This is a genomic window from Streptomyces sp. NPDC055254 (genome assembly GCF_053606025.1).
This window is the reverse complement of the sequence record NZ_JBSGQV010000009.1, coordinates 57,672-115,342: the sequence shown is the minus strand read 5'-3', so window position 1 is coordinate 115,342 and position 57,671 is coordinate 57,672. Positions and strand designations below refer to the sequence as shown.

General features: G+C 70.3%; 36 protein-coding genes and 3 pseudogenes (2 of these 39 cut by a window edge). 22 read left to right on the top strand and 17 right to left on the bottom strand.

From position 1 onward, the window contains the following. Both ACWFQ8_RS12365 and ACWFQ8_RS12360 read left to right on the top strand, forming a co-directional pair. Positions 1 to 269 carry the final stretch of a BTAD domain-containing putative transcriptional regulator gene (locus tag ACWFQ8_RS12365; protein ID WP_453786138.1) on the top strand. The gene continues 1,720 nt to the left of window position 1, outside the view, so 269 of the gene's 1,989 nt are visible here — the last part of the coding sequence; its start codon lies beyond the left edge, outside the window; the stop codon is at positions 267 to 269. Positions 270 to 289: 20 nt separating this feature from the next. Continuing rightward, a complete protein-coding gene (locus ACWFQ8_RS12360; protein WP_453786137.1) occupies positions 290 to 1,798 on the top strand; it encodes an NAD(P)/FAD-dependent oxidoreductase in 1,509 nt (502 codons plus the stop codon). A 117-nt stretch (positions 1,799 to 1,915) separates the two neighbouring features. Here ACWFQ8_RS12360 and ACWFQ8_RS12355 read toward each other — a convergent pair whose 3' ends face one another. Continuing rightward, positions 1,916 to 2,452, bottom strand: a complete 537-nt coding sequence (locus ACWFQ8_RS12355; protein ID WP_453786136.1) for a MarR family winged helix-turn-helix transcriptional regulator — start codon at positions 2,450 to 2,452, stop codon at positions 1,916 to 1,918. Between the two features lie 147 nt (positions 2,453 to 2,599). Between ACWFQ8_RS12355 and ACWFQ8_RS12350 the strand changes: the two genes are divergently transcribed. The 3 genes from ACWFQ8_RS12350 to ACWFQ8_RS12340 all read left to right on the top strand — a co-directional run bounded on the left by ACWFQ8_RS12350 (position 2,600) and on the right by ACWFQ8_RS12340 (position 5,147). Next, a complete protein-coding gene (locus tag ACWFQ8_RS12350; RefSeq protein ID WP_453786135.1) occupies positions 2,600 to 3,529 on the top strand; it encodes an NADP-dependent oxidoreductase in 930 nt (309 codons plus the stop codon). 86 nt (positions 3,530 to 3,615) lie between these two features. After that, on the top strand, positions 3,616 to 4,572 hold the full coding sequence (locus ACWFQ8_RS12345) for an alpha/beta hydrolase (protein ID WP_453786134.1): 957 nt from the start codon (positions 3,616 to 3,618) through the stop codon (positions 4,570 to 4,572). A 107-nt stretch (positions 4,573 to 4,679) separates the two neighbouring features. Beyond that, on the top strand, positions 4,680 to 5,147 hold the full coding sequence (locus ACWFQ8_RS12340) for a cupin domain-containing protein (RefSeq protein ID WP_453786133.1): 468 nt from the start codon (positions 4,680 to 4,682) through the stop codon (positions 5,145 to 5,147). A gap of 19 nt (positions 5,148 to 5,166) precedes the next feature. Here the strand turns inward: ACWFQ8_RS12340 and ACWFQ8_RS12335 are convergent, their stop codons facing one another. After that, positions 5,167 to 6,282 (bottom strand): trypsin-like serine peptidase, encoded by a 1,116-nt coding sequence (locus ACWFQ8_RS12335; protein WP_453786132.1) that lies wholly within the window; start codon positions 6,280 to 6,282, stop codon positions 5,167 to 5,169. 245 nt (positions 6,283 to 6,527) lie between these two features. Between ACWFQ8_RS12335 and ACWFQ8_RS12330 the strand changes: the two genes are divergently transcribed. Continuing rightward, positions 6,528 to 8,573: an ATP-binding protein gene (locus ACWFQ8_RS12330; protein ID WP_453786131.1), complete on the top strand. Its 2,046-nt coding sequence runs from the start codon at positions 6,528 to 6,530 to the stop codon at positions 8,571 to 8,573. Positions 8,574 to 8,611: 38 nt separating this feature from the next. On the opposite strand, the gene ACWFQ8_RS12325 is transcribed toward ACWFQ8_RS12330, so the two are convergent. The 9 genes from ACWFQ8_RS12325 to ACWFQ8_RS12285 all read right to left on the bottom strand — a co-directional run bounded on the left by ACWFQ8_RS12325 (position 8,612) and on the right by ACWFQ8_RS12285 (position 18,087). Further along, positions 8,612 to 9,181, bottom strand: a complete 570-nt coding sequence (locus tag ACWFQ8_RS12325) for a sigma-70 family RNA polymerase sigma factor (RefSeq protein ID WP_453786130.1) — start codon at positions 9,179 to 9,181, stop codon at positions 8,612 to 8,614. Positions 9,182 to 9,305: 124 nt separating this feature from the next. Continuing rightward, positions 9,306 to 10,616 carry an FAD-dependent oxidoreductase gene (locus ACWFQ8_RS12320; RefSeq protein WP_453786129.1) on the bottom strand — a complete coding sequence of 437 codons (1,311 nt, stop codon included), beginning with the start codon at positions 10,614 to 10,616 and terminating at the stop codon, positions 9,306 to 9,308. Between the two features lie 118 nt (positions 10,617 to 10,734). Then, a complete protein-coding gene (locus tag ACWFQ8_RS12315; RefSeq protein ID WP_453786128.1) occupies positions 10,735 to 12,783 on the bottom strand; it encodes an ATP-binding protein in 2,049 nt (682 codons plus the stop codon). A gap of 188 nt (positions 12,784 to 12,971) precedes the next feature. Continuing rightward, positions 12,972 to 13,805 carry an alpha/beta fold hydrolase gene (locus ACWFQ8_RS12310; RefSeq protein WP_453786127.1) on the bottom strand — a complete coding sequence of 278 codons (834 nt, stop codon included), beginning with the start codon at positions 13,803 to 13,805 and terminating at the stop codon, positions 12,972 to 12,974. A 93-nt stretch (positions 13,806 to 13,898) separates the two neighbouring features. Further along, entirely contained in the window at positions 13,899 to 14,711 is an 813-nt protein-coding gene (locus ACWFQ8_RS12305; RefSeq protein ID WP_453786214.1) for an alpha/beta fold hydrolase, read from the bottom strand. A 179-nt stretch (positions 14,712 to 14,890) separates the two neighbouring features. Beyond that, on the bottom strand, positions 14,891 to 16,435 hold the full coding sequence (locus ACWFQ8_RS12300; RefSeq protein ID WP_453786126.1) for an FtsX-like permease family protein: 1,545 nt from the start codon (positions 16,433 to 16,435) through the stop codon (positions 14,891 to 14,893). After that, on the bottom strand, positions 16,432 to 17,154 hold the full coding sequence (locus ACWFQ8_RS12295) for an ABC transporter ATP-binding protein (RefSeq protein ID WP_453786125.1): 723 nt from the start codon (positions 17,152 to 17,154) through the stop codon (positions 16,432 to 16,434). The genes ACWFQ8_RS12300 and ACWFQ8_RS12295 overlap by 4 nt, the downstream gene beginning before the upstream one ends. After that, a complete protein-coding gene (locus tag ACWFQ8_RS12290) occupies positions 17,151 to 17,687 on the bottom strand; it encodes a PadR family transcriptional regulator (protein WP_453786124.1) in 537 nt (178 codons plus the stop codon). The genes ACWFQ8_RS12295 and ACWFQ8_RS12290 overlap by 4 nt, the downstream gene beginning before the upstream one ends. A gap of 154 nt (positions 17,688 to 17,841) precedes the next feature. Beyond that, positions 17,842 to 18,087 carry a hypothetical protein gene (locus ACWFQ8_RS12285; protein WP_453786123.1) on the bottom strand — a complete coding sequence of 82 codons (246 nt, stop codon included), beginning with the start codon at positions 18,085 to 18,087 and terminating at the stop codon, positions 17,842 to 17,844. 494 nt (positions 18,088 to 18,581) lie between these two features. Between ACWFQ8_RS12285 and ACWFQ8_RS12280 the strand changes: the two genes are divergently transcribed. The 3 genes from ACWFQ8_RS12280 to ACWFQ8_RS12270 all read left to right on the top strand — a co-directional run bounded on the left by ACWFQ8_RS12280 (position 18,582) and on the right by ACWFQ8_RS12270 (position 21,877). Beyond that, the gene (locus ACWFQ8_RS12280) at positions 18,582 to 19,334 is read left to right on the top strand and encodes an alpha/beta fold hydrolase (RefSeq protein ID WP_453786122.1); all 753 of its coding nucleotides are present in this window, start codon (positions 18,582 to 18,584) and stop codon (positions 19,332 to 19,334) included. Between the two features lie 342 nt (positions 19,335 to 19,676). Further along, entirely contained in the window at positions 19,677 to 20,642 is a 966-nt protein-coding gene (locus tag ACWFQ8_RS12275; RefSeq protein ID WP_453786121.1) for a hypothetical protein, read from the top strand. After that, the gene (locus ACWFQ8_RS12270) at positions 20,639 to 21,877 is read left to right on the top strand and encodes a hypothetical protein (RefSeq protein WP_453786120.1); all 1,239 of its coding nucleotides are present in this window, start codon (positions 20,639 to 20,641) and stop codon (positions 21,875 to 21,877) included. Before ACWFQ8_RS12275 ends, ACWFQ8_RS12270 begins: the two co-directional genes overlap by 4 nt. 25 nt (positions 21,878 to 21,902) lie before the next feature. On the opposite strand, the gene ACWFQ8_RS12265 is transcribed toward ACWFQ8_RS12270, so the two are convergent. After that, the gene (locus tag ACWFQ8_RS12265; protein WP_453786119.1) at positions 21,903 to 22,091 is read right to left on the bottom strand and encodes a hypothetical protein; all 189 of its coding nucleotides are present in this window, start codon (positions 22,089 to 22,091) and stop codon (positions 21,903 to 21,905) included. 658 nt (positions 22,092 to 22,749) lie between these two features. On the opposite strand from ACWFQ8_RS12265, the pseudogene ACWFQ8_RS12260 reads away from it, so the two are divergent. Beyond that, positions 22,750 to 22,875 (top strand): annotated as a pseudogene (locus ACWFQ8_RS12260) (IS5/IS1182 family transposase); the annotation flags it as partial. A gap of 167 nt (positions 22,876 to 23,042) precedes the next feature. Here the strand turns inward: ACWFQ8_RS12260 and ACWFQ8_RS12255 are convergent. Next, positions 23,043 to 23,804, bottom strand: coding sequence for a maleylpyruvate isomerase family mycothiol-dependent enzyme (locus ACWFQ8_RS12255; RefSeq protein WP_453786118.1), 762 nt, complete (start codon positions 23,802 to 23,804; stop codon positions 23,043 to 23,045). Between the two features lie 67 nt (positions 23,805 to 23,871). On the opposite strand from ACWFQ8_RS12255, the pseudogene ACWFQ8_RS12250 reads away from it, so the two are divergent. Beyond that, a pseudogene (locus tag ACWFQ8_RS12250) lies at positions 23,872 to 24,033 on the top strand (IS5/IS1182 family transposase); the annotation flags it as partial. A 12-nt stretch (positions 24,034 to 24,045) separates the two neighbouring features. Here ACWFQ8_RS12250 and ACWFQ8_RS12245 read toward each other — a convergent pair. Further along, positions 24,046 to 25,296 carry a hypothetical protein gene (locus ACWFQ8_RS12245; protein WP_453786117.1) on the bottom strand — a complete coding sequence of 417 codons (1,251 nt, stop codon included), beginning with the start codon at positions 25,294 to 25,296 and terminating at the stop codon, positions 24,046 to 24,048. A gap of 289 nt (positions 25,297 to 25,585) precedes the next feature. Between ACWFQ8_RS12245 and ACWFQ8_RS12240 the strand changes: the two are divergent. Beyond that, positions 25,586 to 25,840 (top strand): annotated as a pseudogene (locus ACWFQ8_RS12240) (transposase); the annotation flags it as partial. 23 nt (positions 25,841 to 25,863) lie between these two features. Here the strand turns inward: ACWFQ8_RS12240 and ACWFQ8_RS12235 are convergent. From ACWFQ8_RS12235 to eccCa, 3 genes are all read right to left on the bottom strand, one after another. Continuing rightward, positions 25,864 to 26,607, bottom strand: a complete 744-nt coding sequence (locus tag ACWFQ8_RS12235) for a pentapeptide repeat-containing protein (RefSeq protein WP_453786116.1) — start codon at positions 26,605 to 26,607, stop codon at positions 25,864 to 25,866. A 1,238-nt stretch (positions 26,608 to 27,845) separates the two neighbouring features. Then, positions 27,846 to 30,626, bottom strand: coding sequence for a hypothetical protein (locus ACWFQ8_RS12230; RefSeq protein WP_453786115.1), 2,781 nt, complete (start codon positions 30,624 to 30,626; stop codon positions 27,846 to 27,848). Then, on the bottom strand, positions 30,623 to 34,669 hold the full coding sequence (gene eccCa / locus ACWFQ8_RS12225; RefSeq protein ID WP_453786213.1) for a type VII secretion protein EccCa: 4,047 nt from the start codon (positions 34,667 to 34,669) through the stop codon (positions 30,623 to 30,625). Before eccCa ends, ACWFQ8_RS12230 begins: the two co-directional genes overlap by 4 nt. A 397-nt stretch (positions 34,670 to 35,066) precedes the next feature. On the opposite strand from eccCa, the gene ACWFQ8_RS12220 reads away from it, so the two are divergent. The 10 genes from ACWFQ8_RS12220 to ACWFQ8_RS12175 all read left to right on the top strand — a co-directional run. Then, positions 35,067 to 35,498, top strand: coding sequence for a hypothetical protein (locus ACWFQ8_RS12220; RefSeq protein WP_453786114.1), 432 nt, complete (start codon positions 35,067 to 35,069; stop codon positions 35,496 to 35,498). An 83-nt stretch (positions 35,499 to 35,581) separates the two neighbouring features. Continuing rightward, positions 35,582 to 36,961 (top strand): type VII secretion integral membrane protein EccD, encoded by a 1,380-nt coding sequence (eccD, locus tag ACWFQ8_RS12215; protein ID WP_453786113.1) that lies wholly within the window; start codon positions 35,582 to 35,584, stop codon positions 36,959 to 36,961. Between the two features lie 87 nt (positions 36,962 to 37,048). After that, positions 37,049 to 38,521: a type VII secretion protein EccB gene (gene eccB, locus ACWFQ8_RS12210; protein WP_453786112.1), complete on the top strand. Its 1,473-nt coding sequence runs from the start codon at positions 37,049 to 37,051 to the stop codon at positions 38,519 to 38,521. A 102-nt stretch (positions 38,522 to 38,623) separates the two neighbouring features. Then, positions 38,624 to 38,962, top strand: a complete 339-nt coding sequence (locus tag ACWFQ8_RS12205; RefSeq protein WP_453786111.1) for a hypothetical protein — start codon at positions 38,624 to 38,626, stop codon at positions 38,960 to 38,962. Positions 38,963 to 39,042: 80 nt separating this feature from the next. Continuing rightward, positions 39,043 to 39,339 (top strand): hypothetical protein, encoded by a 297-nt coding sequence (locus ACWFQ8_RS12200; RefSeq protein ID WP_453786110.1) that lies wholly within the window; start codon positions 39,043 to 39,045, stop codon positions 39,337 to 39,339. Between the two features lie 145 nt (positions 39,340 to 39,484). Further along, positions 39,485 to 39,931, top strand: coding sequence for a hypothetical protein (locus ACWFQ8_RS12195; protein WP_453786109.1), 447 nt, complete (start codon positions 39,485 to 39,487; stop codon positions 39,929 to 39,931). Positions 39,932 to 39,972: 41 nt separating this feature from the next. Beyond that, positions 39,973 to 42,108: a hypothetical protein gene (locus ACWFQ8_RS12190; protein ID WP_453786108.1), complete on the top strand. Its 2,136-nt coding sequence runs from the start codon at positions 39,973 to 39,975 to the stop codon at positions 42,106 to 42,108. A 118-nt stretch (positions 42,109 to 42,226) separates the two neighbouring features. After that, entirely contained in the window at positions 42,227 to 42,790 is a 564-nt protein-coding gene (locus ACWFQ8_RS12185) for a YbaB/EbfC family nucleoid-associated protein (protein WP_453786107.1), read from the top strand. Continuing rightward, entirely contained in the window at positions 42,783 to 43,097 is a 315-nt protein-coding gene (locus ACWFQ8_RS12180) for a hypothetical protein (protein WP_453786106.1), read from the top strand. Before ACWFQ8_RS12185 ends, ACWFQ8_RS12180 begins: the two co-directional genes overlap by 8 nt. A 67-nt stretch (positions 43,098 to 43,164) precedes the next feature. Further along, positions 43,165 to 57,671 carry the 5' portion of a WXG100-like domain-containing protein gene (locus ACWFQ8_RS12175; RefSeq protein ID WP_453786105.1) on the top strand. Its footprint extends 6,118 nt past the window's final position, so the window shows 14,507 of its 20,625 coding nt (coding positions 1–14,507); the start codon lies at positions 43,165 to 43,167; its stop codon lies off the right edge, out of view.

Here is a 57,671-nt window from a genome sequence, read left to right as displayed (position 1 = left end):
TCCTGATCGCCCAAGGCCGACGGGACGAGGCCACGGCGGTTCTGCGCAAACTCCCGGATCCTCCCCAGGGCCTGCTGTCCGAGGCGCTGTGGTCCCTGGTGGCGCGAGCGGCGCTGGCCGTGTCGGACCGGGCCACGATGGAGCGCGCTCACACCGCGCTCTCGCCCGCCGGGACGGAGCTCGCCGGAGCCGCCAGCGGTCTGCTCACCAGCGGCCCCGTCGCGGTGTACCTCCACGAGCTCGCTGTCTCGCTCCGACAAGCCGATTGAGCAGTAAAGCGGGCTGGTAGGTGAGCACTCCTCCGGCGGATGGTGGGGCATCTTCCCCAACGCAAGGAGTTCCCATGGCCAACGTGGTAATCATCGGGTCGGGCCCGGTCGGCCTCACCGCCTCGATGCTTCTCGCCGCGGACGGACACGTCGTCACCGTGCTCGACCGCGACCCCACTGCCGGGCGAACGGTCGAGGCGACGGTCGACGGCGACTGGCGTCGGCCCGGCGTCAAGCAGTTCGGGCACACCCACATCCTCATGCCCGGCGGCCTCCTCCTCCTGGAAAAGGAGCTGCCGGCCGCCGTCGACCGCATACGCGAGGCGGGTGGCAACACTTACAACATGATCTCCGGTGCCTGGAGGGTGCCGGGTGCGGGCCCGCGGCAGGCGGGGGACGAACGATTCGAGACCGTCACTGCCCGGCGGCCGGTCCTGGAGGCCGCGCTCCTCGCCACCGCCACCGATACGCCTGGAGTGCGCATCCTCGGCGGGACCAGGGTGGTGTCCTTGCTCGTCGGAGAGTCCCGGACGTCCGGCCGCCCGCACATCGTCGGCGTCATGACCGAATCCGGAGTGTGCATCGAGGCGGACCTCGTCGTCGATGCGTCCGGGCGGCGGACGCAGCTGCCCGACCTGCTCGCACAGGTGGGTGTCGAGCCCGAAGTCGTCCGCGAGGAAGCGGCCTTCCGCTACTACACGCGCTACTTCCGCGCCGATGAGCGGGGGGTGCCGGCCCCCCGACCCTGGCCCCTCTCCCATCACAACAGCATTTCCGTCGTCACCGCGCCGGGAGACGGCGACACGTGGTCGACGACGCTGGTCACCTCGGACCGGGACCAAGAGCTCCGTCCGCTGAGTCACGTGGACGTGTGGGACCGTGTGCTGGCGCTCTATCCCGAGGCCGCCCCTTGGAACGACGGCATCCCGTTGACCGATGTCCATGTCATGGGCGGGACCCACAACACCCGGCGTGGCCTGGTCGTCGACGGGCAGCCGATCACCACGGGCATCGTCGCGATCGGGGACGCGCGGATGACGACCAACCCGCAGTTCGGTATGGGCATGACGACGGGGCTGCGCCACGCGGTGCTGCTGCGTGACGTGCTGCGCCTGCTCGGCACGTCCGATGCCGTCGAGCTCGCCCTGCGCGTCGGCCGGGAGATCGACGACGAATGCGGGGCCATGTGGGAGGAAGACGCCCATTGGAGCAGGCACCGCATCGCGGAGATCGATGCCGAGATACGGGGCGAGCGCTACGCGACGGACGATCCGGCCTGGGCACTGCGCACAGCCGTCGACTCCGTCCTTCTGAAGGACCCTGAGATCCTGCGCGCGATGGGTGACGTCGGCTCCATGCTGGCATCCGCGGACGAGGCCTTCATGAAGAGCGGCCTGGTGGACCGGGTCGTCACGCTCTCGGCAACGGCCCCCCGCTACAGCGCGCCGGGGCCGACCCGGGAGGAGATCCTCGCCGCGGTGCGCGACGGTCGGCGCGGCGGCTCCGTCTCGTCGGTTCTCCCCGGCTGAGCACCGCGTCGAAGCGGACTCGGGACATCCACGGGGTCGAATTCGAGCAGCCCCCTCAGCGGTCGGTCCCGGTGCCGCCTGCTTCCCGGCAGGCGGCGTCCCGGGCGCGAGGACGGGCTACTCGGGCGGGACCGCGCCCCGGGGGTGTCTCGGAGCGGTACGTCGGCCGCGGGCGGTGCTGTCCGGTTGCTGCCGCATGTGGTCGCGAACCCGGGTCATGATGCCGCCGAGCGCGTCGACGTCGTCGTCGGTGAGCGAGGCGAAGAGCAGGCGCCGGGTGACATCGATGTGACCGGGCAGGACACGGCCGACCCGGGCGAGGCCCTCCTCGGTGAGGGTGACCATCGTGGCGCGCTGGTCGTGGGGAGAAGGCCCGCGGGTGATCAAACCGGCCTTCTCCAGGAGTCCGGCCTGGTGGGTGAGCCCGGAGCGGCTGTAGACGACCCCGTCCGCGAGATCGGTCATGGTCAGCGGTCCACCGGCGTCGGCGAGGCGCGCGAGCAGCTGGAACTGGACGTAGCTGAGGGCGCCTTCCGTTTGCAGCTGCTGCTCGACAGCGCGCTGGAGCAGACTCACGGCCTCCATGAGCGCGAAGTACGTCCCGAGTTGCTCGGGCCGGAGCGCGCCGGCGCCAGGGGTGTTGTCGGGAGTCATCCCTCCATCATAAGTACTTCGACATCGAAGCGTATCTCAGATCCATGTGACGCAGGGCACATACCGCGAGGGCATTGCTTCGATGTCGAAGCATGTTTAGATGGAAGTCAAGCGCTTCGATATCGAAGCAAATTTCAGGAGGCAGTCATGAAGGCAGTGCGCTACGAGCGCTACGGCAGCAGCGAAGTACTGCGGGTCGAGGAGGCCGACCGTCCGACACCGGGCGCGGGGCAGGTGCTGCTCAAGGTGGCCGCCACCACGTTCAACCCGGTCGACGCGGCGATCCGGGCCGGCTACTTGCAAGACGTCTTCCCCCTGGACCTTCCCCACGTGCCGGGGATCGACGTGGCCGGGACGGTCGCCGGGCTCGGTGACGGCGTCGAGGGGTTCGGCGTGGGCGACGCCGTGGTCGGCTTCCTGCCGATGAACGTGCCCGGCGCGGCCGCCGAGTACGTGGTCGCCCCCGCGGCGGTGCTGGCCGCGGCGCCCAAGGCGGTCGACCTGGCCGACGCGGCGGCGCTGCCATCGGTCGGACTGACCGCGTGGGAGGCGCTGTTCGAGTACGCCGGGCTTGCCGCGGGTCAGTCCCTGCTGGTGAACGGGGCGAGCGGAGCCGTCGGCGGGTACGCGGTCCAGCTCGCCGCGCGGGCCGGAGCCGTGGTGACCGCGACGGCGAGCCCGTCCCACGCGGACCGGGTGCGCGGCTACGGCGCCGCCCGGATCATCGACCACACCAGCACCACCCTCGCCGCGGCCGGGCTGGGGACGTTCGATGTCGTGCTCGATCTGGTGGCCGCTCCACCGGCCGGGACCGCGGAGCTGGTCGGCCTGGTGTCCGACGGTGGCGTGCTCGTGTCCACGACCGCCGACGCCGACCCGGACCCCTCGCGCGCGGTGCGCACGGCGCGGGTGTTCGCCCGCAGCGATGCGGACCTGCTCGCCGAGCTGGTCGCACTCGTCGACTCCGGCCACCTGCACCTCCACATCGCCGACCGGCGCCCGCTGGCCGACCTGCCCGCGGTCCACGCCGCGGCCGCCGAGGGCCGGCTGCCCGGCAAGACCGTCATCACCCTCTGACCGCGGTCGCCCGGCCGCGCGCCGGGACGGCCCACCGACCCGCCTTCCGCGCCACGTACGTCCGATCGTTCCAAGGAGATTCCGCCGTGCCTTTCACCTTCGACCCGCAGGTCGCCGAAGCGCTCGCCCCGATGGCCGCCGCCATGGCCGCCGCCACTCCCCCGCCGGTCGGCGACGTCGCCGCACGCCGCGCCGTGCTGGAAGGGCTCATCGGCCACACCGACACCGCCCAGCCCACCCCCGACGACGTCACCTCCACCGGTTACCGCCTGACCACCTTCGACGGCGCCCGGATCGACCTGCGCTGGTACACCCGCAAGGACACCGTCGCCGAGCCGGGCCCGGCCGCGGTCTACCTCCACGGCGGCGGCATGATCCTGGGCCACATCGGCCTGTTCGACGGCTCGATCTCCCGCTACGTCTCGGCGAGCGGCACCCCGATCCTCGCCGTCGACTACCGGCTCGCCCCCGAGCACCCGCACCCCGCGCCCGTCGAGGACGCATACGCCGCTCTGGTCTGGCTGCACGACCACGCCGCCGAACTGGGCGTCGACCCCGCCCGCGTCGCGGTGTTCGGCGACAGCGCCGGCGGCGGCATCGCCGCCGCGGTTTCCCTCCTCGCCCGCGACCGGCAGGGCCCGGCGATCGCCAAGCAGATCCTGGTCATGCCGATGCTCGACGATCGGAACCTGACCCCCGACCCGGAGCTCGCGCCGTTCGTGCTGTGGTCCTGGGACGACAACCGCACCGGCTGGGAAGCACTCCTCGGCGACCGGGCCGGCGGGGCGGACGTCTCCGCGTATGCCGCCCCCGCCCGGATAGCCGACCCCGCCGGCCTCCCGCCCGCCTACATCGAGGTCGGCCAGCTCGACATCTTCCGTGACGAAGACCTCACCTACGCCCTGCGCCTGAGCCAGGCCGGTGTCCCCGTCGAGTTCCACCTCCACGCCGGCGTGCCGCACGAGTTCGAAAGCATCGCCTTCGACTCCGACGCCGCCCGCCGCGTCATCGCCGACCGCGTCCGCACGCTCGCCTCCCTGTAACGACCCCGCCCTTGCGGCCGCGGTCCGAGCCACCACCACCGGCCGCCGCGACGAGGCCGCCGCCCCATCGGCGCGGCGGCCTGCGGCCCGACCCTGAGGACACCGCGATGACCATCCCCTACCTCGCCCAACGGCACCAGCAGCAGACCCTCGAATGGATCGGCGGCGGACTGTTCTCGATCCTCCTCGACAGTCGGGCCACCGCAGGACAGCTGACCGTCGGCCGATTCGACGTCCCCAAGGACGAAGCCCCGCCCTTCCACCTCCACACACGCGAGGACGAGGTCTTCCTCCTCCTCGAAGGCGAAGCACTGGTCTGGGTCGGCGACGAACGCCACGAACTGTCCGAAGGCGGCGTCGTCTACCTCCCCCGCAACATCCCCCACGGCTACCGCATCACCTCGGACCGCGCGGACCTGCTGGTCATCGCCACGCCCGGCGGCATGGAGGAGATGTTCCGGCACGCCGGACGCGACATCACCGCCCCTCGCCCGGACGGCTTCAGGATCACCGAGGACAAGCTCGCCGAAGCCGCCGCGCTGCGCGGCAACGTCATCGTCGGCCCGCCGCGCTGAACCCCGCCCACGAGCGGGACTACCGGGTGGACCGGAACCGCAGACTGACACCGTCGAGTACGGCCTTGGCCGTGTCGCCGAGGTAGGGGCCCGCCAGCCAGACCGATGGATCGGGGCCGATCGAGGTGTTCGACACGAGAGCGGTGCGTCCGTCCCCGCCGACCGCGAACCACCCGCCGCCGGAGGAACCGCCCGTCATGGTGCAGCCCACCCGGTACAGCGTCGGTTCGTCGTCCTTGAGCGACAGGCGGCCCGGTTTGCCCGTACAGAAGTGCATCGTGGCGCCGTCGAACGGCGGCGCCGCCGGGTACCCCCAGGTTCCGACGAGGTTCACGTCCCGCACCGCCGGACCGTTGAACGCGACCGGGAGCGCCGCTCCCACGGCTTCCTCGAGCGACCGCGCACCAGAACCGGGAGCGGGCACGACGTGCAGGACGGCGAAGTCGAACGCCGCTCCGTCGCCACCTTCGGATGCGCCCTCGTCGATCCACTGGTCGGAGGTGGCGGCCCAGTCGGCCCACCAGGTCCCGAAGGGTGCCATCTGTCCGGCGGAGGCGCGCTCCAGCGCGTCCGCCGCAAGCGCCTTGTCGTTGAAGGACGGCACGAAGACGATGCTGCGGAACCAGCCGCCCTCACGGCCGGCGTGGACGCAGTGGCCCGCGGTCCACACGAGATTGGAACGGCCCGGACGGGCGGGGTCCTGCACGACGGTGCCGGAGCACGTCTGCGGTCCGTCCGGGCTGTCGAAGAAGACCTTGCCCACCGGCGCCGCCGTGCGGCGGTACGGCGCCGCCACGGGCCTGGCCTCCACAGGGGCCGGCGCGCGATCGCTCACACCCCGCGACTCCGCGAGGTTCTCGGCCACGTTCTTGCGGGGATCGCTCGCTCCCCGCATGCGATCGGGCTTCCACAGCCCCTCGATGACAGGGTTGCTGAACTGCGACGCCTCGCGGGCCCACTGACCGACGCTCCAGCTTCCTCGGCCGTCCTGGGAAGCCCCTGCGGGGTCCGTGCGCACGGCGCAGGCCGGGAGAAGGGCGGCGAGGACGAGAAGGCCTGCTGCTCTGCCCGGGCCGCGGCGGGAGCGCCTCTTGCCCGCCCCGGTGGAGGAGCGAGGGGTAAAGAACGGGTTCACTGTGCAACTCCCCTGTCGGTGACCGGCGTCCGGACGCAGGACGCCGCGGACGTCCGCGGAGAGCCGGCCCCGGCATGTCTCTTGATATCTACGTCCGCGCCGCCGCACCGGTTCAGCGACCGCCCGTGACCAGCCGACCTCCGAGGCATACAACAGCCGTTGTACTTGCCGGTAACCTGTGATTCTCGGGCGGCCTGCCGGGTCCTGCCCTACGGTTGCCCTGCGGGTCCATCGAGGGGGAACGTGTGCGTCGGCGTGGTGCGCTGGGAGATGTACTGGAGGCGGCGCGCGTTCGCGCTTTCGTCGGCCGGAACACGGAGCTGGCGTTGTTCCGGTCCGCGTTGGCGGGTGACCCCGGCGCCTGCCCCGTTCACTTCCTGCACGGGCCGGGCGGAATCGGCAAGTCGACCCTCGTACGTCAGTTGGCCCGCGAGGGACTCCGCGCGGGGCGCACCGTGATCGAGGTGGACGGCCGGACGGTCGCTCCCACCCCTGAGGGATTCGCTGCGGCTGTCGGACAGATCCCCGCGGAACCCGGCGTGGTGCTCCTGGTGGACACGTTCGAACGCTGCCAGGGACTGGAGGGCTGGCTGCGCAACGAATTCCTCCTCGGCCTCCCCTTGGGCAGCGTCGTGGTGATCGCCGGGCGCCGCGGCCCGGACGCCCGCTGGACCTCGGATCCCGGGTGGTCGCAGCTGTTGCGCGTGACGTCCCTGCGGAACCTGCCCCCCGACGACGCTGCCCGGTTGCTGCACGCGCGCGGCCTGCCGGCGGGGGCTCACCAGGCCGTGCTGTCCTTCACCGGCGGCAACCCCCTGGCCCTCTCGCTGGCCGCGGCCGTGGCCGTCAGGGAAGAGGGCGGCGTCAAGTCCGGCTGGAAGCCCAGTCAGGACGTCATCGCCACCTTGCTGTCCAAGCTGCTCGGCGACATCCCCACCCCCGCGCACCGCAGAGCCCTGGAGATCTGCGCGCATGCTTACGTCACCTCGGAATCACTGCTCCGGGCCCTCATAGGCGAACAGGCATCCGAGTTGTTCGCGTGGCTGCGTCGGCAGCCCTTCGTCGAAGCGACGGACGCGGGCCTCTTCCCGCACGACGTGGTCCGTGAGGCCCTGGAGGCCGATCTGCGCTGGCGGGACCCCGAGGGCTTCGCCGATATGCACAGGGCCCTGCACCAGTACCTCATCGAGCGGGTCCGCGCCGTCTCCGAGGCGCAGTTGCTCCAGGCCACCAGCCCCCTCATCTACCTCTACCGCAAGGAAGCCTCGGCCGACTTCCACAAGTGGCGTGACGGGGACCACGTCAAGGACGAGCCGTACGCGGAGGGGGACCGTGAACGTGTACTGGAGCTGGCCGCATCCGCCGAGGGCGAGGCGTCCGCGGACATCTGCCGGTTCTGGCTCGACCACCAGCCCGAGGCGTTCCGCGTCTACCGCTCGACCCGGACGGGTGAGATCGTCGCGTTCTTCGCGTGGCTGCGCCTGCGGGAGCCGCTGGGCACCGACATCGACCCGATAGCGGACGCGGCCTGGGCACACGCCCGTGCGGCCGCACCGCTCAGACCCGGTGAGCACATGGCTCTGGCCCGCTTCCACGTCCACCCACCGGTGTACCAGCGCACCTCGCCGCCCATGGATCTGATGCACTGGCGCGGGCTGGGCGAGATCTTCCGGGCCGAGCGGCAGGCTTGGACGTTCGTCGTCAAGCGCGACGACGGGCACTGGGACGCGTACATGCGCCACTTCGCGATGCCGTCCGTCGGCCGCCGGCCCCGCGTCGGTCCGCACCCGTACGTCTTGTTCGGCCACGACTGGCGGGCCCAGCCCGTGGGGCCGTGGCTGGAGGAGAGGTCGAACACGATCCTGAGTCACAAGCGCAGACGCGGCGCGGCGTCCCCGTCCGGTGAACGCGCAGAACTCGTGGTGCTGTCCAGGCCGGAGTTCGACACCGCGGTGCGCGACGCGCTCCGTGCGATCCGGCGCCCGGACGTGCTCGCCCGCAACCCCCTCAATCAGAGTCGTGTGGTGACCCACAGCGCCACGACTCTGTCCGCGCTGCTCACCAGCGGCATCGACGCCCTTCGGGAGGGGCGCTCGGGCGACAAGCACCATCGCGCCCTCACCACGACGTACGTCGCGGGCACCCCGACCCAGGAGGCTGCCGCCGAGCGACTCGGACTGCCGTTCAGTACCTACCGCAGGCACCTCAGCGGCGGAATCGAGCGTCTCACCGACCTGCTGTGGCGCAGTGAACTCAACGGCACCACGCTCAACGCAGGAGACCCGACGTGACTGCCCCGGCAGGACGGTGACCGCCGGACGGAACGGTGTCAGGAGTGGGTGATGCCGTTCGCACGGAGGGTGTCGCGCAGGGCGCGCAGGGCGTAGTAGCTGCGTGACTTGACGGTTCCCGCGGGCACGCCGAGGACTTGGGCGGCTTGGGCGACGCTGTAGCCGCGGTAGTAGACGAGAGCGATGACCTTGCGATGGGGAGGGGTGAGCCGGTCGAGCGCGTCGAGAACGACCTGGGTGGTGAGGATCGCATCGATGGCGTCGTCGAGGGGAAGGCCGAGGTCATCGGCGGGTTGGGTTTCGGGGGGTCTGACGGCACGGGCGCGGTGGTGGTCGATGGCGAGGTTGCGTACGACGGTGAACAGCCACGGACGGATGGAGACGGGGTCGGTGGTGGTGGTGAAGTTCTTCCAGGCGCGGGCGGTGGCTTCCTGGAGCAGGTCTTCGGCCTTGTGCCAGTCGCCGTTGAGGAGGCGGGCCGCGTAGCGCAGAAGGGGGGTGGCGTGGTGGTGGTAGACGGCGCGTACGAAGTCCTCGCAGCGGTCGGACTGCGGGAAGGTGGCAATGGCGCCGGGTATCGGTGTCCCGGCTTCCGAAGTCCGCCTCATGTCCTGACACCCTTTGCTTGTTCAATGGTCCGGTTGCGTGACATAGCTCGTTCCTGCCTGGGCCGGGGTACGCCGGGACTCGGACCGGTGCCCGAGTGCTGCGGCCCTCCGGTGTCGTCCGCACCTACGCGGTGCTGCGGTGGGCGAGGGCCTCGACGAGCTGTGCGCGGGACGGGCCCGTCCGGGTGGAGGACGCGGCGTCGGCCGAGATCGCCGAGAACCGTCCCTGCAGGTCACGGGCCAGCGTGACCGGGGTGACCGGGGTGACCGGGGTGGCGTCCTGCCGGCCGAGGACCTCGTCCAGGTCCGTCGGGGGAGGAGAGGGGTCCCCCGCAGCCCCTTCGTTCCGCGCCTGGAGTCGTTCCTCCCAGTCGGTGATCCGGTGGTGGAGGGGTGACAGCAGGTCCTCCGTGAGCCGGTCGAAGCGCACCGCCGTGTCCTCGACACCGCCTTGGCGCAAGGCGTCCCTCAGCAGGACGGTGTGCAGCAGTGCCATGGACGGCCCCAGACCGAGCAGCGGATTGGTCGCCGCCCAGGCGTCGCCGACGCTCACCGTTCCGGTCGCCACCGGTCGCCCGCCGAGGACGAACCGCCGGTAGCTGCTCTCCACGCGCGGTGTGACCCATACACCGGGCGCAGGGCTCCCGGGGAGGGGAGGCAGCAGCGGCTCGTAGAGTCTTGCCGCCCGGCTCCACGCGGACGGTCCGGCGAGCGGGTAGAGATCGAGGTCTTCGTCGCCGATACCCAGGGTCATCGAGCAGCCCCCCCGGCCCGCCGACACCAACGCCACGGTGACACCGTCGAAGTGGCGCACGGACCATCCGGCGCGGCCGTAGCACGCCCGGGGTGAGTCGAAGCGCCGTGTGTACAGGCGCATACCGCTGTCCTGGCGCTCCTCCAGCGGCCGGGGGGCGCCGATCTCGCCCAGCTGTCTGACCATTTTCGAGCTTCGGCCGGCCGCGTCGACCGTCAGATCGGCGAGCACGGCCTCGCCTCCGTCCGTCAGGACGCCCTGGACGTGCGGCCTGCCGGGCAGAAGCTCCTTGCCTGTCAGGAGAGAGGCGACACCGACTCCGCGGTCGACCCGGATGCCGTCGGTCCTGGACATCTCGTCCATCAGAACGCGGGCGATCAGCGGGCGGTGCACGACAGGGTTCGCGCCCCGGCCAAGGGCGCCCAGTGAGGCCAGAGTCCGAGCTACGGCGGGTAGCTCGCCGGACATCATGCGCACGGCCTCGGCGAGCAGTACCAGAGGTCGCTCCCCTGCCGCCCACAGCCGATCGGACGCCCCGCCGCCATGCCCCCGGGAATCCGGCCCCGGCACCGGAGGGAAGGCGGGACGTGGATCGAGAACCGTCACCCGATGTCCCTCGGACGCGAGCAGCAGGGCGACCACTGCGCCCACAGGACCCGCACCGCACACCACAACATGCATTTCACAGCCCTTCGCCGTACTCAAGGGCATGAGCATGTCGGCATCCGCTGCTCACTTCACAGACCGGTTTTCTGCTCACCTTGCCTCTCGGCACGGACGACAGGACCGACGAACGGGGTCAGGGGCCTTCCGACCCGGGGCTCGCCAGGCCGGTGCCCTGGAGCTCGTGATGCCACAGCAGGTCGCTCATTCTGTCGATGCCCGATGTGAGGTGTCGCCGATAGGTACTGAAAGGCAGTCCGAGGCGCTCCGCGGCCGCCTCCTGGGTGGGTGCGCCCCTGAAATACGTCGCGGTCACCGCACGATGGCGCTTCTCGCCACTGCGCTCGTCCAACAGGGCTTCGGCGGCTGCGGCAAGTACCTCGGACAGGCCGCGCCGGCCGTCGACGACCAGCCGGCTGCGGTTGAGCGGATTGCCGGCGAGCACGGTCGGTCTGCGCAACGTGCGCAGTGCTTCCCGGACCGCCGCGTCGAACTCGGGCCGCGACAACACGACCAGCCCGCCGCGCGCGGGCGACGGCGAAGGGGGCATGGGCGCGCCCGACAGCATCGCGGCGCTCTTCTCCTGCAGCCAGGCGTCGGCCGGTTGCGCGCGCCAGTCGTGGCCGAACAGGGCGTAGCGGTGGCCGCCGACGGCGGGACGTTCGTCGGCGGGCAGCAGGTTGAGGTCACGCAGGTAGTCGTTCCAGGACCCGGTGTCCCGCAGCACGGCGTACGACCAGGTGAGCCCGTCGGCGCGGATGTACTCCGATGTGGCGCGCCACTGCATGAAAGTCATTGGCGCGGAAGGGAGTTGGTACGCGTCCGGGTACACCGAGAAGCGGGCCAGTGCCAGGTGCTCACCCGGTCTGAGCGGCCCGTTCGTCCGCGCGTGCCGCCAGGCCGCGGCGACCACCGGATCGACGTCCAGGCCTTCCGGCTCCTCGATGCGCAGCCAGGCGGAGAACGCGAGGACCTCACCGGTCTGGGTCGACCGGTACACGCGGAACTCCTCGGGCCGACGGTCCAGCCAGAAGCCGGCCACGGCCGCGGATTCCTCGCCCTCGGCCCTTCTCGCCAGCTCCAGGACGCGGTCGCGATGGTCCGGACGGTACGGCTGGTCCTGGAACAGGCCCGCCTCGCGCCAGTCGTTGAACTCCGACATGTGGCCGTCGGTGCGGTAGAGGTACGTCAGTGCACCGGTGGCCTGGAGCACCCGGGTCTCGGGCACGGAGCGGACCTGGGAGAGGAAGTACCGGCGCATCTGTCCGTGCATCGCGGCGAACCCGTCCGGGTCGCGCCACCGCAGGTCCGCCTCCAGTGATTCCCGGACGGCGTCGTGCGGGAAGAGCCCGGCGGCCGAGGTCTCGACGTACGGCTGGACACGCAGCCAGGAGAACAGCTCGGGCGCGTCGTCGCCCATCAGGGCGCGGAGCAGGGACTCGGACGTGACGTAGGCGTGGGCGCAGATTTCGAGCGCCTGGCGGTGCAGCGGGCTCGGTGTGTCCCCGATGAGCAGGGGCAGGAGCAGGGCCACGGCGTCCTGATCGGGGCGCCAACCGGAGGCGGGCGCCTCGTCCTTGACCGCGAGGGCGGCCGCCAGCGCGAGCGCGAGCGGGTTGCCGCCGGTGAACGACAGCAGCGTCGTGTGGACGCGGGACGGCACGCCGCGCGTGGTGAGGAACGCGGCCGCGTCCGAGGGCGCGAGGTTGCGCAGGGAAGAGACCTGCAGCAGTCCGCTCCACCCCGGATCGGCCGTCCAGCGGGGGTCGAGGGCATGCCGCCCCGCCACCACGACGACCGCGCCGGCGGGCAGTTGCGGCAGGAAGCGTTCCCACAGCCAGCCTTCGAGCCCCTGGCACTTCTCGAAGGTGTCCACGAGGAGTACCACTCCCGGCGTTCTCACCTGCGGCCCGGCCGCCGCGGCGAAGCCCTCCGGGGTCGGATCGACGGTCCGGCCGTCCACCTCGACGACCGTCCGGCCCGCCCGGTGGGCCTCCCTGGCGAAGCGGCGCAGCAGCATCGACTTGCCGATACCGCCCGGCCCGTGCAGGTAGTGGATCGGGCACGCGCGGGCGTCGCCGGTCAACGCCGCCTTGAACAGCGCGAGTTCCACCTGGCGCCCGACGAAGGCGCGATCCCGGCCGACGGTCAGGCTGTCGTCGATGACGCCTTCGTTCCCGCTCATCGAATCAAGGGCCTCTCTCCCGAAGTGCATGCCGATCCGGGCACGAAGTGCCAACCATCGCACCGGATCTGGCTACGGGACGACCCGGCCAACAGTACGGGGCGTCGGCCGCACCCCGGCGCTCGCGCCGCCCCCGGGGCTCGCGCTCGGAGGGGGGCGGCGCCGGGGCAATCTCCGGTCGTGTGGCGCTACTTGGCCAGGAAGGTGAGGAGGGCCTTGTTGACGTCGTCGGCGTGGGTCCAGAGGAGGCCGTGGGGGGCTCCTTCGAGGACGACGTAGTCGGCGTCGGGGAGGGCGGCGTGGAAGGGCTCGGCGGTGGCCTCGATGGGGAGGATGCGGTCTTCGGTGCCGTGCAGGATGAGGGCGGGGACGTCGATCTTGGGGATGTCGTTGCGGAAGTCGGTGGTCCAGGTGGGGACGGCGGCGCGCGAGGCGTAGGAGGAGGCGCCGGCGGCGGTGGCCCAGTTGGCCCGGACGACCTCTTCGCTGATGCGGGTGCCGAGGTTCTGGTCGAGGTTGTAGAAGGCCTGGTAGAAGTCGGTGAAGTAGGCGTAGCGGTCCTGGGTGACGGCGGTGAGGATGCCTTCGAAGACCGATGCGTCGACGCCGGTGGGGTTGTCGTCGGTCTTGAGGAGGTAGGGCTCCAGTCCGGCGAGGAAGGCCGCCTTGGCGACGCGGGCCGAGCCGTAGGTGCCGAGGTAGCGGCCGACTTCGCCGGTGCCCATGGAGAAGCCGACCAGGACGGTGTCGGTGAGGTCGAGGGTTTCCATCAGGGTGTGGAGGTCGGCGGCGAAGGTGTCGTAGTCGTAGCCGGTGGTGGGCTGGCTGGACCGGCCGAAGCCGCGGCGGTCGTAGGTGATGACGCGGTGGCCGGCGTCGAGGAGGGCGGGGAGCTGCTTCTCCCAGGAGTGTCCGTCCAGCGGGTAGCCGTGGATGAGGACGACGGGCCGGCCGGTGCCGTGGTCCTCGTAGTAGAGGTCGATGGCGGTGCTGTTTTCCTGGCCGACGGTGATGAAAGGCATGGGGTTCTCCTGGGTCGGTACGTGGAACGGCTGGATTGCTGAGGAGCATGCAGGGGGAAACGGTAGCCCCCTGCGGCCTACGGGAGCGTCAGGTCAGCGAGAGGTCGAGGCAGCTGCCTGCTGGATGATGCGGCTGACGGCGTCGGGGCGTGAAACGGGGACGGCGTGGGAGGCCTTGACCTCGACGATGTGCGCGTTCGCGCGTTCGGACATGAAGCGCTGCGCGGCGGGAGGGATGTTGAGGTCTTCGGTGGCGATCAGCGACCAGGAGGGGATGGTCTTCCACGCGGCCTTCGTGGCCTTCTCGTCGAGTGCCGCGGCGGAGACGGGGCGCTGCGTCGTGGCCATCAGCGCGGCCTGGCCGCGCGGGACGTCGGCGGCGAACTGCTGTCGGAACTTGTCCGGCTTGATGGAGACGTCATGGCCGGTCACACCGTCCGGGAGGCGGTAGGGCACGGCTTCGACGACATCGCCGAGCGTGCTGCCGGGGAACTTGTTCGACAGCCCGAGAGAGCTTTCGCCGGTGTCGGGGAGGAAGGCGGCTATGTAGACGAGGGCCTTGACCTTGTCCTCGTGGCCGGTGGCGGCGTTGCTTATCACCGTGCCGCCGTAGGAGTGGCCGACCAGGACGAGGGGGCCGTCGATGCTGTCCATGACGCTGCGCAGGTAGGCGGCGTCATGCTCGGGTCCCCGCAGGGGATTGGCTGCGGCTACCACGGGGTACCCGGACTTCTTCAGGCGTTCGGCGACGCCGTTCCAGCTGGAGGAGTCTGCGAACGCGCCGTGGGCCAGGACGATCGTCGGCTTCGGCCGCGGCGTGGAAGCGGCGGGGTTCGTACCCGTCGCACCTGCGGTACCGGCTATCGAGAAGGCGAGGGTGGCTCCCGCCGCACCGACTGCGGTCAGGAAGCCGAAGCGCTTGCGGGGGGATCCGGAGGGTGACTGACGGGGCACGTCTGCGTTCCTTTTGCCGAAGGGATGGGGACCTGGGTGCGCGTAGCACCGGCGTCATCGCTTGCTACGCGGCGAGGCGGGTCTTGGTTCAAACCTTCGGGACGGAGAGCAAACCGGCGCGTGACTCGGACTCAGGCCGTGCGCAGTTCACCGGCGCGTGTGCTCATCCGCAGGAAGAGCAGGGAGACCAGGGTCATGCCCATGGTTGCCGTGATCGCGGTTCCGGCGAGCATCAGCACCTGGTCCCAGGGCGTGTCCACGATGACGGGGACCTTCTTCGCGCTGACCAGGACACTGTGCGCCTGGGAGTAGGACTGGTCCTCGCAGGCGCCGACGGCGTCACCCGGCAGCGGTGAGCAGCGCCAGGCCTGTATGTCCACGGCGTCGTCGGCGTCGGGAACGGCGAAGCGGGGCAGCAGCACGCCCGCCAGTACCGCGAGGCCCACGGCCGGGGGGACGGGTGCGAGGGTCTGCCAGCCGATCGCGCGGGCCAGGACGTGCCGGGGCGTTCCGGTGGCGATCAGGGAGGCGAGCGCGCGCCGTTGGGCGAGGACCGTGTCGGCGAGCGCGACGAGGAGTCCGGCGGCCGCGATGACCAGGGCCACCAGGGATGCGTATCCGACGAGTTCGTAGGCCCGCTCGTACAGGCCCGTGCCCGTGGGTTCGTAGGGCTCGCCGACCAGTGCGGCGAGGCGGCGGGTGTTCTCCTGCTGTGCGGAGACGGAGGCCACCGTCAGGGCGGCGAGGCCGGCTGCGGCCGAGCCGATGACCAGCGCGACGAGCAGTGCGGAGAACGTGCGGCTGCCCGACCAGGGATCGGCTGTCATGCGGCGGCCCGCGAGCAGTCCGGCCGGTTTGCGGGCGTGGCGTTGAAGGATGCGGCCGATGGTGTAAGTGATCCAGCCCGTGCCCGTGACGACACCGATGCCGACGGCGAGGACGCCCATCACGATCAGCCCACCGGTGATGAGCAGCGGCGCGTCGTCGGCCCGCGGGTTGCGGGTGAAGTAGGTGTGTACGGGCTCGACCAGTGCGCAGGCGCCGAGCCCGGTCGCGATGAGCACGCCGGGCGTGACGCGGGGCTTGCGCCGCCGGGTCCTGCGGACGACGCCGAGGGGGGTGAGGGCAGCCCGGCGCAGGGTGAGCACGGTCAGTGCGGCGACGACCAGCGGGACGCCCAGGGCTATACCGGCCATGGCGGCGGCGTGGGGCAGTACGTCCGTGGGCAGGGGGCGGCGGCCCTGCGCGTCGGGGGCGTCGAGCAGGGCGCGGCCGAGGAGGAACACCGCGAATCCCGCCGCCGCTCCGGGGACGGACGCCAGTCCCGTCTCCACGGCCACGATGCGAATGATCTGACGTGGTGTCGCACCGGCCATCCGGATCGCGGCAAGCCGGTGCTCGCGCGCGGGCGCGCCGAGCCGGCTGCACTGCGCGACCAGGGCGAGGGCCGGCACGGTCAGCAGCACCATCGCGAGGGCGACTCCCGGACGCAGCCCGCTCTCGTTGAGCAGGTCGTTGGTGTAGCGCACCGCCAGAGCGGGAGGCACGGCGATCACCGCGGCGGCGCAGAGCAGCGTCACCGTGCCGAGGGCCGAACTGATGGCGGTCAGGGCGATGCGCACGTGATCGGCGCGGCTGCCCGCGATCGACAGGCGCAGTGTGGTCAACGGGTTCACCGGGCGGTCTCCGGCGCGTTGGTGCCGGCGTGTCCGCCGGCCGCGCTGATCAGGGCGCCGTCGTCGCCCTCCAGCAGGCCGTCGCGCAGGCGGATCTCGCGATCCGCGTAGGCGGCGACCGTGGCGTCGTGGGTGACCAGCATGACGCTGGTGCCCTGGGTGCGGGCCGCGCGGACCATGTGGCCCATGACCATCTCCCCGGCGAGGGTGTCCAGTGCGCCGGTGGGTTCGTCGGCGAAGAGCACCTTCGGCTCCGTCACCAGGGCGCGGGCGAGCGCCACCCGCTGCTGCTGGCCGCCGGACATCTCCCCGGGCAACTGCCGGGCCAGCTCGGCCACACCGAGGCGGTCGAGCCAGTCCGACGCCTGCGCCGTCGCCTGCCGCCGACCGGTTCCGCCCAGCATCAGGGGCAGTGCGACGTTCTCCACCGCGGGGAGTTCTGCCACGAGCTGGCCGAACTGGAACAGCACCCCGAAGTCGGTGCGCCGCAGCAGCGAGCGCCTGGCTTCGCCCATGTCGTCGATGCGGGCGCCTCGATAGCGGACCTCCCCGCCGTCCGGGCGCAGGATCCCGGCCATGAGGTGCAGCAGCGTCGACTTGCCGCAGCCGCTCGGGCCGGTGACGGCGACGATCTCGCCCTGCCGCAGTGCGAGTGACACGCCGCGCAGGGCGGGGCTCGGGCCGTACGACTTCGTCACGGCACGTGTTTCGATCATCATCGGTGCACCTCCAGGCGCAGGTCGGCGACGCGATCCGTTGCGGTCTGCATCCATCGCAGGTCGGCGTCGAGGTGGGCGATCGCCAGGTCGGCGGCGAGTACGTCGACGACAGTCGAGCCCGGGGTGGTTTTCAGCGCTGTCAGTTCACGCATGCGCGCGAGGTGGGCGGCTCGTTGCCCCGACAGGTGTCGGCGGGCACCTGCCTCGTCGGCGACGAGCAGGGCGACCACCGTCTTGGCGAGGAGGACGTTCGACAGGTGTGGAGCGGGAGGTTCGGGCGTACCCAGCCAGTCGAAGAGCAACCGGCGCCCCTCATCGGTGACTTCGAACGTCGTGCGGTCCGGACCGCCGGCCCGGTCGTGGCCCGCCGCGCGGGCCAGACCGTCGCGGACGAGTCGATTGAGCGTCGCGTACACCTGCCCGAAGGCCAACGGCCGTGCGCTGGGGAGGCGGGTGTCGTGCGCCCGCTTGAGCTCGTACCCGTGCAGGGGGTGCGGCGCGAGCAGGCCGAGAAGGATGTGTGAGTGGGACACGCCGCTCACTATTCATTAAGCGAATAGGCGAGTCAAGCACGGCCAACTCGGCGCTGGGGCAGGGAAGAAGGCGTGGGCCGCTCTCACGGCACGTGCGGGAGAATGCCCGACGGAGCGGTCGACTGCCGCGCGCTGCCGGGCCGGTCCCCGGGGGTCAGTCCCGGTCAGCCACCATCGCGCGAGCGGCCCGCACGGCCCGCTCGGGGTCGGGCACCGGCACCCCGTCCAGTTCGTAGGGCCGCACCGCGTCGAGCAGCGGCAGAAGGGCCAACAGCTCGTCCCGCTCGGCACGGCACGACCTGCACCGGTCCAAGTGGTCGGCCACGCACTCGTGCCGCGGCCCGTCGAGGCCGCCGAGCATCTGAGCGGCAAAGGCGATACGGGCGCGTTCGCATTCCAAAGGACTCTCCGAAACTTCGATCCGGCCGCCGCCACGGCCGGCATGTCGGTGTCCGCTGCGACGCGACGCCGGAATCCGCCCACCCTACGGGCTGCCGTACGGCAACGGAATCGTTGCGCTGCTCCGCCTCGACCCGATCGGCGGTGACCTTCGGGGCGGCAGGGCCGGAGGCGTTCCCAGAGCCCCGGCGGGGGCGGGGCGACGGGGGCTGTCCCGGCGGCGTTCCCGTGCGCGGGCGCCCGGTCAGCGCGTGCACGCGTCGGTCGACGCCGGCGACCGGGGTTCTGTCATGGGCACCGCCTCTCATGGCCGACGGCCCGCACGGTCGCAGGCCTCGGCGTTCCTACGGCCGGGGGCAGCGGGCGGTTCAGAACCCCGTTCCCCGGCCGAGCCCACACTCGTGGTGAACCTGTTCCGCGCTACCGCCGTCGTCACGGATGGGCCGGCCCGTGCTGCACGGCCCTCCGTTGCCTCCCGAAGAAGAAGGAATTCCCATGACGGCAGTCTTCGTTCACGGCGTACCCGAGACCGGCGCTCTGTGGGACCGGCTGCGGGCCCGCCTGGGCACCGCCTCGGTCGCCCTGCGGCTTCCCGGATTCGGTGCGCCCCTCCCCGACGGATTCGGCTCGTCCATGGACGAGTACGTGGAGTGGGTGGAAGGGGAACTGCACGAGCTCGGTGGCCCCATCGACCTGGTGGGACACGACTGGGGAGGCCTCCTGGTGGCGCGGATCGCCGCCAGGTCCCGTGTCACTGTGCGCAGTTGGTCCGTGGATGTCGCCGGCATCCTTCACCCTGCCTACGTGTGGCATGACATCGCACAGCTCTGGCAGACACCGGTAGCGGGGGAGGCATGGGCGACCAGCACGCTTCAGGCAAACGACCCCGCGAGTCCTCTCAGCGCCTGTGGCCAACTGCGAGCCGCAGGCGCTCCCGAGGACGACGCCCGGGCCATGGGCGAGAGCTTCGACGCGACCATGGCCTCGTCCGTCCTCGCGCTGTACCGCTCCGCGACCCCCAATCCGTTCGCTCACTGGGGGACGGAGCTGACGTCACCGACCGGTGCGCCGGGCCTGGTCCTGCACCCGACGCTCGACCCGTTCGACGGTCCTGCCTCGCGGGTGGTGGCCGCCACCCTTGGCGCGCGCTTCGAACCCCTCGACGGACTGGGCCACTGGTGGATGCTCCAGGACCCCGCCACCGCGGCCGGCGTCCTGGAGAAGTTCTGGGCGGATCTGGGCGCGTGACCGCCCTGGCGCCGGCGGCCCGGGCCCCCGGCCCTCGGCCCTCGCGTGCCGCGTGGAACAGGGTGTCGAGCCGGCTCATCTCGCGCCGGCCCCCGACGAGCGTCCCCGCGTGCGGTACCGGACGAGGTTCAAGAAAGGCATCTCCATGCACGTCCGTGTGTGCGGCCCCGCGCCCGCCCCGTCCCCGCCCGTGCTCCCGCCCCCGCCCCTGCCCCCGCCGTCCGAGTCGCCTGCGGCGCGCCCGCCCGAGCGGGGGGCGGGCGAGGGATGAGCGCTCCGACGGCTCCATCCCCGACGGGGACGGCCGGTGTGGGAGACGGCGGCGCCGGGTAGGGCGGGATCATGCCCGACATCCCCCTGGCCGAAGTGGCACTGCGAAGGGCGCTGACCGTTGTCGACCGAACGGCGGAGTTGGCGACAGAGCTGGCCACCACCCTTCGGATCATCCCGGATGACGCCGCGACCCGTACGGCGGCGACACCGCTCGGCGTCGATGTACTGGCCTTCGGGCCTGCGGAGTTCGAAGCGGTGGCCCGTCGTCTGGAACCGCTGGACCAGCTGATCGCGACCGTCCCCCCGGACGCCGACGGAATGCGGTGGCGCTACCTGGACGAAGCCGTTCTGTTCCGTTGCGAGACGGAAGTGGGAACGCCCTTCGACGAGTTCACCGCCGGCGTCGACATCAGCCGGGTGATCGGTCTGACCAGCGGCTACCTCACAGGTCGTACGGAGGTCCGGGCGCGCGACGAGACGGGAAGGCCGATCCGCCAGGTCGAGCGCAGCATCAGCCGGGCGCAGCCCGCCTACCTCGCGCTGTCCGGCGCCCGTGTACTCGACGTATGCAAGCTGGAGACCATCGACTACGGCCCGGACGGGCAGGTGCTGCGCTGGCGGCAGGTGCACAGTGCGAACGCCTCCGCGGTTCAGGACGACGGCTCGGTGTCCTTCGCCCGGACCCCCGGCGGCGGCACCAGCGTGGTCATCTGCGCCTATCAGCGGTTCGCCCTCCCCCCGGTGTGGCGGGCGATCACCCCCGTACTGTGGCCCGCGGTCCGGCGCGCTCTGGTGGAGGACGCCTACCGCAGGTCCTTCCTCGCCACACTGGACACCATCGCGGCACACGGGCAGGGCAGCGCCGTGCCGGTCGAGGAGACGGTCGGTGCCGCCTCCGCGCTCCGGGGCACCGTCGCCCGCGCGGCCGGGCCGTTGACCCTGTTGGCCGGGTTGGCGCCGTGGAGGCCGACGCGGCCCGAGTTCACCGACAGTTCCGGCTTCCGCCACTTCCCGCCCGAGAGGCAGCCCCGTTGACCGCACCCGCCACCCCGCCGCACGAGTACCCGTACGCCTTCCACATCGCCCTGGACGGCAACGGCCTCAACGGACTCGAAGGCCGGGCGGGAGTCTGCGTCTTCCGCTACGACCCGGTCACCGGCCGGTACGCGTACAAGATCGACTACTACGACGGTATCGCCGGCGGCCACGCCGTCAGCGTCAGCCCGGACCACGCTCTCGGATTCCTCGGCAACACCGGCCAGCACCTGCTCTTCTACGACACCGCCACCCTCGACGAGACCGACCGCCTGTCCAGCCTGCGGATCGAACCCACCGACTCGTCCATCAAAGGCACCACACACATCGTCTGGCTGGGGGACCGGGAGGTCGTCGGTGCGATCGGCGAGAACCTGTGGCGCTTCGACCTCGACACGCTCGACCGGCCGGAGCGTCTGGGCCCGCACGGCCTGAAGCTGCCCCACGCCATGAAGACCACGGCCTCGGGCCGATACCTCGTCTACGGCGGCATGGACCACCCCGGCCGCGGCGAGGCCCGCGAGGTCGGCATCTTCGACCTGCGCACCGGCACCGCCCGCCGCGTCGACTTACCCGCCACCTGCTGGCATGTGGCCGTTCACCCCCGCGAGGACCGGTTCTACGCCCTCTCCTTCCGCGTCCTGCCCCAAGAGGGACACGACTGGCACGAATGGGCCATGGCCTACCTCAAGGAGTACGTCTTCGAGATCGACGCCGAACACGGGCAGGTCCTGCGCCACTGGACGGCCCCGCGGGAGACTCCGGCGCACATCAACTCGGACGTCTGCGTCTCCGACCGTGAACTGATCTACTGCAACGGCGGCAGCGGCACCATCGTCATGATCGACCTGAACGACTTCGCCACCCATCGGATCATCGACGAGCGCCCCGGCCTGCCCGAGCAGCTCCTCGCCGGACGGCAGTCGCTCCACCAGGTGACCGACGCCTTCACCCGCGGCTCACCGGCAGCGAGCAGCAGGCACTTCCTCGCCGCTCTGCGGGTGTCGCGCGGAACCCTGCTGGATTCGGTCTACGCCTGCCAGCTGTCCGCGGACCAGACCCTCCTGTTCACCGCCAACCGAGGGCTCAACACCATCACCGTCTACGACTACCCCGCCAACACGATCCGCCGGCGGGTGCGCATGCCGCAGCTGCGGCAGTACGTCGACGGCCTCCCCTGGTGGCACGACCCTCGGCTCGGCTTCCACCACAGCACGCTGATCTCCCCTCCGTGAGCTCCCAGGCACCAGGGGCCCCCCGTCACACCGCTGGACTGCGGTGCGCAGGCGTCGTACCCGTCGGTGTGCGCAAGGTGGTGTGCAGGCGGGTGCGCAGGTGCACGAGGGCGTCGTAGTCAGCGACCTCCGCGAACCCGTTCAGCAAGCGCCCGATCAAGACGTCGTCGCCGGCCCCCACTGCCCGCACGATCGCCTCGACCGTCTCCCGCACCGCGGGAGACGGTCCCCTGAGACCTGCTGTTCCACTGCCGAGACCACCCCGTGCCGCGGCAGGCCGCGCTGTCATGTCGCCCCGTGCGGAATCGCTTGTGGCGAGCCTGGCTCGCAACGTTCCGGCTGGGGGCCCGCTCGGTGTGGTCATGCACCGATCCTGCGCACGTGCGAGAACAGCCAAACTCAGCCACCGCGCCGCAGGCCCCGCCGTGCCGCTCGGCTCTGGGCGGATCTCGGTGAGTCCCGTCCGCGCCTGTCCGGGCGGGCCATGGGGTACGACGGCGGAAACCCTCCCCAGCTGCGGCCTTCGGAGCCGGTGAGCGTGTCGTTGCGCCGACACCTGCCGCGCCGACCTCGGCGACAGCGTCACCAAATGCCCGTGACCGGCCCGCGGGAGCGACCACGGCCGCGCCACCTGGGGGGCGCGGCCGTGGTCGAGATGCGTGCCCGCTCCCCACGGACGGGCAGGCCCGTGGGCAGACAGTGATGACACCATCTTCGGCCTGGGAGGCAACGAAACCATCAGCGGCGGTCCGGGAAACGGCGGGGAGGGCAGCGACACCCTCGTCGCCACCGACGGCGTCAATGCCAACGACAGCCTCGACGGCGGTCCCGCGTTCGACTCCTGCACCCGCGACGCCGGCGACGCGATGGTCAGAGCCGCCGTCGGCAGAACACTCGCGATCGTCGACGGCGGCTGTCCCGGCACCGGACTCGTCATGCCCCACCGACGCCGCAAAGGCGAAGACCTGCCCGACTGGCAGCAGGCGCAACAGAAAGCCTGGTCGTAACAATATCCGCTTCCCGCCTGAGTCGGCAGTGCTGCGGGAGGCGCTCGGGCCCGAGCTGTACGAGGCCGTACCGGCCCTCCGCCGCGCGGACGCGGAGCTGTTCGCGATGTTCACCGAGGCGGACGTCATCAAGGCCGTCCGCCGGCGGTACGGACTGGCTACTCCTCGGGCTCCCAGGCGATCAGCTGCTCGAACACATGCCGGTCGCCCTCGATCCTCAGATCGCTCAGCGTGAGGCGGCCCCAGACGAAGAGGAGCAGTTGCTCGGCCGTGCCCGTGGCCGAAGTGGAGGCGGGCGCGGCGTCGTCCGTGAGGGGTGCGGGCCAGGCGCCGGTGCCGTCCAACGCGAGGAGCCAGGAGCGGCCCTCGGTGGCGTGGTAGTGGATGGTGGCGGCCTCGTGCGGCCAGGCCGCCGGGGTGGAGTTGCAGGTGTCGAGAAACTCGGCCACGCCGTCGATCGCGACGTCCGCCGGCATCGGCTGCACGGCGCCTGCGGCGAGCTGGGCGTCGTAGGTGTGCACCAGCACCTCGTGCACCCGGCGCCGGGCAACGCCCCAGGCATTCGTCGGCGATACGCCGGCGCCCCACCACGCCCAGCACTCGCGCTCCGGGCCGGCCTCGCGCAGCGCACTCAGCAGCAGCTCGTTCGACTCGGCGTACCAGGCCAGCAGGGCCTCGTGCTCGCGCGGCACCTCCGCGGCATCCTTGGCCGGCGGAGCCTCGGCCGGGCCCGCGGCGACGATCGCGGCCCACCAGCGCTGGCCCGTACCCAGGTGCTGCACCAGATCGAACAACGTCCACTCGGGGCAGGACGGCACCGGCGCCTCAAGGCCGGGCGCGGCGGCAACCGCACTCCGGAACGCGGCCGACCGCTCGTCTATCAGACGCAGCAGGGCGGAAAACCCAAGACTCTCTGTCACATCGCTTACCTATCACCCCAGCTCAGCCGACCGCACCCTATTTTCCAGGCCGTCAGCTGCGGGAATTGGAGCCGGCCTGGGCTCGGTCCGCCGGGTAGTCGAGCGGACGAAGGGGTGGATCCACGGCTTCCGACGGTTACGGATCCGCTGGGAGATCCGCGACGACATCCACGAGGCGTTCCTGAAGCTCGCCTGCTGTGTGATCACCTACAGGCGAGTCCAGGCATCGTGTCAGCTCCTCTTAGCCCTGGTTCTCGATCTGCTCGACGATCCAGCCCCCGAGCTCCGCGGTCATCAGGGTGTGCGGCTGGTTCTGCGAGGCGAGCCTGAAGTCGTCGAGCTCGCTCGTCTCCGGTGCGAGGCCGTCGATGTTCACGTAGAGGTCCGCGTCGGTGGTGACGTCGCGGATGGCGACGGCACTGACGGAGGGCACGAACGCGTGGTGTCGGTTGTGGGCGATCGTCTTGAGCCCGAGGATCGGGGGCTGCTCGTTGAGCTTGTCGGCCAGGATGCCGAAGCCCTCCAGGGTGCCGCCGGGGGCCCCGTCGATCTCGGGCAGGTCGTCGGTCCGTACCTCCTTGGCCGGCGGCAGGGTCACCAGCCGCAGCTTCGCGACGAGCTGGTTGTCGCCGCTGCGCTGGGCGTAGAGGTGAGTGCCCAGGATGGCCAGGCCCTTGCCCTCGACCGCGTGGTCGCCGGGCTTGATGCCGTTGCCCTGGCCGGTTCCGACACCATTGGCGACGCCGATCTTCAGAGGGATCGCGGGCCAGTTGCCCATCCGGTCCAGCTCGGCGAGGAGCTGTTCGCGGAGTTCGTCCACGCGGGGCTTGCCGTCCCACTCCTCGATGTGCCAGGCCAGCAGCTGCCGGGCGGCCGGGCTGTTGATCTGGCGGGAGAAGCCGCCATTGAGGTCCCGCGAGTAGTGCGCGAACGCCTGGAGGCCCAGGGGGATCCAGGCGCCGCGGTGCGGGGTGTCGTACGACCAGTAGAGGCCGGTCTGGTGGTCGATCCGCTGGGACTCCATCTTGGTGAGGGCGTAGCGGGTGACGAGGCCGCCCATGCTGAAGCCGCCGACGGCGAGTCGGTGGTCACCATGGCGCATGTCGCCGGCTCGGAGGATCGCTTCGATCGCGGCGGCCGCGTTCTGCTGGATCGCGGCGCTGCGCTCGTGGAAGCCGAGGACGATGAGGTCGTGCCCGCGGCGGCGCAGCTCGCTGAAGAAGGCGTACTGTCCCCAGTCCAGGCCCTGCCACAGCATGTCGATGCTGCTCGGCCCCATGTTGAACCCGTCGGCGGCGATCACGGGCTTGGTCAGCCGGTCGCTGCCCTCGGCGTAGTAGACCCAGGCGGTGCCCCCCGGCAGGTCCCAGACGTCGCTCGGGACGGGCGGGATCTGAGTGGGCGGCTCCTTGGGGCCGGGGGCCAGGACGATGGGCGCGGCGGCGGCGAGGGCTTCGCGGATCTGCTGCTCGGTGGCCTGCGGCTCGGTCATGGGCGGATTCCTTCCCTTGGGCAATCACTATGAGTGCCTGTGTGAACACGGAGAGTATGCCTCAATCGGTGCGGGTGATTGTGGAGGGTGGAAGCGGGAAGGGCGGCGGAGCCCGCGATGACCACGAAGCCGTCGACGCCGCCGCCCACCCGGATGGGCACTGGGACACAGCGTCGTATCGGCCGGCGGAGCGCGCCGGGTCCTGTGACCAGCACTTTCACCACACGCCCCGGACCTGATCATCGGTTAGGACGTCATCTCATTCGGCGCAGTGGGTAGGCTGCGGGCCTTGGTCGGGATTGTTGAGCGGCTGGTGCCGGAAGACTTGTGGGCGCTGTTCCAGCGGGGGGTTTCGGAGGCGCCGTCGCGGCCACAGGGTGGCGGCCGGCGCCGGCATGGTGATCGGCCGGCCGCGATCGTGTTCACGTCGGGCTGTACGTGGCAACAGCTGCCCGCGGCGTCGTTCGGGCCGTCGGGGGCGACAGCCCACCGGCGCTTTGCAGAATGGAGCAAGGCCCGGGTGTGGGCCAAGCTTCACCGCCTGGCTCACGGGCCACCCCTTCCTCTTTAGCGGAGCTCTTCGCTGCCCTTCCACAGGGTGCAGTTCGGAGCCTGCTGGCCTCCCTTGAATCCGTCCTGCATGTCCTCCTGAGGGCCCAGCATCTTTCCGGTCGCTTCGTCCCAGAAATTCTGCACGACGACGTTGGCCAGCATCTCGGGCGGCATACCCTTCGGCCAACAGGTGTACGCGTTCACCTTGGCGCCCTTGAATGAAGTACCAGCACCGGCCAACTCGGCATGAGTGAGGTTCGCGCTGTGCAGCGATGCGCCTTCGAGGTCTGCCCCGAGCAGTGTGGCCTCGTAGAGGTTGGCGCCGATCAATTCTGCCCTTTGAAGCGAAACTCCCCTGATATTCGCTCCTCTGAGGTCGGACTCCCTGAACCTGAGGTCCTTCAGATCGGTTCTGCGGAGGTCGGCGTCGTGCAAATCCTTGCCGCTGAAGTTGATGCCTTTGACGCTCCGGCCGTCAGGAGTGAACCCTGGTATGGATGGGGCGATTTCGATGTTCGCCCTCCACGCCGCGTACTTCTGTGACTCTCCGATGGTCTGTTCCAGGAACAATGCCGACAGCCCGATCACGATGCCGGTGACAAGGCCTCCACCGATACCCGCGAGTACTTCTATGCGCGGTTCGGACTCCGGTTCCCTGACGGCCATTCTCCAGGCGAAGATCGCTCCGGCGGCGCCGAGGGCCCCGAGAGCGAGCAACAAGCCGATCAGAGCCCATGACCATGGGCCTGCGTCAGGCACGGGGACCATCCCCAAAACATGGACCAGGCGAAGAACGCCTCTCTTCCTCTCTACCGCTGATGGCCGCTGATCGCAACTCTCCGTACAGCAGGCGGAATCACCGGGGCAGGGCGGATGCCCTCAGCGGCACCGGGGTCAGACCTGCAAGGCTCTCCACCGCCAGCACCCTCCTTCCAGGTCCTCAGCTTCCTCACCGCTGTTTGACGCTTCGACCCGGAGCCAGGCGCGGACCACCTGCACAGGGTCCGGAGCACCCAAGTTGGAGACAACTTCCGTTGGCGCGCCTCCCCTGATCCCTGCCACTGTTCCGGCGCGGTCAGGACGATCAGCCTTGAGGAGCGGTTCACCAGCACTTCCTCCTCTCAGAAAGCATCGCGCTGAAGTCCGCGACAACCGCCACTGCTCCCTCCTCGTCGGCAGGAAGTTCCAGCAGCTATCCGACATTCTCGTCACGGGGCAGGAGCGGCAACGGGAACGGGGAGTGCCGACGAAACGCAGAGGGCCTACCCGGGCTCCGGTCCGCCGATGTAGCTCGGCCAGCAGAGCGGGGGCGGTGAAGGTATGGCTGGCACCCGGCTCCCGCGGCAGGACCAGTACCGCCCCAGCCGCTCAACCACCTCAGACGCCTCTCGATAGCCATCGGGCTCGGCGAACACCGCCGTGACCGTCTCCAGGGGCCATCGGGTGGCTCCGAGGGCTCCAGCAAGCCCCAGAACGGCCGTGAGCTTGACTGCGGTCATCTCGCCGAAATTGAAGAGGGCCCCCTGCCGCAGATCTGCTACCTCTTCCCTCAGCCATCGCTGGGCCACCTGTACGCCAGGGTCCGCGTCGTTGTCGAGTCCGACCGCAACGGAGCTGGGAGCGGCGCCGCCTGCTTCCGCACCGACCGATCGCATCATCCCCTCGTCACCCTCCCAGCCGCCGGCACCGACGTCTCCGGAGACTTGATCCCCCGCGTGTGAGAAGCCATTGGCCTGCTCCTGTCACTGCGGTGAGTTGGTCGCTGCGGACTCGCGACAGGTGTCCGTCCGCACCGAAGCGGGTGGCGTGGTCACCGTGCCACAGGCGACCGTCGTGAGCCTGCTCCCGGCCCGTGCCTGAGGAACGGCTCCATAGTCCCTCCCCGGGAGCCGGAAACCGGGGCGGGTCCCCGTTGTTCACCGTTGTCGCGGGCTCGCTGCCCTGTTTCGGTACACCGAGGGCCGGCCGTGACCGCGATGGCCGATCCGATCAGGCGCCTACGGGAGGGAGGTCCGGCGGAGGGTGGCTCCCGGAGACAGGTGGAAGCGGGTGGCGTCCGGCAGGGAGCGGCGCTCTTGGGGCGCGAGCATGTCCCGGCGTTCGAACCATGAGGTCAGCCGGGACCGCGCTTGTTCGTCCCGCTCCCGGGAGCGGTCGTCGGCGGCCCCGGACGCGGTCGTGCCGCGGCCCGTCGGCCGGGCCTCGGCGGGCGAGATCTCGCGGAGCAGCACCCTGATCGGTCCTTCGTCGTCGGCCGGTGGCCGGAGCGCCAGGACCGAGAAGGCCGTTCCCGGCGGGAACACCACCTCGGGCTCGGCGTCCGGACCGGCGAAGAGGGACGTACGGCGGCCGGTGGTGGACCAGATGCCGAACTCGACGGAGCCTTCCAGGTCGGCATCGCACGCCGGGACGGCAGCGACCGGGGCGGGCTCGACAAGCACGGAGCCGGGCATGTACTGGTCCAACGGCACCTCTTCGGCCGGGGCGGCGAGCATGACGGCCCCGTAGTGGCCGGGCAGGCGGCGCAGTCCCGAGCCGAGACAGCGCAGCAGCGGGGTGAGCGGCCCGGGTTCGGTCGCCCGGGCGGTCGCGACCAGGTCGGCGCGGGAGGCCGGCGCGGGGGTGTCGGCCTGGTAGAGCGCGATGGCGACCATGTCCGGCTTGAGGTCGTCCTGGAGAGTTGATCGCAGGGCGGGCAGCCGGGAGGCGAGCAGTTCGGTCTTGCTGGCGACGAGGTGGTAGCGCGGGCCGAGCAAGTCCTTGAGGGCGGCGCGGTCTTCGGGCCTGCTGCGTCCGGTCGGGCCCAGGGCCGCCGGGGTGGAGCGTCCGGCTGCGCCGGGGGCGGTCTCCGTGGACGCGGCGAACGGAGGCGGGGCAGCAGCCTCGGCCGCCGGGTCGGGCATCGAGCTGTCCTCGTCGGCGGGAGCCGGTACGGCCGGGACCGAGGTGGCCGGGACCGAGGTGGCCGGAGCCGGTACAGCCGGGGCCGAAGAGACCGGAGCGGGTACGGCCGGGGCCGAGGTGGCCGGGGCCGAAGAGGCCGGAGCCGGTACGGCCGGAGCCGAATCGGTCGAGGTCGGGCCGAGCCAGTCCAGGCCGTTCGCCCCGGCCCATGCGCGCGCCGCCGCCCCGTCGGCGCCCTTTCCGTTGACCAGCAGGCCGTACGGTGCGATCGCGCCCAGGTCCGGCAGCGCGGCCAGCACGCCGGGCAGCGCCTCCCACACCTCCGGGGCGATGGCCCGGTCACGGTCCCCCACCACCAGCACCGGGCGGGCCGGGTCGGGGCGGAGCATCCGGGGCCAGGGGTTGGCCGAACGGCCCGCCGGGCGCAGCCAGAGCCCGGCCGGTACGGTCTCCAGCACCCAGCCCTCGCTCCCGGTCCGGTGAACGGCCGGAGCGAGCGTGTCGAGTCCGGGCAGCCGCAGCCAGGCCGAGGGCACCACGCGGCGATGCCCGGGCGAGGCGGTGAGCTCGACCAGCATGGGTTGCCAGGTGGCCCCACCCCGCTGGTCGAGGAGCGAGGTGGCGTGGTCGTGGCCATCGGCCGTACGCACCGGCAGGCCGACGGCCGCCCGCACGTTGCGGCCGAGCCGGGCGGCCAGTGCGACGGCCATGCCGATGAGTTCGGCCGGGTCGGCCCAGGGGGCGGTGAGCAGCAGGCCGTCCGGCTCCGGGGCAGCCTCGCGTACGAGGTCCAGCAGGTCGGCGGACGGCAGCACCGGCCGCCGCGGAGAACCCACGCCGAGGAGGAGGTCGCCCGGCCTGACGCCGATGAGCGCCTCGACTCCCTCTGGCACCTCGCCCAGCCAGAACCCGCCCGGCACGGGCCGGTGGCCAGGCTCGGCGCCCGACTCCGGGCGCGACTCCGGGCGCGACTCCGATCGCGGCTCCGATCGCGGCACGGCGCGCGGCTCCGGGCGCGACTCGGCGCCCGGCTCGGCGCCGACCGGCTCGATCTCGAACCCGTGGGCGCCGCCCGGGGACTCCGCCACGACGGGTACGGGCGGGGCGAGCGGCGGGGGCTCCACGTGCGCCGTCCCCGCACCGGGGTCGACCGGCTCCGTGACGGGCACGTCCGTATGGGGGCCGGCCGCCGGGGACAGTGCCTCCAGCGGCTCCAGTTCCGACAGGGTGGGTGGGGCCGGTGCGGCCTGCGGGGCGAGCGGGGCCGTGTCCGGCGAAGGGACCCGGCCGGGCCGCTCCACTTCCTCGCCCTCGTGCCCTTCCCCCTCGTGCCCCTCCCCCTCGTGCCCTTCCCCCTCGTGCCCTTCCCCGTTGTCCCCTTCCCCCTCGTCCTCGCCGCCGGCTCCGTTCTCCCGTACCGCCGGTGGCCACGCCGGGGCCAGCGGACGCGGGGGGACGCCCGGTTCGGTCAGCCACCAGGTGCCCGGCGGGGTGACTTGGACGGAGCCGTCGGGTTCGACGGTGACCACGCCGTCGGGGGCGATCACCGGGAAACCGGCCGCCGCGGCCACCGTCTCGACCGGACGGCGCCTGTCCGGCCCCGGCGCGGCGAGGCCCGACGCGGCCAGCACCAGACGGGTCGCGCCGCGTCCGGTGGCGAGGTGGACCAGCTCCCGCAGACTGCGGCGCAGCACGGGCGCCGCGTCCGGCGCGGCCGCCAGTACCAGGACGGCGTCGGGGAGCGGGTCCTGTCCGCTGAGGGCAGCCGTCAGCGCGGGCTCGGCCTCCTCGGGGGCGATGACCAGGTGCGGCCCGACGGGCCACAGCGCCGATCCGGTGCCCGGCGGGGTGGAGGTGGGCTGCAGGGTGGTCATCCCTCGGCTCCGTTCTGCGGATTCTGGTGGTCGGGGTCGAGCAGCGGAGTCTGCAGCTGCAACGTACGGCGCCGCGTGATGTGCAGGGCACGCCCCACCGGCAGCACCCTCGGCTTGGTGCCGCCGAAGAGGTAACCCTCGGTCGGCGGGCAGGACAGGAGCACCGCGGGTGTGTTGACTTCCTGGAGCTTGCGCAGCAGCTGATCGGCCAGGCCGCGGCCGGCCCCGTTCGCGGACCGGGCGACGATGATGTGCAGGCCGATCTCCACGCCCTGGGCCAGGTGCTCGATGACCGGCGTGAACGGGTGCGCCGCCCCCGAGCTGCCGACCAGGTCGTAGTCGTCCACGATCACGAACAGTTCCGGCCCGCTCCACCAGTCGCGCAGCCTCAGCCGGTCCGGGGGGATGTCGGCGGACGGCACCCGATTGGCGATCGCCTTCGCCGCGCCGGCGATCATCTGCCGCAGCGGGTCGGCGGCGACCGCGTAGCCGAGGCGGTACTCCTCGGGCACGGTCTCGTACATCTCGCGCCGGAAGTCGACCAGCATGATGCGGCCCTGGTCGGGCGTGTACGCGCGCATGATCTGGGTGGCGATGTGCTTGAGCAGATTGCTCTTGCCGGACTCGCTGTCGCCGACGACGATCAGGTGCGAGTCCTGCGCGAAGTCGTGCCACAGCGGCTGGACGTCCTGCTCTTCGAGACCGAGCGGGATCTTCAACGAGCCGTGCGGTGCGGGCAGTTCGGCCGCTTCCAGGAGCGCCGGCAGCATCCGTACCTGCGGAGCACGGTGGCCCGTCCAGTGGTCCGAGACGACATCGACCAGGTCAGCGACGCCCTCGCTCAGATCGTGCGCGGTACCGATGCCGTCCATCCGGGGCAGCGCGCACAGGAAATGCATCTGGTCCTCCGTCAGTCCACGTCCGGGCACCTTGGGCACCTTGCCCGCCGCCCTCATGTTGACGACGGAATCCACCGGGTCACCGAGCCGCAGCTCGAAGCGGGTCTGGAGCTGGTCGCGCAGGGCTCCGGTTATCTCGCCCCAGCGCGTGGTGCCGATGACCAGGTGGACGCCGTAGTTGAGGCCGCGCTGCGATATCAGCGTGAGCGACTGGACGAGGTCCATGAACTCCTGCCGCAGCGTGTTCCAGCCGTCGACGACCAGGAACACGTCTCCGTGCGGGTCGTCGGGCAGCTCCCCGGCCGCCTTCTTGCGGCGGAAGGCGGCGACCGAGTCGATGCCGAGCTCGGCGAAGTACTTCTCGCGGCGGGTGATGACCGAATTGACCTCGGCGACGGTCCGGTTGACCCGCTCGGCGTCGTGCCGTCCGGTGACCCCGCCGACATGCGGCAGGCCGCGCAGGCTTGAGAGGGTGCCGCCGCCGAAGTCCAGGCAGTAGAACTGCACCTCGGCCGGGGTGTGCGTGAGCGCGAGGGCTGTGATCAGGGTGCGGATCAGGGTGGACTTGCCGGACTGCGGAGCACCCGCGATGCCGAGATGTCCGTCGGCCCCGCCGAGGTCTGCCACGAGCAGGTCGCGTAGCTGCTGGAAGGGGCGGTCGACGACGCCGACCGGGACCTTGAGGGCCCCGCGCGCCTCGCCCTCCACGGTGAAGCCGTGCTCGGCGTCGGGTGCGATCGGCGGCAGCAGCTCGTCCAGCGTCGGCGGCACGTCCAGGGGCGGCAGCCACACCTGGTAGGCGGGAGGACCGGCGTCCGTGAGGCGTTCGGCGGCGATGTCGAGGAGCGAACGGGTCTCCTCGGCCTCCGGCTCCGGCTGCTCCTGCGCCACGTCCAGTTCGGCGGGAAGGGTACGGGGGGCCACGTACTCGGTGCCGAAGGCCACGACCTGCCCCTCGATCACGGCACGCTGGGCGGCCGCCCGCCTCTTGTGCTCGTAGGCGCCGGACACGTACGCGGCCTTGAAGCGGGTGAGGGTGGAGATGTCGCTGCGCAGGTAGCCGTTGCCGGGCTGGGAGGGCAGCTGATAGGCGTCCGGTACGCCCAGGACGCCCCGGGATTCCATCGCGGAGAAGGTGCGCAGGCCGATCCGGTAGGACAGGTGGGATTCGAGTTGGTGGACGCGACCCTCGTCGAGGCGTTGGGAGGCGAGCAGGAGATGGACGCCGAGGGAGCGGCCGAGGCGGCCGATCATGACGAAGAGGTCCATGAAGTCGCGGTGGGCGGCGAGCAGTTCGGAGAACTCGTCGACCACGACGAAGAGGGTGGGCAGCGGGTCCAGCGGGGTGCCCGCGGCACGGGCGTTCTCGTACTCCAGGAGGGAGGAGTAGTTACCGGCGGCGCGCAGGAGTTCCTGGCGGCGGATCATCTCCCCGTGCAGGGCGTCCCGCATGCGGTCCACCAGCTCGGCCTCGTCGGCAAGGTTGGTGATGACCGCGGAGGTGTGGGGCAGGTGGTCCAGGCCGAGGAAGGTCGCGCCGCCCTTGAAGTCGACCAGGACGAAGTTGAGGATCTCCGAGGAGTGGGTCAGGGCCAGGGCCAGCACCAGTGTGCGCAGCAGCTCGGACTTGCCGGAGCCGGTGGCGCCGATCAGCATGCCGTGCGGGCCCATGCCGCCCTGGGCGGATTCCTTGATGTCGAGGTCGATGGGGGTCCCGTCGGGGCCGAGACCGAGCGGGACCCTCAGCTTGTTCGCCTGGTTGCGCAGCGCCCACTGCTGCTTGACGTCGAAGCGGTGCAGGTCGTGGATGCCGAGCAGGGCGGTGAGGTCGAAGTCGGTGGCCAGCGGCTCACTCGCGTCGACGCTGTCACCCAGCCGGTACGGGGCCATGGACGCGGCCAGCCGGGTGGCCGCGGTGGTGGACAGGCCGTCGGGGCGGCCGAGGGCGGTGATCTCGTCCTTGCGGTTGCGGTCGGCTCCGATCATCTCCAGGGTGCTGTCGGGGCCGTCGGTGATCCGCAGCCGGAGGGTGACCCGGTCGTGCTTCCAGTCCAGGGTGGAGCCGACGTCGATCACGGTGGCGTTGCGGTAGCCGCCGAGCGCGGCCCGGTGCGGGGCGGCGAACGTCGCCCCGTCCAGCACGATGACCGTGTACGGCTCGTCGCGGCTCGGGGTCACCTCGGGCTCGTAGGACGGCCGGGCACCGAACTCGTCGCCGAGCAACTGCTCCAACTCGCCGATCGTGGCGACGACCAGCCGGAGCGGGCCGGCGCCGTCGGTCTCGCTCGCGTGCAGGGCGTGCGGCAGCCACTTGGTCCACTCCCAGTGGGAGCGGCGGTCGGGTGCGGCGACCACGGCGATGCGCAGCTCGTCGGGGGCGTGGAACGTGGCCAGCTGAGCGAGGATGGCGCGGACCAGCGCGCGGGCCTGGTCTTCGGGCTCCGCGGCCGCCGACTCGGTACCGGCCGCCGACTCGGTACCGGGTACCGACTGCGTACCCGATGCCGACCCGGTACCGGCCGCCGACCGTGTACCGGCCGCTGCCCCGGCGCCCGCGCTGCCGTCCGCGCCGTCAGCCGTCCCGGATTCCGCCGACTCGGCACGGACCAGGACGTGCGCGAAGCCGCGCAGGTGGATGGCGACGGGCTGATCGGCGAGCGTCGCGTACGCGTGGATGAAGCGCCGCAGCGCGTGGGCGCTGAGCGGTTCGAGGTCCTCCACCGGCTTGGTGGCGAGCGGGGCGAGGCGCACCGCCAGCCGCTGGGACCCGATGGCGATCCGCACGTCGCTGAAGTCGGGGTGAGCCGCGCGCCGCTCCCACAGGCGTGAGGTCTTCACCAGCGAGGCCAACTCGACCGGCTCCGGGTTGCGCCAGGCCAAGGCCTCCTGCTGGCTGCGGATGTCCTTGCGCACTTGGCGCCGCATCTGGGCGAGGTAGCGCAGGTAGTCACGACGCTCGGCGGTGAGCTCCGCCTTGCGGTCGGTGTTGCCACGGATGATCTGGGTGACCACCATGCCGATCGCGGAGACGGCCATGGTTCCCATGGCGACGTACGTCATGAGGCCGCCATTGGGGCGCAGGAAGATGAACACCATGGACAGCGAGGACAGCGCCATCGGCACCATCGTGATGATGTTCCCCATGCCGTTCTGCTTCTCGGGCAGTACGGGCGGTTCCTGCAGCTGGATCTCGCCGTCCGGCGTCTCGGGGCCCGGCCGCCGTGGTGGGCGGTTGACTAGCACCACGCTCAACGAAAAGCTCCTCACGCCGCGCCGGCCGACTGTGTTCGGCGGTCTCCTTGCCCAGGGGATAACGGGTGGGCGGCGTGGGACGGTTCAACTCTCCGTCGGGGCGGCCGGTGAACCCTGGGGGCCGGGCACACGTTGAGTCCGCAGACGGAGCGGAAGCGGGTGAACGGTGAGACAGTGTGTGTACGGACGGCCGCCGATCCCTCTCGCCGACCGGTCGCCGAGGTGGACGAGACGGAGCACGCGACGCCGCCGATGCGGTGGCCGTGGCAATGGGAGCTGTGGGAGACCGGTGTACGGCGACGAAGACCCGGGAGCGGAGGCGGACGAGGTCCGCTCGCTGCTGCGCTCATGGCTGCGGGACACCGTCCCCGCACACGACGACCCGGAGCCCGCGGCCCCCCGGACCGGCCTGGACGTTCCGGAGGCCGCCGCGTCCGAGGTGATGGACGCGGTGAGCCGGGTCCTGGGACTGTCCACCGCGCCCGGCGGGCGGCCCGTCATGTCCCCGGCCGCGCTCGCCGCACTGAGCGGACAGTCCGCCGCGCTCTTCGGCGAACTGTGCCTGCTCGTCCGCGTGCTGGTGGTGGAGGAGCATCCGTCCGCAGCCGGCTGGACCGAGGACGAGCGGCGGGCCGTGGCCTGCTGGATCTCCGTACTCATCGGACGACGGGGTGACGACGGCGTCGAGGCCATCCTGCGCGAACTGCGCGGGCCCCGCTGAACCCACCGCCGGGTCCCGTCCGTTCATCTGGCCGCTGAGGGCGTTTCGGCCCCGGAATGAACAGTCGGAAGGACACGCGGGCAGTGAGCGGTAGCGCGGTGGCGGGACTGTGCCGATTGAGATTCCACGGGCCGCAGAAGGTGGTCGAGCTCTCCGTACCGGGCGACGTGCCACTGGCGGACATGTTGCCGACCATCATCGGTTACGCCGGGGACGACCTGGACGAGGAGGCCGTCGAGGCGGGCGGCTGGGTGCTCCAGCGGCTCGGTGAGGAGCCCTTGGACGACGAGCGGTCTGCGGAGGCCCACGGACTGCGGGACGGCGAGCAGCTGTTCCTGCGGCTGCGCCGTGAATCGCTGCCGCCGGTTCACTTCGACGATCTCATCGACGGCGTTGCGGTCGGCCTGGAACAGCGCGGTGACTCGTGGCGCCCCGCGCTCACCCACCACGTGACGCTCGGCCTGGCGCTGGCCGCGCTGGCGGGCGGGCTCGCCCTGCTGGCCCTGTCCGGAGGCATCGGGCCGCTACGCGGGGTCGCGGCGAGCTCGATCGGTGGACTGCTGCTGCTGGGCGCGGCCAGCGCCGCGCGCGCGGTGGGCGACGCCGGGGCCGGCACGGCGCTCGGCGCGGCGGCCGTACCCTATCTCGCCCTGGCCGGTGCGTTGCTGCCGACGGGCAGCGGGGACGTGACGGCCGCCCGGCTGCTCGCTGGGAGTTCGGCGGCGGCCGGCGCGGCGGTCCTCGCGCTCGCCGCCGTGGCGTGTTCGGCTCCGCTCTTCCTCGGGCTGCTGATCACAGCGGTGGCCGGGGCAGCGGCCGGGGCCATCACGCTGGCGGGACTCACGGCCACGGAGACGGCCGCGGTGCTCGCCGTGCTGGTCGTGGCGTTCGGTGCGTTCCTGCCCGGGTTCGCCTTCCGGCTGTCCGGGCTGAAGCTCCCGGCGCTGCCGCGTACCGCCGACGAGCTCCAGGAGGACATCGAGCCCTATCCGGCACAGGACGTGCTGGACCGCAGCGCCGTGGCCGACGGCTACCTGACCGCCTTCCACGTGCTGACCGGCGCGCTCTGCGCGGGCTGTCTCACCCTGGTCGGCACGGCTTCCGGCTGGGCGCCCACGGCCATGGCGGTCGCCCTGTCCCTGCTGTTGATCCTGCACGCTCGCGAGGTGGGCTCCCTGTGGCAGCGGCTGGCACTGGTGCTGCCCGGCTCCTACGGCCTGGCCCTGCTGGCCTCGGAGTGGGCGGTCACGCTCGGCGGCACCGGCCGGCTGGGGCTGCTGGCCGGGCTGACGGCGGTGGCCGCGGCCCTCGCCATCGCCTCGTGGACGGTGCCGGGGCGGCGGATGCTGCCCTACTGGGGCCGGGCCGGCGACCTGCTGCACAGCACGCTGGCGCTGAGCCTCATCCCGCTCGCGCTGACCGTGGCCGGCGTATTCGCCTGGGTCCGCGGGCTCAGCGGCTGACCAGCGGCGCGTCGCGTTTCGCGCCGAACCGGAGCGGCCGTGCCACGGCCGCGGCCGTGACAGGACCGTTCTTCCGGAGGAGTTCACATGCAGTCCAGGCGCGACCAGGTACAGGCGCACCTGTTCGTGATGGGCAGGCTGGGGGCCGGCATGCTGCGGGGAGAACCCGACGCGCCGGACCTTCCGACCCGGCGCACCACCCGCGGGGTCCGCAACGGGCTGTTCATCGCCGTGCTGATCGCCCTGGTCATGGGCCTGTACGGGGCCATCAAGCCGGGCGGCGCGGCCGGCTGGGCCAAACCCGGCACCCTGGTGGTCGTGAAGGAGACGGGCGCCCGGTACCTGTTCATCGGCGGGGAGCTGCGCCCGGTGCTCAACCAGGCCAGCGCCCGGCTGGTGGCCGGGGAGAAGATGACCGTGTCGCAGGTCGGTCTGAACTCGCTCAAGGCGGCTCCACGCGGCGGACCGGTCGGAATCGTCGGCGCCCCCGACGGACTGCCCGTCAAGTCCCTCCTGGCGAAGGGGCCCTGGCTGGTCTGCGGGCTGGTCGGCCGTACTCCGTCCGGCGCCCCAGCGCCCACGCTGTCGGTGGCGGTCGGCGCCGGCCCGGCGGGCCAGGCCCTGTCGCCCCAGCAGGGTCTGCTGGTGACCACCGCGGACGGCGCCCGGCACGTGCTGTGGCAGGGCAAGCGGCTGCGGCTCGACCCCGGCGCGGGCGCCGGTACCGCGCTCGGTTACACCACCGCCACCGCCACTCCCTTCCCCGTCCCCCCGTCCTTCCTCAACTCCTTGCCCGTCGGGCCAGATCTGTCACCGCCTGCCATGCCCGGGCGCGGTTCGCCCGGCCCCGCTCTGGCCGGCCGGCAGACCCGGATCGGCCAGCTGTTCAGCGGCCCGGCCGGGGAGCCGTACGTCCTGACACAGCAGGGGCTGGCACCGCTGACCCAGACCTTGTTCGAGTTGCTGCGCGGTGACCCGCGCACCCAGCAGGAGGCGTACGCGGGGGCCCCGGCGATCGCCGTACCGGTGGGCGCGGCCGATCTGGCCGCCCATCCGGCGCCGGCCGGGACCCTGCCGGGTTCCGGGCTGCCCGAGGCGCCGCCGAAGCTGGTGACCCCGGCGGCGGGGCAGAGCGTGTGCACGGCGCTGCAGCCCTCCACGGACGGGCCCCGCACCCTGGTGACCGTCGTCGAGACGACGGCGGTCGCGGGAGTGGCGCCCGCGTCCCAGCCGGGAGTGGCGGCGGGCTGCGGCACGGCCGACCGGATCTCCGTACGGCCGGGCGGCGGAGCGCTGGTGCGGGCGCTGTCCGGGGCGGGCGCGGGCGGGGCGACGTACCTGGTGGCGGACAACGGTGTGAAGTATCCGCTGCCGTCCACGGAAGCCGTGCAGACCCTGGGCTACGGCGGCGCCGCCGTGGTGGGTGTGCCCTCGACGTTCCTGACCCTGCTGCCGACCGGGCCGAGCCTGGACCCGGCTGCGCTGGCCTCTGCGGGCGTGGTGGAGACGCTCCCGGGTCCCGTCAACTCGCCTTGTCCAGAGGCTGGTTCGGGTGGCTGAGCAACGCCGGACAGCCACTTCGGCGGTGAACCGGGGGCCGCGGCCGGCCCGTTCTCCCTGCCGGGAATCCCACGACTCACACGATCCGACCGAGGAGATCACGTGCCAGACATCCCGAATGACAACCTCAAAGTATCTTCAGCTGTACTCACGAGCACCCTCAACGAGCTCGAGGGGCACCTCGGCTCGATGGAGCGGGCCTTCGCGGAGTCCGAGGACATCGCGAGCGACGTGCAGCGGAGCATGGTGTCCACGGCCGGCACCAAGTTCGTCGCCAAGATCGAGAACTGGCAGCGCGGCTACCGCACGGTGATGGCCGAGTACAAGGACCTGATCGACGCCGTCGGCGTCACCAGCAACGTCATGTCGGACACCGCCGGCGAGGCGGAGGCCAACATGGACCTCTGGGACGGCGACGTCTACGACGTCCTCAGCAAGTAAGCCCCGGCCGGCGCCGGCATGCCCGGGCCGCCGGCTTCGGCCATCTCTCCCCGCTCACCCACGTACCTAAGGAAATCACCATGAGCGACATGGACATGGACATCAAGCATGGCCAGCTCCAGGATGCGAACGAGCGGATGAAGGTGGTCGCCAGGACCATGAACTCCGCCCTCGACACCATCGTCCAGCGGCTCGACGCCATCAGGACCGAGTTCACCGGTGAGGCCGCCAAGGAGTTCGAGGAGTTCAAGAAGGCTGTCAGCCTTCTTGACGCGAACCTGTCCGCGCAGTTCGACAAGGGCGCCGACCTCCTGGCCGACGCCCACAACATCATCCGGAACGGTGACCGCAAGAGCGCCTACCTGTTCCAGCGCTGACACACGCACACCAGAACCCGGCCCACGGCTCTCCCGCCCGCGGGCCGGGTTCGGCCATTGCGTGGGGGGCGTGAACCGCACGGCACGGGGCTCCCGTTCTTACTGCCGAACACCGGACAGCCCACACGAAGACAGGAGAGCTCCCATGCCGACCAAGCCCAACGAGGACGAGGGCGACAAGGACTCCTTCAAGGTCACCGAGCAGGTCCTGCTGGACTTCGCGAACAAGTTCGAGACCCTCCTCAAGGACTTCGCGGCCAACCCGGCCGTGCTGACCCTGCCGCAGTGGGCGAACGGACAGTCCTCGGGTGACGACGGTCTGCTGAAGCCGGGCAACACGAATCAGCTCGTGAGCGCCAAGCAGGTGCAGGACGCGTTCAAGACGTTGTGCGGCCAGCTGCAGAGCGCGCTCAACGTGTTCAGCGCCGCCGCCGACAGCAGCTTCCTCACCTTGAAGAGCATCAAGGTGATCCTCGACAACGCGTCCGACGACGCCATCAGCGTCACCGAGATGTGGGAGATCCTCAACTCGATCCAGCAGGGTTCCAAGCCGTCGGGGACCGGAAGCCCCAGCCCGTCCCCGACCAATTAGCCAACAGCACCTCGCCCTCTCGACAGGAGTGCCGCGCCACCATGCCGGTGAGCAAAAACTGGGAAGAAGCCCTCAAGGTCTTCATGGCCGAGACCAACGCACTGACGGATCGCAATGCGGTGGCCGGCCCGGGCTCGCCCAAATGGATCGCCGAGAACAGCTTCCGTATCGTCCAGGACGCGAATCCGAACCAGGACTGGAGCAAGACGTTCGACGTGTACTGGTCCGGCTACGCGACGCTGACCGACGCGAACACGGGCCAGAATGTCGCGACCCCCGTCTACTACGTGGCGGGCTTCAACGTCGACTGGAAGAACGTCTTCGACGATACGTCGTCCAAATACAACCTGTGGTTCCACGACGCCGAGAAGAACCTCTCGCCCCTGGTGTTCACGCCGAACAAGAACGAGGCCACCAGTGTCTGGACGTTCGACCACGCGGCGGACCAGCTCACGGGGATCATCGCGTGGTTCGACTACTGGATGCCGGTCATCAAGGGGTGGGCGGACTCGGTCGACTCTTCGGGTGACGAGTGGAAGGGCAGCGCGGCCGGCGCGTTCAAGAAGTTCCTGAGCGTGTTCAACGTGGAGATGAGCAAGGTCAAGCTCGACCTGACGGCACCGACCGACTACATCAAGTCGATCCAGGACACCAGGAAGCAGCTCGTCGATTCCATTGTGGCCATGTACAACGGCTATATGGCGTGGCGGGTGCTGCGAGACGCCAACGCGGTGAACCTGCTGTACGACGTGCTCGTAGGAGTCATGACGAACGCTAAGATCCATGCCACGTGGAAGCCATGGGCGCAGGGGGACGCGTACGGCTACGAACCGATCCTCGACAAGATCGTCGACAACGGCGGCTCCGACATCAGCACCGCGAACTGGCTCAGCGGGATCGAAGAGGTCGCGAAGAAGACGTGGCTGGCGAAACTCGCCCCGCTGGACAGGGCGGCGAAGGATTCCCTTGACCCGCTGGACACCGCGTACCTCAAGCTCGCGGCCTCGATGCGGGAGGGCATCTACCAGCCCAGCATCAGCATGCCGGGCGGCGGCCCGGGGCCGAACAACCCCAACGGCAACATCAACAACCCGCTCAACGACAAGAACAACCCCCTCAATCAGAACAAGGGCGGCCCGAACGGACCGAATGGGCCGAATGGGCCGAATGGGCCGAAGACCAACGTCCCCAACCTGAAGCCCGGCGGGAGCAACGGCCCGATCAGCAAACCGCCGAGCAACGTCCCGGGCAATCTCCCGGGCAATGTCAACGGTGGCACCACGCCCGGGACGGGCAGCAAGGTGCCGCTGCTCGGCAAGGACGGCAAGCCGGTCCTCGGCCCCGACGGCAAGCCGGTGATGGTGCCGCCCGGTTCGTACATCGGCAAGGACGGCAAGGTCTACGACCCGAAGGGCAATCCGGTCCTGGGTCCGGGCAACAAGCCGATCACCGCCCCGCCCGGCTCCAAGGTGGGGCAGCAGCCCCAGCCGGAGGGCGGCCTCAAGCCCGGCTCCAACCCGTACGACCAGATCAGGCTCCCCGAGGGCGCGAAGGTCCTGGAGAACGGCACCGTGGTCGACGCCAACGGCAAGCCGCTGCTCGACTCCAACGGCAACCCCTACACCCTGCCCAAGGGAGCCACCGTCAAGGACGGCATCGTGGTCGGTGCCGACGGCAAGCCGATCAGCCGCACGAGCCAGCTGCTGACGAACGCCGAGCACTCGTTCGGCTCGCGTCCGCTGCCGAAGATCAACACCCAGTCCGGCGGCCTGCCGTTCCCCGACTTCAAGACCGGTGGCATCCCGGGCACGGGCAAGATGGGCGGCCTGGACGGGCTCACGTCGGCAGGCAGCCTCGGTGACAACCCGAAGCTGAAGACCACTGCGGCCACCGTCGGCGGCATGTCCGCGATGGGCGAGCGGCCGGCCCAGCTCGGCGCCACCGTGGAGGGCAACGCGGCCGCCCTCGCGGCCAACGCCGCATCCCAGCAGCAGCGGACGGCCCTCAACACCCAGCAGGGGATGCAGCCGCCGATGATGCCGCCGATGAGCCCCGGCATGGGCGGCGCCGGCCAGCCGAACCAGAACAAGGACCGGCAGCGCACCACGTGGCTGACCGAGGACGAGGACACCTGGGGCACCCAGACCGGCTCGGTCAACGGAGTCATCGGCCGCTGATCGCTGATCCGCCCTGTCCGCGCCGCCGTGCCCAGCCCCGCAGTGCGGGACCGGGCACGGCCGTGCCGTCTCTCCCCCGCCCGTCCCCACCCCACCCCACCCATCCGAGAGGTGACCCATGAGTCTCGATTTCGACGGCAGGATCAAGGACGCGATGTCGGCGCTGTACGAGCAGCGCGACAAGATGCTCGCCGCCAAGACCGAACTCGACGCGGCCACGGCTTCCGTCACGTCCAAGGACCGCATGATCTCGGCCACCGTCGGCCCCCAGGGCCAGGTGGTCGCGCTGACCTTCCACACCAAGGCGTACCAGGCGATGGCGCCGGCCGAGCTGTCCGCCGCCCTGGTCACCGTACTCAACGACGCCCGGGCCAAGATGGGCGAGCAGGTCATCGAGAGGATCAAGGGGTTCACCGACTTCGGCGAGCGCCTCCGCGCGGTCACCGGCCTGACCGACATGCCCACCGATCTGGACCAGCTGATGAAGCCGCTGCGCGCGATGGGCTCGTCGTTCCAGCTGGAGGAGGCGCAGGAGAGGGAGAGGGCCGCCAGGCAGGAGCAGTTCGCCGCGCAGGAGGAATCCGCCCGCGAGAAGGCCAGGCGCGAGAAGAAGCAGGAGGAGTTCGCCGCCGAGGCGCAGACCCGCGTCCCCACCGGAAAGCAGGAGGAGTTCAATGGCTGACGGGAACACCCTCAGGGTACTGAGCGACCTCAAGAACAAGTTCGCCCACTACGACGACTACCAGCGGTGCCTGAGCGAGATCAACCGGATGATCGTGGAGATCAACCGGATCAACAAGGAGTCCGCCGGTCAGGACGAGATCGGCAAGGTCTACCACCAGCAGGTGGACAAGCCCACCGAAAATCTCACGGAGACCATCACGTACATCAGGAAGCGGCTGGGTCTGGTGGTGGAGGCCGGCAACGAAACGACGGAGACGATGGGCAACGCCGATGACGAGGCGGGGCAGCACGTGAGCAACTTCTGAACCGTGGCGGTGGCGGCTTCCGTTCTTCTCGACACAGTCGTCCACCGACCAGAGGAACGCCACCGCCATGTCCATCAATCCGCCGCCGGAGATCGCCGACTTCCTCGGGTTCGTGACCGGTATGGAATGGCCTGAGGCAGATGAGGACCTCATGCGGCAGGTGGCGGGTCACTACGCCGCCATCGCAAAGGATCTGACCACGCTTTCCGGGTACGTCCTGGAGCTCATCCCGATCGTGAAGAACGATTTCGAGGGTGAGGCGGCGGATTCGTTCGTGACGTCGATGAACGACCTCACGGGCCGGACGGCGGGCGAGAACCAGCTGGAGAAGACGGCTGAGCTGGCGCTCCAACTGTCGGAGATGGCACTGAAGGTCGCCAACCAGGTCGAGTACACGAAGATCATGGCGATCATGCAGCTGGTGGAGCTGCTGGCGCAGATCATGTTCGCGATGTTCTTCTCACCGTTCACCTTCGGTGCGGTGTGGGGGCCGGTGTCGGTGATGTTCACGATGACCCGCGAGGGCATCAAGAACCTGTTCCTGTGGTTGCTCAGCACGATCCTGAGCCAGACCTTCATCGGCATCACCGGCGGCATCTTCCGCGACATGGTGATCCAGCTCTACCAGCTCGGCTCGGGCCACACGACGAAGTGGAACAACGAGACGATGATCCAGTCCATCCAGCAGGGCGCGCTGACCGGTCTGGTCGGCGGCCCGCTGGAGGTCGTCTTCCACTACGGCGGCAAGCTGCTCGGCAAGCTCCTGGGCGGCAGCGACCCGGGCTCGATCCTCAGCAAGAGGGTCGACGACGCACTGAAGAAGAAGATCGACGACAAGGTCAACGACACCCTCGACAACGTCCCCACCAACACCTCCTCGAACCCCGGCCGGGACATCCCGGGCAACGGGACCGGCCCGGTCACGAAGAATGACGAGCTCAAGCCGGATCTGCAGCCGAACGGACCGGTCAACAAGGTGCCGGACACTCCGACGCCGCCCCCGACCCCGACCCGCACCAGCGCCGGCCCCGAGCCCGACCCCAGCTCCTCGGTCACGCCCCCGGTGCGCACGGAGACTCCGGGCGGCGCCGTCATGACGCCCGGCGCCGGCCGGCCGGATGCCCCCGCCTCGACCAAGCCGATCGCCGGCGGCGCGAAGGACAACTCCCCCGCCCCCCAGACGGCTGGGACGCCCTCGAAGGCGTCCGGGCCCACGGGCCGCACGGTCGATGTCGATGTACCGCCGCGGCTGGAATCCCTGCTGGCCACCAAGCAGGCGCGGCAGAACTTCGCCGAGGACGTCGGCAACCTCCTCGGCGGTGTCAACCGTCAGCTGGAGACCGGCTTCCTGCGCTTCGGTGAGGGCACCATCGCGAGCGCGTTCGCCGACAAGATGGGCGACGTCTTCGCCAAGCACCTCGCGTATGAAGGCGCGAGGGAAGCGGGCAAGGAGTTCGGTGAGGTCCTGACCCGCAAGTGGGTCCGCCTCGGCGCTGAACACGGCGACCTCTCCGAGGCCCTGACCAAGGCCCTGGGCGGCCTCGCGGACAACCAGCCGTTGAAGAACCTCGCGGACGCGATGCCGAACCTCTTCGCCCGCTCCGAGCACGACGGCTTCCTCAGCCGCGTCCTGCTCCAGGAGAACCCGCTGCAGGGAAACCCCCTGTACCAGCTGGGGGGCTCCATCGGGTCGCTCCTGCATGAGGGCACCCACGAGATGCTCAGTGAGGGCTTCTACAACGTGGTCTTCGGGGACGGGACGTTCGAGGTCAGCGGGGGACCGTTCGCCGCCGGCGTGTGCATGAGCCTGCTCGGCAGCGGCCTGAACAGGATGTTCGAACCCGTCATGGTCAAGTACCAGGACTGGGTCCTCAGCCACCAGTACGCCGAGAACCACAACGACAACAAGTACTTCGGCCTGCTCCACCCCATCAACATCGCCTCCTTCGTGGCGAACATGACCGGCAACCCCGCACCCTGGCCGGTCCCGCGCCCCACCTCGGCACCCCAGGACCCCAGCGTCGTCGGCGAGATGAAGGACATGGTCAAGTGGGTCTTCTCCAACCCCTTCACCGGGTCCTCGTTCTTCTCCGAATCCACCCCCTCCACCCCCGACCCCGAACTCCCCACCGCCGACACCCTCGACAGCGTCCTCAACGTCACCACCGAAAGCGACGGCGGCACCGACTACGGCCTGCCCGCCGTCGCCAACGGCCCCTCCTCCGAGCAGGAGATCAACGAGCATTCGGCCTTCCGGCGGACCGAAAGCGGCGCCACCTTCACCACCGCCGACCTGAGCCAGATGATCCGGGTCGAGGAACGGGTCTCCGCAACGCCGGAACCGTCCCCCCTCCCCAACGGCGCCGAACACACCCCCACCGTCGCCACCCCGACGACCACTCCCACCCCGCTCACCGCCGTCGTCCAACCAACGCCCACCACATCCAGCGCCGCTGACGCCGACGCCGACACCATCCCGACCTCTCAGGACGACACGCCCCCCAACGACGGCGCCGCCACCGCCCCCAAGCAACCGGATACTGCTCCGCCGGGCGACGGCGACGAAACCCCCGTCCTTGTCATCCCCGCCGGCATCACCGTCGGCGACCTCAGCACCGCCCAGACCAACGCCCTCAAGGCACTGCCTCCCCGGGACGGCGTCTTCGTCGTCGGCATGCACACCGGCCCCAACGGCCCACCCGACACCGCCACCACCCTCAACGCCCTCATCGACGCCCACGACACCGGCAAGCTCGAAGGCATCACCCAGATCCAGTTCACCGCCTGCAACCTCGCCACACCCGTCAACGGAACCACCATCAAAACCGTCATGAGCGGCCTGTGGAAACACCGCGCCACGACCGCTCCCGACGGCCGGACCACGCCCACCCCCGACCCCCTCAAGGGCCTCGCCGCGAACGCCCCCGTCTGGTACATCACCAACACCGACACCACCGCCGGCCACCTCGTCACCGCCCGACACATCGGCATCACCCCCGACGGCAAACCCACCATCCTCACCGAGGGCGCCGCCTGGCACGAGTACTCGGACAACGGCGCCCCCGACCACACCCCCACCCACACCGACACCCACTCCAACGACATCCCCGACGGGTTCATCCGCACCAACGTCCTCACCCCTGCGACCAGCACGCAACACGACGACGCCGTCAAGTTCGGCACAGGCCCGGGCGAGGACGGCTTTCCTCCGAGCATGGCGCCGCCCGCCCCCGGCCCGTTCAGCGCGCTCGAGGCGTCGATCGAGGACCGTGCACGGATCCGCTACCTGGAGGAATCGCAGGCGTTCGAGAGGCGGCTCGCCGACTACCTGGCCACCCGGGACGACGTCAACGCGGTCGCGGAGACGATGGCACAGAACATCTGGCGGCGCGTTCCGCGTGAGAAGCGGGGGCGTCTCGGCACTGACGACGCCGCGATGCCCGGTAGCGTGGGCACCAAGGAAGAGCAGCTGCGCCGCGTCGTACAAGTGGGCAATCTGCGTGAGCGGATGACCCTGATCTTCTGCGCCATCTCCTCCCAGGTCCTGCCCCAATCGCTCGGCCACGCAATCGGCTACCCGAAGGCGATCAGCGACGAGCGCAAAGATCGGCACGATCGTCCCGAATACAGGGAATTCCGCAGGCTCGAAGCCGAGGTAACGGGGCTGAGCAAGGCGCGGCAAACGGACTCGGACGACTACAAGAACGCCTATGAGGCTTGGTCCGAGCTGGCCAAGAAGCTGCGCACGGACCGCAAGCCGGAAGAGGTAACGCCTCCGCTGAGCTCTGCGGAGTGGGCGAAGTCGGTGGACCGCCGCGGTTCCCTGAGGTGGATCCCTGGCGCGGCCAAGCTCCACCTCCCTATGGGCGCATCACTGCAGAAGACCAGTTCGCAGCACGGCCGCCTGGTCATGACCGGTACCTCCGGGTCCGGCTTCTACTTCCACCAGCACGCCCAACTGATGGTCGATCAGTGGGAGATGACCATCGACCACCAGGCGCTACGGCTCGCTCTGATCGCCACCTTCGTCGGCCAGGGACACCACTCCCTTCCCGAGGTGATGGCGGCGTCCTCCCTCTTCGGTCACTTGTCGGCAATCGACGGACTGCACACGCCGACCCTCGATCGTGCAGGAATCCCCGACTGGCGGCACTACCGCACCATCGGAAGTCTGAGCGAGGAGGAACTCCGCACCCGCGTGGCCGTCGATGGGAAGTTCCCCGACGAGCGGGTCGCCGAGTACCGCGCCTCCCTCACCCCCGACGTCGAGATGGTCACGACCGCCATTCGGCATGTCGACTTGACCGACGCCAACCCGCTCCCCAAGCGCCGCCGCGGCGACGACGGCAACGGCGACGGCGAGGACACCGAACGCATGCAAACCAAGCGCGATCGCCACGACGGCAGTCCCAGCGTGCCCGAGCACTCCCCGGTCTCGCAGCCGGGACAGAAGGAGCCCGTACAGGTCACCCCGACAGACCAGCCGGTCGCCCCCGAGCGGTGGTCGGAGTGGAAGTGGACCCCGGGTCGCCAGGACGTACCCCCGCCGGCCCACATACGCAACGAACGCTTCGACCCCGCGGCCGACCCGACCGACACGGGTCCGTACGCCGGCACCGCGGACCGCCGTCGAGGCGGTCTGCTGGAGGGGCGAGCCACCCGGATCAATGCCGACGTACAGCGCTTCAACGTCCCCGAAGGGGACGGCCTGCCTGGCGGGGCGGTGCGCCTCGTCCAGCTCACCCTGCCCGTGGCCACCGACGGCTCATACTCCGCGGATGAGGTCGCCGCCCTGCGGGACCGGCTGCAGGGCCTCCTCGATGCCCACGTGAACCTGGGGTTCGAGCTGCCCCGGACCAAGGACCAGCTCCACATGGAGGTCCGACTCGTTCCCATGCCCGTGGCGCAGGACGGCATCAGCGGCCACGACTGGATCAGAGTCAGCCGCGACGCCGGAGCCGGCCAGGACTCCGACCAGCTCCACTTCCGCCTGCACGGCGACGACGCGGACCCGGCCGTCAAGACACGCGACGACGCCATGCTGCTGCACGAAGTACTCCACTACGCCGGCCTCCCCGACCGCTACCACGACGCCGGATCCCTGTTCCGGCACACCCCCGACCGAGCCGACGCCTCCGGCATCATGGCCGAGCCCGCACTCCCCAACGGCGCGTTCCCCCAGCCCTACCTCGAAGCCATCGAGAACGTCACCGAATCCGGCTCCGTCCTCTACGACAACAACGGCCCCGGCACCTGGACCTCCCCGGACACGCCCGTACGTGCCATCCCCGCCGGCATCACCGTCGGCGACCTCAGCACCGCCCAGACCAACGCCCTCAAGGCACTGCCTCCCCGGGACGGCGTCTTCGTCGTCGGCATGCACACCGGCCCCAACGGCCCACCCGACACCGCCACCACCCTCAACGCCCTCATCAACGCCCACGACACCGGCAAGCTCGAAGGCATCACCCAGATCCAGTTCACCGCCTGCGACCTCGCCACGCCCGCCAACGAAACCACCGTCAAGACGGTCATGAGCGGCCTGTGGAAACACCGCGCCACCACCACCCCCGACCCCCTCACGGCCCTCGCCGCCAACGCCCCCGTCTGGTACATCCCCACACCCGATACCGCCGGCCACCTCGTCACCGCCCGGCACATCGGCATCACCCCCGACGGCAAACCCACCATCCTCACCGACGGCGCCGCCTGGCACGAATACACCGACACCGGCGCGCCCGACCACACCCCCACCCACACCGACGCCGACACCCGCACCAGCGACAACCCCGCCCCCACCGACCCCCAACACCCCGACGCCGTCAAGTTCGGCACCGAAGCGGTCGAGTCCGGTCCGCTGTCACGGGTGCTGCCCAAGGAGTTCTGGTGGACGATGCTGGCTCCCCCGGCCGAGCGGGACGGCGCTGAGCCCGTCTCCCGGGACGAAGACATGACCGAGTTGCTCGGGGAGGTGCTGGACGGACAGCCCACCCCCGGCGGCGACTGGCGGACGGTGAATCCCGACTCCTACCTGAAGCTACGCGCCCGGGCCGAAAGAGGCGGGATGCCCTCGCAGGACACCGCCGAGGCCACTGCCATCAATGACGCCTTCAGCAGCTACGACGAAGTCATGGCCTCCGCCTCCGACGACCGGCAGCGACTGCAAGCCATCGCCACCGCGGTCCAAGATCTTCAGTGGCTCCAGGACGCGGAGCTCCAGATCACGGCCGACGTCCGCATACTGGCCCAGCGCCTCCTGCTGGACCAGGGCTACACCCCGTCGCTCCTGCCCGCCGACGGCTACACCACGTCGTTCTGGAAGGCACCCCCGGGGGGCAGCCTCGCGTACCACCTGGCCCTGGGCATGGCGACGTTCGCCCGGCTCACGTCCCGGCTGCCGCAGGGGTCGGCCGCGGAGGGCGGTCCGCTGTCGCGGGTGCTGCCCAAGGAGTCCTGGCCGGCGCTGCTGGCGAGCCCGGATCAGCGGAGAAGTACTCACCCCATCCGCCTGGACGATCACATCATCAAGCTGCTCGGAGAGGTGCTGGACGGAGACCACACACCGGACAGCGACTGGCACACGCTGAACGCCGACTCGTACCTGAGGCTGCGCGCCCGGGTCGAGGGGAACGAGACGCCCTCGCAGCCCGACGCCGATCTACGGACGAAGCTCGACGCGATCTTCGACAAGTATCGCCGGGACGTGGCTGACGCTTCCGGGGACGGAGAGCGCGTGAACGCCATCGCCAACATGCTCAAAGAGCTCCACAAGGTGAAGGAGCTCGGGCCGTCGTCGGAGACCGGGATCACGGCCAACGTCCGGATCCTGGCCCAGCGCCTCCTGCTGGACCAGGGCTACACCCCGTCGCTGCTACCCGCCAACGGCTACACCGCAAATTTCTGGGTCCGACGCCCGAACTCCCAGATCGCAGAAGAGCTGGCCATCGGCATGGCGACGTTCGCCCGCTTCCGGTCCCAGCCCTCCGAGCAGACCCCCGACGCCACGACGGTCAGCGATGACCAGCCCGACGGCACGCTCACCGTGACAGCCCTGGGCACGGACCCCCTGCCTGATGGCGGCATTGCGCCGCACGGCGCCAACGCCGGTGACGACGGGGAGCAGCCCGCAGACGCCGACGCCGGTGAGGAAGCCGCCGACTGGCGGTCGGTGCTGGCCGGCCTCGGCTCCCGTACGGACGAGATGACCACGGCCTACCTGGTGTCGCCGAAGGCCCCGCACCAGCTGGCGGGCCTTTCGGACGCGCTGCTGCGCACGGACGACAAGCCGTACGCCACATTGACGAAGGAACGTCCGACGGCCGGCGGGCAGACCCTGCTGGAGGTGACCATTCCCGCCGGTCACGCCGTCGACACGGGTGAGGGGCGACTGCTGGTCGGCAAGGACGACCTGACCGAGGTGACCGTCACGGGTGTCTTCACCTACGGCAGCCCTCTCCACCCGTGGCAGCGCCGGACCGAGGCGGTTCTGGTGAATGAACCGTTGTCGGTGCTGACACGCATGGGTCAGGCATTGCACGTCTACCCGGGCGGCACGGATGTGGACAACCTGTTGGTGCGGGTGGCGTTGCGGATCGCGTACGCGGACGCGTCCAGGCAAATCGAGCGGCCGCTGGGTCAATTCCTCGGTGAGCTGGAGTCGGTGCAGCGCCAGGTGAGTGAGCTGGTCCAGGCGATCTGGAATCGCTTGGACGACAGCCGGCGCGTAGAGCTGGGCACCCAAGCGGTGACAGGCAGCGGATCCGTCGGCAACGACCTCGCCGTGCTGGAGCACGTCGTCCAGCACGGGAACATCCGCGAGCAGATGCACATGCTCGCGACGGCCGTGCACGGGCCGGCCCTCAAAGGCGTGCTGACCCTCCAGAAGAACAGGCCGCCGATCCTTGACCGGGACTGGAAAGGACAGCAGCAGCAGACTCAACTCCTCCAGCACGTTGAGAAGCTGAGAGCCGAACTGACAACGATCTCAGACGTCGGGGAGCGTGCCGCCTCCGCGGCTGAACTGGACCGGTTGATGCAGACCGATCTGCGTCCGGACGACGTGGTACCGCCGCTGAGCGCGGCCGAGCGCCGTCATGTGGTGAGGGACGGCCGGCTGGGGTGGGTCCCCGGCGAGCACCACCGGCAGATCAGGATAGGCGCCGAGAGCCAGGCGATCGCGGAGGCGACCGGCGGACTCATGAGTGCCGGTACGTCCAACACGACGTATTTCACGATGGCAGCGGTCCACACGATGAGCCAAAAATGGGGGCTGCAGGTGGACTACCAGCTGCTGCGGCTGGCCCTGCTGGCTGACATGCTTCCGGTCGGTCACCACTCCTTCTACGAGGTCATGACGGCTGCCGAGGCCTTCGGCCGGAACGTGCTCGGCAACAGCACTCTGGACTACTCCGATGACTGGGGGAGGTTCCGCACGCTGGCGCCCTTGGACGAGGCCACACTCCGTGGAGCCATGCCGGGACGGAGGTTCCCGGACGAGGTCGCGTTCGGGCTGGAGCCCGGTGAGGCGGTGCCGGACGCCTGGGCCCCCCTGTGGGAGGCCCACGTCACGGAGGGCCCTGGTCCGCTGTCGGAAGTGCTGCCCGAGGACTCCTGGTGGATGCTGCTGGCCGACCCCGACGAGCGGGAGAGGCTCTCTCGACGCGACCGGCACGAACCGGGTTCCCGCCCGGACCTTCGGTGTGGCCCCGACTTCCGTGACCGCGTGACCGAGTTGATCCGCGAGGTGCTGGACGACAAGCGGGGCCCCCGCCATGACTGGCGGCGGCTGCACGCCGACTCCTATCGGGAACTGCGCCGCCGGATCGAGGGGACCGAGCAGCGTTCGGAGCCACAGCGCGGGGTGCGGGACGAAGTTCAAACGGTCCTAGAGCGGATCCACACGGGCGAGAACGTGTTGTCCTGGGAAGTGGACGGTGTGCGGGTGGACCTCGACAAGATCTTCGACGAGTACTACGGAGCAGTGGAAAAGCCTTCCGCGACGCGGGAACACCGGTTGGTGGCCATCGCCGACGTGGTCCAGAAGCTCCAGCAAGTCGAGGGGCTGGGGTCGTCGTCGGATACCGGAATCACGGCCGACGTCCGGATCGTGGCCCAGCGCTTCCTGCTGGACCAGGGCTTCACCCCGGCACTACTGCCCCCGGACGGCTACACCCCGCCCTTCTGGCAGCGGTCGACGGACCAGATCGCGGACGACCTGGCCGAGGGCATGGAGACCTTCGCCCGCCTGACGACCGTCCGTGCCATCCCGGCCGGCATCGCCGTCGGCATCCTGACCCCCGGCCGGACCAGGGCCCTCAACATGCTGCTCCCCCGGCCCGGTGTGTTCGTCGTCGGCATGCACACCGGCCCCAACGGCCCACCCGATACCGCCACCACCCTCAACGCCCTCATCGACGCCCACGACACCGGCAGGCTCGACGGCATCACCCAGATCCAGTTCACCGCCTGCGACCTCGCCACGCCCGCCAACGAAACCACCGTCAAGACGGTCATGAGCGGCCTGTGGAAGCATCGCGCCACCTCCGCCCCCGACGGCCGGCCCATACCCAACCCGGACACCCTCACGGCCCTCGCCGCCAACGCCCCCGTCTGGTACATCCCCACCAGCACCGACACACCGGACGCCACCGCCGGCCACCTCGTCACCGCCCGGCACATCGGCATCACCCCCGACGGCCGCCCCACCATTCTCACCGACGGCGCCGCCTGGCACGAATACACCGACACCGGCGACTCCGACCACACCCCCACCCACACCAGCACCCACTCCAACGACATCCCCGACGGTCCCACCCCCACCACCCACACCGACCCCCAACACCCCGATGCCGTCACATTTGGCACCGAACCCGAAGAGGCCGCCGCGTCGCTCGGCGACGGAGGTGACGCCGACTCCGTCTCCATCTCCGTCAGCATGGACGGCGAGCCGTTCAGGACTCATGAACTGACCGTCTCCTTCAAGAAGGGTGCCAAGACCATCGATCCGGCCGACGGGACCCACCTCTACAAGTTCGCCAAGGATCTGATCCCTGAGCTGACCCGGCGCTATCGCAATCAGGAGGACAAGCTCCAGGTCAGCGTCCATGCCGGTGGCAACCACTGGTTTGGCCCCGCCGCGGAGAAGACCGGCACCGAGCGCGCCCACTCCATCGTCGAAGCGCTCAAGTTCAGCATCACGTCGGCGGCGGACGCACAGAACGTTTCGCCGGCGGCCCGGATGGTCGACTTCGTCATCTCCTCGCGTGGCCGCGCGATCGACTCAGCCGACACGGCAACCGAGGAGTCCCCGTCCGAGCTGCGGCGCCGGACCACCATCTCCACCCAGCTCCGGGTACCCGATCTCCGGGCCGAGTACGACCCGTACGCCAAGGAAGCGGTGACGTTGCTTCGTCAACTCGTCAACAGCAACGTCCAAGTGACGGACCTGGCGCTGGCAATCGGTCACGCCAGGGGCAACAAGACCCTTCTCGACGAAGCCGGGCAGGAGGGCCACCCCACTGCGACGGCCGTCAAGAACGGCCAGCAGGCCCTGCCTCGCTACCAGCAGCCCGTACGGCGCAGCGCCCTGCTCAATCTCACCGAGGTAAAGGCCCTCCAGCAGCTGGCGGACAACCGCGGTACGGACCACACCGCACTGCCGCTCCACCAACTGGTCGGGGCGAAGACCGGCTGGAAGGCCGAAACGCAGCACAAGTCAGCTCCGAACCACAACGTGATCTACGAGGTGCTCCCGCTGACCGCCCGGAACGCCGGGCAGATACTCGGCGAGGGCCGTGTGGTCTTCGCGCCCGACGCCCGTTTCGAGGTCGTTTCGGTGGAGCGGGTCGAGTCCGGCCGGACCCAGGTGACACTTCGAGAGGTGAGCACCAGAGCCCTCGTCGGTTCCGGCCAGGGACCGTCCCGAACGCCGCAGCAGGAAACGCCTGCCATCGGCATCCCCGGCGTGAGCTACCCGGGCCCGAACCGACCGCTGGACTCCACGCTGGTCTACGACAGGAACAAGAAGCAGTACGTGTTCCGGGGGCCGAACTTCATCCACCGCGGTGAGGTGGAGGTCGAACTGGTCGACGGAAAGCCGTTCGTGCGCTTCTACACCGCGGTGGCCAACGGAGTGCAGCTCACGGTCGACCCGGAGGTTCCCGGGCGGGCCACGTCCGACGGGTACAAGGACATCCAGCAGGACCCCGCCACCGGCCGTGTCGTGCTGGGCACCGGCGGGCAGCGCGACGGCGTCATGTGGACGGGTGTCGGTACTCCCGGTCGGGCCATCGCCTGGGCCATGAAGTACAAGGCGGAGAGCCAAGCCGCAGCCGGCAAGGCGGAGACCCCCGTCCCAGTCAACAAGCCGCTCATCCGGTCCTACCTGGTCCCGATGGACGTCTACCGTGAGATCACCTCGACCGCGATCCCGGAGGTGGACGCCAAGGCGCCTGGCCACGCCTTCCGCGGTGACGAATCGCATGTCACGGTGCCCGAACCCCACCCCGGCTACGACAGCGGGTTGCACGATGAGCAGTACCTGCTGAGGCTGGCCGCACGCACGCCGGGTTCCGCCCCGCAGCCGTTCACCGACGGCCCCGCTCCCAATGCCAGACGCACGATCAACACCGACCAGCCCGGCGAGCGCAATCAGTTCGGCATCCGCGGGGAACACCTCGGGAAGCTGCGCGAGAAGATCCTGCCGCACTCGCTGATCACATATCACGAGGGGCCGGACGCCCTGGACGCCGATGCTCTGGAAGCGCCTTTCTCCAAGCACGGCCGCGTGGTCCACGTGAACGAACTGCGCCGCCGACTCGACATCCCGGACGTCGAAGACCGCCAGCTGCTCCCCGCGTACAACCCCTGGCTCGACGGCGCCAGGCACCGCAACGACGCCGGCGCGCTCCAGAAGATCTCCGCCCAACTACGCCAGCACTACGTGACCTGGCTGCACTTCCAGCAGCAGCCCGCCGAACGCATGCCGAATCTCCTCCTGGACGAGACTTCGGGGAGCAGCTACGACCGCCGTCTCAACAACCTGAAGGCGTTCCTGCAGGACCACAGCAACGCCTTCAGGAAGAACACGGATCTCGCCCCCGAGCTCAGGAATCTCGACGACGACATCGAGAATCCACGACATGACAAGGCGTCCGTGGACCGTTTCATGACGGAGACGGTCCTGCCCTGGGCTTCCCATGCGGAGATCGCCTACGTGCTCTCCCGGCAGGCCGCGGAAGCCCTCGCCGACCGGAACCTCACGGACGCCCCGGTCATGCACGACTTCAGCGAGATGCGCAGGCACGTCGACGAGGACGTCCAGCTGCAGATCCGGGCGGGCAAGAAGATCACTGAACTCTGGCAGAACGGGAACCCGACGTACCGGATGATCGACCGCCTGATGCGGGACTACCCCGAACTGGCGCACCGTTACAGCCAGATCTGCGCGGAGACCGAGAGGTACACCTTCTTCGAGCACGCCCAGATGGTCGTGGGCCAGTACCTCAAGCTCGCCGCCCTCGACGCCGACGATCCGGACCGCGTGGTACCCGTCGACGCGATCGTCAAGGCGATCCTCTTCCACGACATCGAGAAGATGAACTCGAAGGCGATGTACGGGAAGGGCAAGGATGCCCACGACGCCGAGCCCGAGCACCGCGGTGCCGTCGAGCTGATGGGCAGGTACCGCTACTTGTGGGGCGAGACCGAGGCGGAGATGCGCGCGTTCAAAGCCGCCGTCATGATGGTCGACTCCGACCCCTTCGGCTTCTACTACCGCCGCAAGCACAGCAAGAATGCGGCCGACAACCGCGACACCGCGTTCCAGTGGCTCGCCGAGGCCGCCCTGAAGCTGCACGGCAGGCCCGTCCTGAGGCACGACGGCACCCAGCGTCGGCTCGCAGAGTTGACGCAGGACGACACCGGGGCCATCGCCAGGCTCTTCCATGAATTCCACCAGTACTACCAGGCGGACTTCTCCTCCTACACGGTCTACAGCCGGTATGTCAGTCACAACGAACGGGTCTCGCAATCACGCGAACAGCTCCTCGCGCAGCTCACAGCCGTGGCAACGGAAGCCGTGGTGCCGCCGCAGGACGACGACACCGCATCGGTCACCTCCGAACGGTCCGACGGCTCGTGGCGAACAGAGGACTCGGAAGAGTCCCGCACCACCAGCACGGGGGAACGCCGACCGGGCGACGACGCGATCGAGGAGCAGGCCCACATCGGCATGAAGACCTTCAACGCGAGCTTCATCCCCCCCGATGATCAGGAGTCCCCCAACACCACGTATCCGCTCCGTGACGGCCCGCGCCTGGCCGTGGACGAGTCGGGCAGGCCCGTACACCCGCTCCGGTTCGCCTTCGCCCCTCAGTACGAGCGGATGTACGGGGATCTCGCGGCGATGTTCGCGACCCCGGACAGCATCCGCGCGCACTTCCAGCGCATCGGCGAAGCCCGCCTGCACGTCCTGTCGGGCGTGCTCGGCGACCCGCGGGGCGACAAGGGCAAGGCCAAGGCGCCCCAGGAAGTCGCGCAGTCCCACGACGACGAGGACTTCACCGGCCTCGACTTCGACCTCGACCTCGACCTCGACAACCTCGACCTGGCCGAATTCCCAGTGGCGCCGAATGCCGACGGGTCACCGTCGACTCCGCTGAGCGACACGGACAGCTACTTCCCGGGGGACATCTTCGGCGACGATTCCACGTCCGAGTCCGGCCTGAGGGACCTCGACGATGCCACCCCGTTCGGGAACGACGGCGTCACGGCGGCCGTACCGACCACGTCAGGTGACGCAGGTGACGCGAGTGACGCGGGTGACCGGGTCCATGAGATCGCCGATGCGATCACCCGGTCCCGTCAGGACAACGACACCCACTTCCTCATCGACCCCCGCACCGACCCGGTCGAAGCGGACAAGCTGCGGAACACCATCGGCCGCTTCCCCCGCGACGAGCGGTTCTTCACCCTCGCCAGCCACATCGTGGGCACCGACGGCGCGCTCACCTGGCGCGGCCGGCGCGTCTCCCCCGCCGAACTCGCCGCCGTCCTGTCACGACTCGCCGACAACGGCGTCTGGGACACCTCCAGGCCACTGCAGTTCGCCGCCTGCGACCTGGGCCGTGGCCTGAACGAGTCCTACGCCGCCAACACCCTGCGCGAACTGCGCATGCTGCTCCCCGAACTGCCCCTGCACGCCTACGCGCCCCAGGCCGCCCTGTGGTTCGTGCCCAGGGTGACCGGTCCCTTCACCGCCGACACCACCGGCCCCGGCTACACCGTCGCCGCCCACAAGGTCGGCTGGGACGCCAACGGCACCCCCCGGCTGCAACCCGATCACTGGGTCCGGCTGTCCCTCGACGTCGGTGAACACGCCCTCGTGGAGTACACGGTCCTCAACGCCGACACGCCCCCCGACGGCTACCTGACCCTCGACCCACCCGGCACCAGCCCCCTTCCCGGCGTGGTTCCGTCCGGCAGGATCGAGCCCGTAACGGAACGGGGCGATTCCTCGACGGGCACCAACGGTGAAGGCGGTTCGTCCCAGCCGGGGCCGAACCCGTCCGAACC

Bases quoted from the DNA above. Each gene is read 5' to 3' on its own strand.
- ACWFQ8_RS12185 (WP_453786107.1), top strand. From the start codon at position 42,227: ATGAGTCTCGATTTCGACGGCAGGATCAAGGACGCGATGTCGGCGCTG.
- eccCa (WP_453786213.1), bottom strand. From the start codon at position 34,669: ATGGGGAACATCATCACGATGGTGCCGATGGCGCTGTCCTCGCTGTCC.
- ACWFQ8_RS12295 (WP_453786125.1), bottom strand. From the start codon at position 17,154: ATGATGATCGAAACACGTGCCGTGACGAAGTCGTACGGCCCGAGCCCC.
- ACWFQ8_RS12340 (WP_453786133.1), top strand. From the start codon at position 4,680: ATGACCATCCCCTACCTCGCCCAACGGCACCAGCAGCAGACCCTCGAA.
- ACWFQ8_RS12315 (WP_453786128.1), bottom strand. From the start codon at position 12,783: ATGAGCGGGAACGAAGGCGTCATCGACGACAGCCTGACCGTCGGCCGG.
- ACWFQ8_RS12310 (WP_453786127.1), bottom strand. From the start codon at position 13,805: ATGCCTTTCATCACCGTCGGCCAGGAAAACAGCACCGCCATCGACCTC.
- ACWFQ8_RS12230 (WP_453786115.1), bottom strand. From the start codon at position 30,626: ATGACCACCCTGCAGCCCACCTCCACCCCGCCGGGCACCGGATCGGCG.
- ACWFQ8_RS12280 (WP_453786122.1), top strand. From the start codon at position 18,582: ATGACGGCAGTCTTCGTTCACGGCGTACCCGAGACCGGCGCTCTGTGG.
- ACWFQ8_RS12325 (WP_453786130.1), bottom strand. From the start codon at position 9,181: ATGAGGCGGACTTCGGAAGCCGGGACACCGATACCCGGCGCCATTGCC.
- ACWFQ8_RS12190 (WP_453786108.1), top strand. From the start codon at position 39,973: ATGCCGGTGAGCAAAAACTGGGAAGAAGCCCTCAAGGTCTTCATGGCC.
- ACWFQ8_RS12350 (WP_453786135.1), top strand. From the start codon at position 2,600: ATGAAGGCAGTGCGCTACGAGCGCTACGGCAGCAGCGAAGTACTGCGG.
- ACWFQ8_RS12180 (WP_453786106.1), top strand. From the start codon at position 42,783: ATGGCTGACGGGAACACCCTCAGGGTACTGAGCGACCTCAAGAACAAG.
- ACWFQ8_RS12320 (WP_453786129.1), bottom strand. From the start codon at position 10,616: ATGCATGTTGTGGTGTGCGGTGCGGGTCCTGTGGGCGCAGTGGTCGCC.
- ACWFQ8_RS12275 (WP_453786121.1), top strand. From the start codon at position 19,677: ATGCCCGACATCCCCCTGGCCGAAGTGGCACTGCGAAGGGCGCTGACC.
- eccB (WP_453786112.1), top strand. From the start codon at position 37,049: ATGCAGTCCAGGCGCGACCAGGTACAGGCGCACCTGTTCGTGATGGGC.
- ACWFQ8_RS12355 (WP_453786136.1), bottom strand. From the start codon at position 2,452: ATGACTCCCGACAACACCCCTGGCGCCGGCGCGCTCCGGCCCGAGCAA.
- ACWFQ8_RS12195 (WP_453786109.1), top strand. From the start codon at position 39,485: ATGCCGACCAAGCCCAACGAGGACGAGGGCGACAAGGACTCCTTCAAG.
- ACWFQ8_RS12200 (WP_453786110.1), top strand. From the start codon at position 39,043: ATGAGCGACATGGACATGGACATCAAGCATGGCCAGCTCCAGGATGCG.
- ACWFQ8_RS12245 (WP_453786117.1), bottom strand. From the start codon at position 25,296: ATGACCGAGCCGCAGGCCACCGAGCAGCAGATCCGCGAAGCCCTCGCC.